The sequence below is a fragment of the Pseudoxanthomonas mexicana genome (genome assembly GCF_014397415.1).
GTDB classification, from domain to species: domain Bacteria; phylum Pseudomonadota; class Gammaproteobacteria; order Xanthomonadales; family Xanthomonadaceae; genus Pseudoxanthomonas_A; species Pseudoxanthomonas_A mexicana.
Window position 1 is genome coordinate 3880797 of the sequence record NZ_CP060731.1, and the last position, 57671, is coordinate 3938467.

Annotated in this window: 49 protein-coding genes (2 of these 49 cut by a window edge); 19 read left to right on the forward strand and 30 right to left on the reverse strand. The window is 67.4% G+C overall.

Going from position 1 to position 57671, the window contains the following annotated elements:
• The 5 genes from IAE60_RS18230 to IAE60_RS18250 all read left to right on the forward strand — a co-directional run.
• Positions 1 to 670, forward strand: the 3' portion of a protein-coding gene (locus tag IAE60_RS18230; protein WP_425504439.1) for a peptidoglycan DD-metalloendopeptidase family protein. 266 nt of this gene lie to the left of the window's left edge; 670 of the gene's 936 nt are visible here — the last part of the coding sequence; the start codon falls outside the window, past its left edge; its stop codon occupies positions 668 to 670.
• Between the two features lie 73 nt (positions 671 to 743).
• Complete coding sequence (locus IAE60_RS18235) at positions 744 to 2360, forward strand: peptide chain release factor 3 (RefSeq protein ID WP_187573312.1); 1617 nt, start codon at positions 744 to 746, stop codon at positions 2358 to 2360.
• Positions 2361 to 2502: 142 nt separating this feature from the next.
• Positions 2503 to 2745 (forward strand): hypothetical protein, encoded by a 243-nt coding sequence (locus tag IAE60_RS18240; RefSeq protein ID WP_187573313.1) that lies wholly within the window; start codon positions 2503 to 2505, stop codon positions 2743 to 2745.
• Positions 2746 to 2853: 108 nt separating this feature from the next.
• The gene (gene trhA / locus IAE60_RS18245; RefSeq protein WP_187573314.1) at positions 2854 to 3549 is read left to right on the forward strand and encodes a PAQR family membrane homeostasis protein TrhA; all 696 of its coding nucleotides are present in this window, start codon (positions 2854 to 2856) and stop codon (positions 3547 to 3549) included.
• An 88-nt stretch (positions 3550 to 3637) separates the two neighbouring features.
• On the forward strand, positions 3638 to 5581 hold the full coding sequence (locus IAE60_RS18250) for an AsmA family protein (protein ID WP_425504440.1): 1944 nt from the start codon (positions 3638 to 3640) through the stop codon (positions 5579 to 5581).
• Between the two features lie 9 nt (positions 5582 to 5590).
• On the opposite strand, the gene IAE60_RS18255 is transcribed toward IAE60_RS18250, so the two are convergent.
• The 3 genes from IAE60_RS18255 to mtgA form a co-directional block, all read right to left on the reverse strand.
• The gene (locus tag IAE60_RS18255) at positions 5591 to 6019 is read right to left on the reverse strand and encodes a CBS domain-containing protein (RefSeq protein WP_162108359.1); all 429 of its coding nucleotides are present in this window, start codon (positions 6017 to 6019) and stop codon (positions 5591 to 5593) included.
• Entirely contained in the window at positions 5979 to 6950 is a 972-nt protein-coding gene (locus IAE60_RS18260) for a glycosyltransferase family 2 protein (protein WP_187574810.1), read from the reverse strand. Before IAE60_RS18260 ends, IAE60_RS18255 begins: the two co-directional genes overlap by 41 nt.
• A 65-nt stretch (positions 6951 to 7015) precedes the next feature.
• Positions 7016 to 7795, reverse strand: a complete 780-nt coding sequence (gene mtgA / locus IAE60_RS18265; RefSeq protein ID WP_187573315.1) for a monofunctional biosynthetic peptidoglycan transglycosylase — start codon at positions 7793 to 7795, stop codon at positions 7016 to 7018.
• Positions 7796 to 7861: 66 nt separating this feature from the next.
• Here mtgA and IAE60_RS18270 point away from each other — a divergent pair, with 66 nt between their 5' ends.
• The 4 genes from IAE60_RS18270 to IAE60_RS18285 all read left to right on the forward strand — a co-directional run bounded on the left by IAE60_RS18270 (position 7862) and on the right by IAE60_RS18285 (position 13007).
• Positions 7862 to 9169 carry an aspartyl/asparaginyl beta-hydroxylase domain-containing protein gene (locus IAE60_RS18270; RefSeq protein WP_187573316.1) on the forward strand — a complete coding sequence of 436 codons (1308 nt, stop codon included), beginning with the start codon at positions 7862 to 7864 and terminating at the stop codon, positions 9167 to 9169.
• Positions 9166 to 10059, forward strand: coding sequence for an Hsp33 family molecular chaperone HslO (gene hslO, locus IAE60_RS18275; RefSeq protein WP_187573317.1), 894 nt, complete (start codon positions 9166 to 9168; stop codon positions 10057 to 10059). The genes IAE60_RS18270 and hslO overlap by 4 nt, the downstream gene beginning before the upstream one ends.
• Positions 10060 to 10171: 112 nt before the next feature.
• The gene (locus tag IAE60_RS18280) at positions 10172 to 11041 is read left to right on the forward strand and encodes an XOO1806 family protein (RefSeq protein WP_425504441.1); all 870 of its coding nucleotides are present in this window, start codon (positions 10172 to 10174) and stop codon (positions 11039 to 11041) included.
• A gap of 112 nt (positions 11042 to 11153) precedes the next feature.
• Entirely contained in the window at positions 11154 to 13007 is a 1854-nt protein-coding gene (locus IAE60_RS18285) for a tetratricopeptide repeat-containing sulfotransferase family protein (protein ID WP_187573318.1), read from the forward strand.
• On the opposite strand, the gene IAE60_RS18290 is transcribed toward IAE60_RS18285, so the two are convergent.
• The 7 genes from IAE60_RS18290 to sucC form a co-directional block, all read right to left on the reverse strand.
• Positions 12938 to 13918 carry a class I SAM-dependent methyltransferase gene (locus IAE60_RS18290; RefSeq protein WP_187573319.1) on the reverse strand — a complete coding sequence of 327 codons (981 nt, stop codon included), beginning with the start codon at positions 13916 to 13918 and terminating at the stop codon, positions 12938 to 12940. The genes IAE60_RS18285 and IAE60_RS18290 overlap by 70 nt on opposite strands.
• A 124-nt stretch (positions 13919 to 14042) precedes the next feature.
• Entirely contained in the window at positions 14043 to 16622 is a 2580-nt protein-coding gene (locus IAE60_RS18295; RefSeq protein WP_187573320.1) for a TonB-dependent receptor plug domain-containing protein, read from the reverse strand.
• Between the two features lie 315 nt (positions 16623 to 16937).
• The gene (locus tag IAE60_RS18300) at positions 16938 to 17831 is read right to left on the reverse strand and encodes a DUF4097 family beta strand repeat-containing protein (protein WP_187573321.1); all 894 of its coding nucleotides are present in this window, start codon (positions 17829 to 17831) and stop codon (positions 16938 to 16940) included.
• A 10-nt stretch (positions 17832 to 17841) separates the two neighbouring features.
• On the reverse strand, positions 17842 to 18324 hold the full coding sequence (locus tag IAE60_RS18305; RefSeq protein WP_187573322.1) for a hypothetical protein: 483 nt from the start codon (positions 18322 to 18324) through the stop codon (positions 17842 to 17844).
• On the reverse strand, positions 18321 to 18896 hold the full coding sequence (locus tag IAE60_RS18310; RefSeq protein ID WP_238394843.1) for an RNA polymerase sigma factor: 576 nt from the start codon (positions 18894 to 18896) through the stop codon (positions 18321 to 18323). Before IAE60_RS18310 ends, IAE60_RS18305 begins: the two co-directional genes overlap by 4 nt.
• 121 nt (positions 18897 to 19017) lie before the next feature.
• Positions 19018 to 19896, reverse strand: coding sequence for a succinate--CoA ligase subunit alpha (gene sucD, locus IAE60_RS18315; RefSeq protein ID WP_185896917.1), 879 nt, complete (start codon positions 19894 to 19896; stop codon positions 19018 to 19020).
• A 95-nt stretch (positions 19897 to 19991) separates the two neighbouring features.
• Positions 19992 to 21161 carry an ADP-forming succinate--CoA ligase subunit beta gene (gene sucC / locus IAE60_RS18320; RefSeq protein WP_187573323.1) on the reverse strand — a complete coding sequence of 390 codons (1170 nt, stop codon included), beginning with the start codon at positions 21159 to 21161 and terminating at the stop codon, positions 19992 to 19994.
• 200 nt (positions 21162 to 21361) lie between these two features.
• Between sucC and IAE60_RS18325 the strand changes: the two genes are divergently transcribed.
• Entirely contained in the window at positions 21362 to 22984 is a 1623-nt protein-coding gene (locus tag IAE60_RS18325; RefSeq protein ID WP_187573324.1) for a sensor histidine kinase, read from the forward strand.
• A 105-nt stretch (positions 22985 to 23089) separates the two neighbouring features.
• Complete coding sequence (locus tag IAE60_RS18330; RefSeq protein ID WP_187573325.1) at positions 23090 to 24490, forward strand: sigma-54-dependent transcriptional regulator; 1401 nt, start codon at positions 23090 to 23092, stop codon at positions 24488 to 24490.
• A gap of 16 nt (positions 24491 to 24506) precedes the next feature.
• On the opposite strand, the gene IAE60_RS18335 is transcribed toward IAE60_RS18330, so the two are convergent.
• Genes IAE60_RS18335 through IAE60_RS18350 form a run of 4 tightly spaced genes read right to left on the reverse strand, consistent with a single transcriptional unit; the run spans position 24507 to position 27344 of the window.
• Complete coding sequence (locus IAE60_RS18335; RefSeq protein WP_187573326.1) at positions 24507 to 25106, reverse strand: methyltransferase domain-containing protein; 600 nt, start codon at positions 25104 to 25106, stop codon at positions 24507 to 24509.
• Positions 25103 to 26176 carry a glycosyltransferase family 2 protein gene (locus IAE60_RS18340; RefSeq protein WP_425504442.1) on the reverse strand — a complete coding sequence of 358 codons (1074 nt, stop codon included), beginning with the start codon at positions 26174 to 26176 and terminating at the stop codon, positions 25103 to 25105. Before IAE60_RS18340 ends, IAE60_RS18335 begins: the two co-directional genes overlap by 4 nt.
• Positions 26173 to 26967: a glycosyltransferase family A protein gene (locus IAE60_RS18345; RefSeq protein ID WP_187573327.1), complete on the reverse strand. Its 795-nt coding sequence runs from the start codon at positions 26965 to 26967 to the stop codon at positions 26173 to 26175. Before IAE60_RS18345 ends, IAE60_RS18340 begins: the two co-directional genes overlap by 4 nt.
• Complete coding sequence (locus IAE60_RS18350) at positions 26964 to 27344, reverse strand: EamA family transporter (protein ID WP_187573328.1); 381 nt, start codon at positions 27342 to 27344, stop codon at positions 26964 to 26966. Before IAE60_RS18350 ends, IAE60_RS18345 begins: the two co-directional genes overlap by 4 nt.
• Positions 27345 to 27785: 441 nt before the next feature.
• Between IAE60_RS18350 and IAE60_RS18355 the strand changes: the two genes are divergently transcribed.
• From IAE60_RS18355 to coaE, 7 genes are all read left to right on the forward strand, one after another.
• On the forward strand, positions 27786 to 28202 hold the full coding sequence (locus IAE60_RS18355; protein ID WP_187573329.1) for a pilin: 417 nt from the start codon (positions 27786 to 27788) through the stop codon (positions 28200 to 28202).
• 64 nt (positions 28203 to 28266) lie between these two features.
• The gene (locus IAE60_RS18360) at positions 28267 to 30234 is read left to right on the forward strand and encodes a hypothetical protein (protein ID WP_187573330.1); all 1968 of its coding nucleotides are present in this window, start codon (positions 28267 to 28269) and stop codon (positions 30232 to 30234) included.
• A complete protein-coding gene (locus tag IAE60_RS18365; protein WP_187573331.1) occupies positions 30231 to 32180 on the forward strand; it encodes a tetratricopeptide repeat protein in 1950 nt (649 codons plus the stop codon). Before IAE60_RS18360 ends, IAE60_RS18365 begins: the two co-directional genes overlap by 4 nt.
• 150 nt (positions 32181 to 32330) lie before the next feature.
• The gene (gene pilB / locus IAE60_RS18370; protein ID WP_187573332.1) at positions 32331 to 34067 is read left to right on the forward strand and encodes a type IV-A pilus assembly ATPase PilB; all 1737 of its coding nucleotides are present in this window, start codon (positions 32331 to 32333) and stop codon (positions 34065 to 34067) included.
• Positions 34068 to 34290: 223 nt separating this feature from the next.
• The gene (locus IAE60_RS18375) at positions 34291 to 35547 is read left to right on the forward strand and encodes a type II secretion system F family protein (protein ID WP_187573333.1); all 1257 of its coding nucleotides are present in this window, start codon (positions 34291 to 34293) and stop codon (positions 35545 to 35547) included.
• Positions 35548 to 35556: 9 nt separating this feature from the next.
• Entirely contained in the window at positions 35557 to 36420 is an 864-nt protein-coding gene (locus IAE60_RS18380) for a prepilin peptidase (RefSeq protein ID WP_187573334.1), read from the forward strand.
• Positions 36421 to 36453: 33 nt separating this feature from the next.
• A complete protein-coding gene (gene coaE, locus IAE60_RS18385; RefSeq protein WP_187573335.1) occupies positions 36454 to 37071 on the forward strand; it encodes a dephospho-CoA kinase in 618 nt (205 codons plus the stop codon).
• 146 nt (positions 37072 to 37217) lie between these two features.
• Here coaE and IAE60_RS18390 read toward each other — a convergent pair whose 3' ends face one another.
• The 4 genes from IAE60_RS18390 to IAE60_RS18405 form a co-directional block, all read right to left on the reverse strand.
• Complete coding sequence (locus IAE60_RS18390; protein WP_244966612.1) at positions 37218 to 37643, reverse strand: REP-associated tyrosine transposase; 426 nt, start codon at positions 37641 to 37643, stop codon at positions 37218 to 37220.
• Positions 37644 to 38021: 378 nt separating this feature from the next.
• Positions 38022 to 38972: a Nudix family hydrolase gene (locus tag IAE60_RS18395; RefSeq protein WP_187573337.1), complete on the reverse strand. Its 951-nt coding sequence runs from the start codon at positions 38970 to 38972 to the stop codon at positions 38022 to 38024.
• A gap of 112 nt (positions 38973 to 39084) precedes the next feature.
• Positions 39085 to 41838, reverse strand: a complete 2754-nt coding sequence (gene secA, locus IAE60_RS18400; RefSeq protein WP_187573338.1) for a preprotein translocase subunit SecA — start codon at positions 41836 to 41838, stop codon at positions 39085 to 39087.
• Between the two features lie 268 nt (positions 41839 to 42106).
• Positions 42107 to 43060 carry a M23 family metallopeptidase gene (locus IAE60_RS18405; RefSeq protein WP_162108383.1) on the reverse strand — a complete coding sequence of 318 codons (954 nt, stop codon included), beginning with the start codon at positions 43058 to 43060 and terminating at the stop codon, positions 42107 to 42109.
• Positions 43061 to 43068: 8 nt separating this feature from the next.
• Here IAE60_RS18405 and IAE60_RS18410 point away from each other — a divergent pair, with 8 nt between their 5' ends.
• On the forward strand, positions 43069 to 43536 hold the full coding sequence (locus IAE60_RS18410; RefSeq protein ID WP_187573339.1) for a DciA family protein: 468 nt from the start codon (positions 43069 to 43071) through the stop codon (positions 43534 to 43536).
• 200 nt (positions 43537 to 43736) lie between these two features.
• Here IAE60_RS18410 and lpxC read toward each other — a convergent pair whose 3' ends face one another.
• The 12 genes from lpxC to IAE60_RS18470 form a co-directional block, all read right to left on the reverse strand.
• A complete protein-coding gene (lpxC, locus tag IAE60_RS18415; protein WP_187573340.1) occupies positions 43737 to 44651 on the reverse strand; it encodes a UDP-3-O-acyl-N-acetylglucosamine deacetylase in 915 nt (304 codons plus the stop codon).
• A gap of 219 nt (positions 44652 to 44870) precedes the next feature.
• Complete coding sequence (gene ftsZ, locus IAE60_RS18420) at positions 44871 to 46097, reverse strand: cell division protein FtsZ (protein ID WP_162108386.1); 1227 nt, start codon at positions 46095 to 46097, stop codon at positions 44871 to 44873.
• 84 nt (positions 46098 to 46181) lie between these two features.
• Entirely contained in the window at positions 46182 to 47417 is a 1236-nt protein-coding gene (gene ftsA / locus IAE60_RS18425) for a cell division protein FtsA (protein ID WP_055940270.1), read from the reverse strand.
• Positions 47414 to 48196, reverse strand: coding sequence for a cell division protein FtsQ/DivIB (locus IAE60_RS18430; RefSeq protein ID WP_187573341.1), 783 nt, complete (start codon positions 48194 to 48196; stop codon positions 47414 to 47416). The genes ftsA and IAE60_RS18430 overlap by 4 nt, the downstream gene beginning before the upstream one ends.
• A complete protein-coding gene (locus tag IAE60_RS18435; RefSeq protein WP_187573342.1) occupies positions 48193 to 49155 on the reverse strand; it encodes a D-alanine--D-alanine ligase in 963 nt (320 codons plus the stop codon). Before IAE60_RS18435 ends, IAE60_RS18430 begins: the two co-directional genes overlap by 4 nt.
• Positions 49152 to 50603, reverse strand: coding sequence for a UDP-N-acetylmuramate--L-alanine ligase (gene murC, locus IAE60_RS18440; protein ID WP_187574813.1), 1452 nt, complete (start codon positions 50601 to 50603; stop codon positions 49152 to 49154). Before murC ends, IAE60_RS18435 begins: the two co-directional genes overlap by 4 nt.
• Positions 50603 to 51703 carry an undecaprenyldiphospho-muramoylpentapeptide beta-N-acetylglucosaminyltransferase gene (murG, locus tag IAE60_RS18445; RefSeq protein ID WP_187573343.1) on the reverse strand — a complete coding sequence of 367 codons (1101 nt, stop codon included), beginning with the start codon at positions 51701 to 51703 and terminating at the stop codon, positions 50603 to 50605. The genes murC and murG overlap by 1 nt, the downstream gene beginning before the upstream one ends.
• Complete coding sequence (ftsW, locus tag IAE60_RS18450) at positions 51700 to 52995, reverse strand: putative lipid II flippase FtsW (protein WP_187573344.1); 1296 nt, start codon at positions 52993 to 52995, stop codon at positions 51700 to 51702. Before ftsW ends, murG begins: the two co-directional genes overlap by 4 nt.
• Complete coding sequence (gene mraY / locus IAE60_RS18455; protein ID WP_162108391.1) at positions 52995 to 54080, reverse strand: phospho-N-acetylmuramoyl-pentapeptide-transferase; 1086 nt, start codon at positions 54078 to 54080, stop codon at positions 52995 to 52997. The genes ftsW and mraY overlap by 1 nt, the downstream gene beginning before the upstream one ends.
• Positions 54070 to 55449, reverse strand: a complete 1380-nt coding sequence (locus IAE60_RS18460; protein WP_187573345.1) for a UDP-N-acetylmuramoyl-tripeptide--D-alanyl-D-alanine ligase — start codon at positions 55447 to 55449, stop codon at positions 54070 to 54072. Before IAE60_RS18460 ends, mraY begins: the two co-directional genes overlap by 11 nt.
• The gene (locus IAE60_RS18465) at positions 55446 to 56918 is read right to left on the reverse strand and encodes a UDP-N-acetylmuramoyl-L-alanyl-D-glutamate--2,6-diaminopimelate ligase (protein ID WP_425504443.1); all 1473 of its coding nucleotides are present in this window, start codon (positions 56916 to 56918) and stop codon (positions 55446 to 55448) included. Before IAE60_RS18465 ends, IAE60_RS18460 begins: the two co-directional genes overlap by 4 nt.
• A gap of 8 nt (positions 56919 to 56926) precedes the next feature.
• Positions 56927 to 57671 carry the 3' end of a peptidoglycan D,D-transpeptidase FtsI family protein gene (locus IAE60_RS18470; RefSeq protein WP_187573347.1) on the reverse strand. Its footprint extends 1103 nt past the window's final position, so the window shows 745 of its 1848 coding nt (coding positions 1104-1848); its start codon lies off the right edge, out of view; its stop codon occupies positions 56927 to 56929.

Below are 57671 nucleotides of genomic sequence, written 5' to 3' on the forward strand. Positions count from 1 at the left end.
GCACGGGCCGGTGGAAGTGCAGTTGGGCTTCCGCCGCCAGCGCGACGTGCGCAGCGCCCCCGCGCTGCCGGCACGCGCAGTGGTGCCGGCGCGCAGCAGCGTGCTGGTGGCCGACATCAGCGTGACCGACCCGCTGCGCGGGGGCGACTTCGAACTGACTCTGGACGGCATGCCGGGCGACCCCGCCAGCCGCCCCCAGGACTACGACTACCGGCTGCCGTTCGACTACGGCCGCGTGCGCGTGGACCAGGGCCCCGGCGGCCGCTTCAGCCATGGCGACGCGCAGAACCTGCACGCGGTGGATTTCGCGGTGCCCGAAGGCACGCGGATCGTGGCCGCGCGCGAGGGGCTGGTGATGCAGGTCGAATCCGACTTCGACAAGGCCGGCCTGAACCGGGAGAAGTACGGCGGCCGCGCCAACTTCATCCGCATCCTGCACAGCGACGGCAGCATGGCGCTGTACGCGCACCTGAGGGCCGAGGGCGTGCAGGTGCGCGTGGGCCAGTACGTGCGCAAGGGCCAGTACATCGGCCTGTCGGGCAACACCGGCTTCTCCACCGCGCCCCACCTGCATTTCGTGGTGCAGGCCAATCGCGGCATGCGGCTGGAGTCGGTGCCGTTCCGGATGTTCGGCCCGCTGGGCCAGCTGCAGTTCCCGTCGGCACGCTGACCGGCGCCGGCGCCGGCAGCCGGTATAATCGCGCCCTTCCCGCTTCTTCCGCGCCCGCCCGGGCGCCCGCCCCATGTCCGATCCGAACAGCGCCGTGGCCCACGAGGCCAGCCGCCGCCGCACCTTCGCCATCATCTCCCACCCCGACGCCGGCAAGACCACGCTGACGGAAAAGCTGCTGCTGTTCGGCGGCGCGATCCAGATGGCCGGCTCGGTGAAGGGCCGCAAGGCCGCGCGCCATGCGACCTCGGACTGGATGGCGCTGGAGAAGGAGCGCGGCATCTCGGTGACGTCGTCCGTGATGCAGTTCCCCTACGAGGGCAAGATCGTCAACCTGCTGGACACGCCGGGCCACGCCGACTTCGGCGAGGACACCTACCGCGTGCTGACCGCGGTGGACAGCGCACTGATGGTCATCGACGTGGCCAAGGGTGTGGAAGAACGCACCATCAAGCTGATGGAAGTCTGCCGCCTGCGCGACACGCCCATCATGACCTTCATCAACAAGCTGGACCGCGAGGGCAAGGATCCGATCGAGCTGCTGGACGAAGTCGAAAGCGTGCTGGGCATCCAGTGCGCGCCGGTCACCTGGCCGATCGGCATGGGCCAGCGCCTTAAGGGTGTGGTGCACCTGATCACCGGCGAAGTGCACCTGTACGAACCGGGCCGCAACTTCACCCGCCAGGATTCCACCATCTTCCCCTCGCTGGACGCGCCGGGCCTGGAGGAGAAGATCGGCACGGAGATGCTGTCCGCGCTGCGCGACGAACTGGAACTGGTGCAGGGCGCCAGCCACCCCTTCGACAAGCAGGCCTACCTGGACGGCAGGCAGACGCCGGTGTTCTTCGGCTCGGGCGTCAACAACTTCGGCGTGCAGCCACTGCTGGATTTTTTCGTCGAACACGCACCGTCGCCGCAGCCGCGCGAGACCACCGGCCGCGAGGTGCAGCCTGCCGAGAACAAGCTGACCGGCTTCGTCTTCAAGATCCAGGCCAACATGGACCCGCAGCACCGCGACCGCGTGGCCTTCATGCGCGTGTGCTCGGGCCGCTTCGAGGCCGGCATGAAGACCTTCCACGTGCGCAGCGGCAAGGAGATGAAGCTGGCCAACGCGCTGACCTTCATGGCCAGCGACCGCGAGATCGCCGCCGAAGCGTATCCGGGCGACGTGATCGGCATCCACAACCACGGCACCATCTCCATTGGCGACACCTTCACCGAGGGCGAGGCGCTGTCGTTCACCGGCATCCCGAACTTCGCGCCGGAACTGTTCCGTCGTGCCCGCCTGCGCGACCCGCTCAAGCTCAAGCAGCTGCAGAAGGGCCTGGCGCAGCTGTCCGAGGAAGGCGCCACCCAGTTCTTCCGCCCGCTGATGAGCAACGACCTGATCCTGGGCGCGGTGGGCGTGCTGCAGTTCGACGTGGTGGCCTACCGCCTGAAGGACGAATACGGCGTGGATGCCTCCTTCGAGAACGTCAGCGTCGCTACTGCGCGCTGGATCCGCTGCGACAACGCGAAGAAGCTGGAGGAGTTCCGCGACAAGAACGCGATGAACCTGGCGCTGGACGCCGCCGGCCAGCTGGTCTACCTGGCGCCGACGCGGGTCAACCTGCAACTGGCGCAGGAGCGCGCCCCGGACGTGCAGTTCCTGGCCACCCGCGAGCATGCGCACAGCGTCGACCTAGGCTGACCGCGCCGCCAGGGAACAGACCCCGCAGGCCGTGTCTTGCGGGTTACGTTCCGCCCGTCCGCCCCCTCGCGACATTCCGCCCGCCACGGTGATCCGATAGGCTTCCCGAGCCGCCATCCGGCGGCGTCAAGGGGAGATGTCCATGTATTTTCTGGGGGCCGTACTGCTGCTGGCGGGTGCGATCTGGATGACGGTGAACGCGGCAAAGAAGGATGGTGCGCTGGCGGCCATCTTCTGTTTCATCTGCGGTTTCTACACGATCTATTACGGCATCAAGAACTTCGCCGAGAACAAGATCCCGCTGATCATGTTCGTGGCTGGCCTGGTGCTCTGCCTGGTGTTCCGCCCCGACATGGCGACCCTGAGCGGGGGCGTCGCGATCTGATTGCGGCGGGCTTTCGGCGGACTGCCGGGACATCCGGCAGCCCGCTGCCGCCTGACCGGCCGCCGTGCGGCCGATGCACGGCGTGCTGCGTTGCGGTAACGTGACGTCATGAGTGAACAGACCTCTTTCGAAGCCCTGCGCGCCCGCAAGCGGGCCGACCATTTAATCGACCTGCGCGACGAGATCGCCAGTGCACTGACGCACGGCCTGGGCGCCGTCGCCGCCTTGGCCGGCGGCGCCGTCCTGATCACCCTCGCCGCGATCTACGGCGACGGCTGGCAGCTGGGCGCCTCCATCGTGTTCGGCGTGACCCTGCTTCTGCTGTACACCGCCTCCACGCTGTATCACGCCATCCAGCATCCGGTGGCGAAGGGGCGGCTGAAGGTCTTCGACCACTGCGCCATCTACCTGCTCATCGCCGGTACCTACACGCCGTTCACCCTGATCGGGTTGCGCGGACCCTGGGGCTGGGGCCTGTTCACGGCCATCTGGACGCTGGCCATCGCCGGCGTGATCTTCAAGCTGTTCTATACCGGCCGCTTCAAGGTGCTTTCCACCGCCATCTACATCGCGATGGGCTGGCTGGTGATCGTGGCGGTCAAGCCGCTGTTGAACGCCGTCGACCTCGTGACACTGGGTTGGATGTTGGCCGGCGGCCTGTTCTACACGCTGGGCACATTCTTCTATCACCGCGAATCGATCCGCTATTCGCACGCCATCTGGCACCTGTTCGTGCTCGGCGGCAGCGTCTGCCATTTCGTGGCGGTGACCCAGCAGATCCTCATGCCGCGCCTGGCGTCGTAGACGCCCCCTGCACGTTCGTGTCCCTCGCGTGAACCGCTGAGGCCGCGTTTCGCGGAGCCTGAACACCGCGCGTCCAACCATGCACGCCATGGACGACGCGCACCGCTCCCGCCGCCGCTCTGTCTTGCGCCCGCTGACGCGGACGCGCGCCATCGTCTTTGGCGCGCTGGCCGCGTCGATGGTGGTGCTGGCCGTGCTGTTCCAGTGGAACTGGTTGCGTGGCCCCGTCGAGCGCCTCGTGGCATGGCAGACCGGGCGCAGCTTCGACATCGCCGGCGATCTGGATGTCGACCTTGGGCGCGTTACGACGATCCGCGCGGATGCGCTGCGCTTCGGCAACGCGGACTGGTCTCCGTCGCGCACGATGGCATCCGCCGACCGTGCGGAACTGGATGTGCGTCTGTGGCCGTTGCTCAGCGGCGAGATCCGACTCGAGGCGATACGCCTGACACGACCGCGGCTGCGGCTGGAGTTCGGTCCCGACGGACGCGGCAACTGGATCTTCGGCGAGCGCGACGGCGAAAGCCGGGTCCGCTACACCGGCCTGTGGGTAGACGACGGGCGTCTGGTGTTCCTCGATCCGCGCCGGCGCACCGACTTCGACATCGCCCTGGACAGCGTCAGCACAGGCGACGCCTCGGCCTCGCCCGTCGACCTCAAGGGCAAGGGCCGGTGGGCAGGCAACGCCTTCACCATTGCGGGTCGGGTGGAATCGCCGCTGGCGCTGCAGCAGACGGACAGGCCGTATCGCATCGATCTGCGCGCCACCGCCGGCCCGACCCGCGCGCACGCGCGCGGCACGCTGCTCGACCCGTTCCGCCTGCGCGACTTCGATCTGCGCCTGCGGCTCGCCGGACAGGACATGGAAGACCTGTTTCCGCTGATCGGCATCGCGACGCCGCCCACGCCGCCCTATCGCCTGGATGGCCGCTTCAGCCGCGACGGCGATACGTGGCGCTACGACGATTTCACCGGCCTCGTCGGCGACAGCGACCTTGGCGGGTCGGCCGCGGTCACCGTGGGGCGCAAGCGCCCCCTGCTGGAGGCCAATCTCGTGTCCAAGCGGCTGGATTTCGACGATCTTGCCGGCTTCGTGGGCGCACCACCGCAGACGGGCGGCGAGGAAGCGGCCAATGCGGAACAGCGCGCGGAAGCAGCGGCGCTTGCGGCGGATGCGCGCGTGCTGCCCGACACACCGTACGACCTGACCAAGCTGCGCGCGATGGATGCCGACGTGCGCTGGAAGGCGCACCGCATCAACGCGCCCACGCTGCCCATCCAGGACATGGACGCGCACCTGCTTCTGGAGGCCGGGCTACTGCGGCTGGAACCGCTGAACTTCGGCGTCGCAGAAGGCGACATCCGCTCGACCGTCCGCATGGATGCGCGCAGCGAGGTGATCCGTACGAAGGCCGACATCGCGGTGCGCGGCCTCGACCTGGGCGAGCTGTTCCCCACCGCGCAACTGACGCAGAGCGCGGTCGGGCGCGTCGGCGGCAACGCGTCGCTGGCCGGGACCGGCAATTCGGTCGCCGGCATCCTGGGCACCGCCGACGGGGAGGTGATGCTGGGAATGGGGCGTGGACAGATCAGCAACCTGCTGATGGAACTGGCCGGGCTGGATATCGCCGAAGCGTTGAAGTTCCTGCTCACCAAGGACCGCACCGTCGCGGTGCGCTGCGCGTTCGGGGATTTCGCCGTCGAGAACGGCGTGATGCAGGCACGTACCCTCGCGTTCGACACCACCGACACGATCATCGTCGGCAAGGGCAAGGTCAGCCTGAAGGACGAGACGCTGGACCTGGAACTGAGGCCGCGACCGAAGGATCGCAGCATCCTGGCACTGCGCTCGCCGCTGGTCGTGGACGGCACCTTCAAGGATCCCTCGTTCCGTCCGGACTTCAAGCGACTCGGCCTGCGGGGCGCCACGGCGCTGGCACTGGGCAGTATCGCGCCGCCGGCCGCGTTGCTGGCCATGATCGAGCCGGGACCCGGCGAGGACAGCGCGTGCGGCGGCCAGTACGCGAAATGACGGACGGCGTCAGCTGGCGATGTAGCGCTGCAGCTGGTCCAGTTCGACCTTCTGGTCCTCGATGACCGCCTTCACCAGGTCGCCGATGGAGATGACGCCGACGATCGCATCGCCCTCGGCGACGGGCAGGTGGCGGATGCGGTGCTCGGTGACGACCTGCATGCAGTGGTCCACGCTGTCGTCGGGCCGCACCGTGACGACTTTCGCCGTCATGATGTCGCGCACCGGGGTGTTGGACGACGAGCGACCCTGCAACACGACCTTGCGGGCGTAGTCGCGCTCGGACACGATGCCGCACAGGCGCGCGCCCTGCATGGCCAGGACGGCGCCCACGCCCTTTTCCGCCATCAGCTTGATGGCATCGAGGACGGAGGCATCGGGGGAAACGGCGAAGATCTCAGGAGTCTTGGACCCCAGCAACTGACGAACCGTGCGCATGGCGATCTCCGGGATGGGGAACGGGTCGATCTTGCGAGGGCAAGGATACTCCTGCCGTTGCGGGATGCCACGTATCCACCAGATAAAGCGGCCGCTGCTTGGATTCTTCGTACAGCCGCCCCAGGTACTCGCCGATCAGGCCCAGCGCCACCAGTTGCACGCCACCCAGGAACAGGATGACGGTCATCATGGTCGGCCAGCCCGCCACCGGATCGCCGAACAGCAGCGCCTTGGCGACCACGTAAAGCGCGAAGGCGAACGCCAGCAGCGCCGTGACCACGCCCAGATAGGTCGCCACGCGCAAGGGCGCCGTGGTGAAACTGGTGATGCCTTCCAGCGCGAAGTTCCACAGCTTCCAGAATCCGAAGCTGCTGTTGCCCGCGACGCGTGCCTGGCGATGGTAGGGCAACGCCTTCTGGTTGAACCCCACCCAGCCGAACAGCCCCTTCATGAAACGATGCCGCTCGCGCAGTTCGCGCAGCGCCGCCAGCGCCCGCGGCGACAGCAGGCGGAAGTCGCCGGTATCGGCGGGGATGGGCGTCTTCGACAGGCGGCCGATCACGCGGTAGAACGCGTGCGCGGTGGCCCGCTTCAACCAGCCTTCGCCGTCGCGGGCGATGCGCGTGCCATGCACGTTGTCGTAGCCGGCCTGCCATTCGCGCACGAACTCACCGATCAGTTCCGGCGGATCCTGTCCGTCGGCGTCCAGGATGATCGCCGCGCCGGCGTCCACCCGGTCCAGGCCCGCGGTCAGCGCCGCCTCCTTGCCGAAGTTGCGCGACAACCGCATGACCGATACGCGCGGGTCGTTCGCCGCCAGCGTACGCAACACGCTCCATGTGGCGTCGCGGCTGCCATCGTCCACATACAGCACGCGGCCCTGCACGTCCTCCAGCGCGTCCAGCGCAGCGATGATGCGTGGATGCAGCATCGGCAGGGCCTGTGCTTCGTTGTAGGCAGCCACCACCACGGTGACCTGCCATGGAGCGGGGCCGCTCACCGCAGCGCCTCCAGGTAGGCGGTGCCGCCGATCTGCACCACCTGCCGCTGGATGCGCTTGGCCCGCCGCTGCACGTAGGGGCCGGGCTTGGCCGCACTGTAGCGGCGCGGCGACGGAAGCACCGCTGCCAGGCGGGCGCTTTCGGCCGGTGTCAGGCGCGCGGCGTCCTTGCCCCAGTAGCGGCGCGCGGCTGCCTGCCCGCCATACACGCCGTCGCCGAACTCGGCGATGTTGGCGTACACCTCCAGGATGCGCGACTTGGGCCAGAGCGCTTCGATCAGCACGGTGTACCAGGCCTCCAGGCCCTTGCGCGCCCAGCGCGTGACGCGATGGCTGCCCTGCCAGAGGAACAGATTCTTGGCGACCTGCTGGCTGATCGTGCTGGCACCGCGGAGGCGCGTGACCGGCCGGCCCCGCTTTTCGGCCCGCTCGACCATCTTCCGGTTGTGGACGCGCGCCTTCTCGATCGCGTCCAGGTCGAAGCCATGATGGGTAGCGAAGTTCTGGTCTTCCGCCGCCACCATCGACAGCGGCAGGCTGGGCGCCAATTTGTCCAGGTCGCGCCAGTCGTAGGCCACCCGGAACCCGAAATCGCCGCTCCCCCATGCCTCCAGCACCCGGGCCGCCATGAAGGCACTGAAAGGCGGGTCGACGAAGCGGAGCACCGCGACCTGGAGGATGCTCGCAGCCGCGAACAGGAACGGCAGGGCGAGCAGCCAGCGGAACCAGCGGCGTACGCGGCGGGGCTTCTTTGACGGCTCGATCTCGTAATTCAAGTTACCGACACCAAGTGTTCAGTTCTCGTTATTCTGGGACCAGTTCCCCCTTCTTGTCTCGCCAACATGACCTCCCCGCAGCCCGCGGCTCTCTCCGATGCCCTGAAAGCGCTGCTGGAACAGGCCAGTGCATGGTCCAGGCAGAACCAGCCCGAGCGCGCTGCAGACTGCTGGCGCCGGGTGCTGGAGCAGTCTCCGGACGTCGCGCCCGCACTCAGTGGACTGGGCAGCTATTACCTCAGCCGCGGAGAACTGGGCGAGGCGCAACGGCTACTGCTTCGCGCCGTCACCGTCTCGGACCAACCAGCGATGGCCTATGCCAACCTGTCGCGCGTGCATTCGGCGCGCGGCGACCTGCCGCAGGCATTGGAAGCGATCAAACAGGCCATCCAGGCGGAGCCTGCCGCGTGGGGAGCGCATGCCGAAAAGGCGCGCCTGCTGCAACAACTGGGGCGCGAGCGCGAAGCCGCGACGGCGTGGTCAGCCGCGATGGCCTACATGCCGCCCGCCTTCACCCAGGCGCCCCACATGCAGGCGCTGGTCAACGAGGCCAAAGCTGCGATCGCCGCCAACCAGGCGCAGTTGCGGGAGTTCATGCTGGACCACCTGCATGGCGCTCTGGAAGGTGGTTCACGACGCGAACTGGAGCGGTTCGACCATTGTCTGGACATCCTCACGGGGCGACGCACCTTCGTCACCGCGCGGCCGTTGATGCTGCCGTTCCCGCGCCTGCCGGCCATTCCGTTCTTCCATCGCGAGGACTACGACTGGGTGCCGGGACTGGAAGCCGCCTTCCCCGACATTCTGGCCGAACTGGAAACCCTACTGGCGCAGCAGCACGCCTTCGAGCCTTACGTGCAGACACCCGCCGGCGAGCCGATGGGGCAGTTCGCCGCCCTCGACCGCAAGCTGGACTGGGGCGCCTACTTCCTGTGGCGGAACGGCCAGCGCATCGATCATCAGGCGGACCTGTGCCTGCGCACCGAGGCGGCCCTGTTCGCGCATGCGCCCCTCAACCGGGTGCCCAACCGCGCCCCGGTGGCGTTCTTCTCGGCGCTCAAGCCAGGCACCCACATCCCTCCCCACAATGGCGCCACCAATACGCGACTGACGGTCCATCTGCCGCTGATCATCCCCCCGGACTGCGGGCTGCGTGTGGGCGGCGAGACGCACGTGTGGAAGCCGGGTGAACTCGTCCTGTTCGACGACACGATCCAGCACGAAGCCTGGAACTTCAGCGACCAGCTCCGCGTCGTCCTGATCTTCGACATCTGGCACCCGATGCTCACCGACTTGGAAAAGCGCCTGGTGGCCCATACGGTGGAGGGCATCATGGCCTATTACGGCGAAGGCGCCGACCTTGGAGAACTGTGAGCAGTGATGCCCCCGACACCCTGACCCGATTCCTGCTGCCCCCCGCCGGTGTGCGCGGCGTAGCCGTTCGGCTGGACGCGACGTGGGACGCCGTCGCCGGGCGCGCGGACTACCCCCCGGCGGCGCGCGAACTGCTGGGAGAGGCGGCCGCAGCGACCGTCCTCTTCACCGGCCACACCAAGGTGGACGGACGGCTGTCCATCCAAATCCGGGGCGAACGCGGCCTGCGCACCCTGTTCGCCGAATGCACCGCAGCCGGCACCGTGCGCGGCATCGTCCAGCTGACCGAAGGGCAGGATGCCCCGCGCGACCTGCGCGACCTCGGCCGCGATGCCCTGCTCGCCATCACCATCGAGAACCCGGGCCTGGACCCTCGGGAACCGCAGCGCTACCAGAGCCTGGTGGGGCTGGACGCCAGCCGGTTGGCGGAGGCCTTCGAGGACTACTTCCGCCAGTCCGAACAGTTGCCTACGCGCCTGCTGCTGGCGTCCGACGGGGGTCGGGCCGGCGGCCTGATGCTGCAGAAGCTGCCTGGCGACGAAGGCGACGACGATGGCTGGAACCGGGTCGGCGCCCTGTTCGACACCCTGGCCGAAGCGGAGCTGCTGGCGACGCCTGTGCCCGTCCTGCTGCATCGCCTGTTCCACGAGGAATCGCCCCAGGTGTTGACCGAGCGCCCAGTTCGCTTCGGCTGCTCTTGTTCCCGGGAACGGGTTGCGAGCATGCTGCAGTCGTTGGGGCAGGAGGAGGCGGTGGCCGCCTTGGCCGACGGCGTGGCCGAAGTCCGTTGCGAGTTCTGTGGGCAGCAGTACCGGTTCACGCCGCCCCAGATCGAGGAACTTTTCGACCATCCGGCGGTCGACATGGAGGCACCCGCCCGCCTGCAGTAATCCGGCGGTCGGAAAGTCGCCCCGGGGACTTGTTAAAGAATCATAAACGGCATAGCATCGGTTCCCCTTCGGGAGGGGAACTCCAGGGCGTCCCAGGAGTCTGAAGCCAGCCATGAAACTGCGTAGCCTTTCACTGTCGCTTGCCCTGCTGCTCGCCACCGGCGTGGCGGCGGACGCGCACGCCCAGAAAAGTGCGCGCAAGCCGGCCGCGGAACCGCAAGCCACTGCCCTGCCCATCTGGAACAACGACGGCAAGGTCGAGGCGGTTCTGCTGCTGGAACCCACGGGCCAGGCCGAAGCCGGCGCCCGCTGGCGGCTGGGTCGCAATTCGCTGACCACCGCCTTCGGACTGGAAAGTGGTGACGCGCTCGGACTGGTCTGCAACCGCAAGGCCGGTGTGGTGGGCAATATCGGCAATCTGGCCAGCCATTGCATGCTGGCCACCCTCGGCGACGATGATGACGACACGTCCAGCCAGCGCGTCAGCGCTTCGGCTGTGTTGAGCCGCCCGGGCGGCAAGCTCGGCCTCTCGGCCGGAACCGGCCGCGACACGCTACCGGCCTGGCTGTCCTCCGGCCGCGGCACGGGGCGCGTCGAACAGAACGATCTGGCGGTGTTCGGCCAGAAGAACATCGGCCGCGAAGGTTTCGTGTCGATCGGCGGCGCCGTGGCCAAGGCCACCCTGGTGCCCGCCTCCGACCTGCCCGCCCTGGCGGACCGCTGGAACAGCCGCAGCCTGAGCGTCGGTGGCGGCTACGGCCCCTTCAGCGCCAACATCGTCGGACGTGTCGTCGATGTGCCCGGCCAGCCCGGCAAGTTCGAAGGCCTGGGCGTAGGCCTGACCTGGCGCACGCCCTGGAGCGGACAGCTCACCGTCGGCGCGGAGAACGTCATCACCCGCGGCAAGAACCCCTTCTCGCTGACCAACGAGAACGCCGACGAAGGCACCGTGCCTTACGTGCGGTACGAGCAGGACCTCTGATCCACTGCAACCAGGCTGCGGTCATCCAGCCGGGAATCCCTGTGGATCCATTCGCGCACTCACGGCGCCGCCATTTGGCGATAATGGCGCTCTCCGTCCTCACCGATACTCCATGGCAGTGATTGCGCCGGCTGTTGATGCGCTGGACAAGGCGAGCGCGCACGAGCGTGCCGGGGATCCGGCCGGCGCACTGCATTGGATCCAGGTTGCCGCCAAGCAGGAGCATCAGGACGCCTCCATACATTCGCGGGTGGCGCAGGCAGCCATGCGCATCGGCCAACCGGCGCTGGCGCTTGCGTCGATGGACAGGGCGGTACGGGTGGCACCCGGCGACAAACCACTGCGCTTCCAATATGCCTGCCTGTTGGCACACGAGGGCATGCACGCGGCTGCCCTGGAGAATTTCTACGCGACCGTCCCGTCCCAGCCTCACAATACTCAAGCTTGGCGCCTGCTGGGCGTCACCCTGCAGCGCTTGGGACGACACTCGGAAGCGCTCTTGCCGCTCCGTCGTGCGCGGGAGCTGGCGCCCGACAACGAACGCGTCCTGGAAACCCTCGCGGAATCCGAGTTCCATGCCGGCTATCCGGATGATGCGCTGCCACTACTGGAGGCATTGCGTGAACTCAGGCCACGCGACCCCCTGATCGCACTCCGTCTCGCCGAAACATTCAATCGACTCGGCCGGCACCAGCAAGCATTCGATCTCCTCACCTCGATGGCACGCACAGTCGAGCAGCCCGGAGATCTGCTGGTTGCGCTCGCTCAGACCGCCGAGGATCGGGGCGACCGGGACGCCGCACGAGACGCGTATCTCGCGGCCCTGCAGGCTCGTCCGGGCTGGGCGTTCCCCCTCAGCGGGCTGCTGGGTCTTGATCGCGCGAAAGTCGATGACGCCACCGTAGATCAGGCCATCTTGATGCTGGGCGATACGACATTGCCCGACGCGGACCGCGCACTGCTGGGTTACGAACTGGGCAAGGTGTTCGACGGACGCGGGCGTTACACGGAGGCAATGAAGGCCTGGCATGAAGCCAATACGGCCAGAAGACGGATGATCGGGCCCGCCAACCTGGAAGGCACTCGTCGCCAGATCGAGGTGATGACCCGGACGATGACGCGCGAACGCCTCGACCAACGACGTCGGAGATGGCGCGGCAACCCGGATTCGCGACCGCTGTTCATCGTCGGCATGCCACGCAGTGGCACCACGCTGACCGAGCAGATCCTCGCCTCACATCCCTCCGGCTTCGGTTGCGGCGAACTGCCGGATATCGGCCTTATCGTACGTAACCTTCCCTTGAGCGTCGGCCCAGGCGCCACTTGGCCTGCGAGCATCGACCAGATCCCTGACGACGCGCTGGACGACGCGGCTGATCGCTACCTCAGGGCCGCAACCCGAGGCGCCCCCGCGGATGCACTGCGCCTGATCGACAAGGCGCCGCTCAATTTCAACGAACTGGGACTGATTTCACTGCTGTTTCCACAGGCACGCGTCATCTGGTGCCGCCGGGATCCCCGTGATATCGCCGTATCGGTCTATGGTGAGAATTTCGCGCTGGACGAGCGTCTTGCCAATGACCTGGGCGACATAGGGCACTACATCAATTTCCAGACGCAGCTCATGCGTCATTGGCAGGCGACATTGTCATTGCCGATACTTGAGCTTGTGTATGAAGAGCTTGCAACCTGTCCGGAGCCGCAGGCGCGCCGGATCGTCGACTTCGCAGGCCTCCCCTGGCATTCCGCCTGCCTGGAATTCCACAAAAACGAGCGCGGCGTGCAGACACCGAGCCGGTGGCAGGTGAAGCAGCCCATCTACACCCGCTCGATCGGACGCTGGAAGCACTATCAGGAGCATCTGGCGCCACTACTGCAAGTGCTGGAGCCAGACACCTATCCCGTCTGGTCGGCATCGGACGCAGCGCAGGCCACCCAGGACCACGCAACGACGCCTTCGGCCTGACGCAGTTCGGCGGACGTGATGCGCATGCCCGGCCTGCGTCGCTCACATGCTTCGGTCAGGCTGTCGAGCTCGGAAACCGTCAGCGCGTGACTGACCATCTCCTGGGTCCTCAGGCGGCTTCCTTCCAGGTCCTGGATGAAACGTCCAATCGCCGAGATGGCCGACGATGCGTCCTGACCCATCGTCGCGATGATCTGATGCACGTGCTGACGCGCCTCCAGCAGCAGATCGGGCGCCTTCGAAACAGAGGCCCGTCGGGCGAGCTCGTCCATGGCGCGGTTGTACCGCTCCCTCGCCGCGAATGCGGCTGACGAGGGCGCACTCCCCGCCCTGATCGCCGCGAGACAGGGTGCGATGGCCTGCGCCGCTGGCAGCAGGCCTTCCTCTGAGATCAACCACGCGTGGTGCCCGAGCTCTTCGCGGCCGACATCGACCAGCACCGATTCCGCATGATGCATCACGAAAGCGAGCCGCGCGCCCGGCGCGGCGACCCGCAACGCTTCCGACAGGGCTCGCGGACGGTCCGCATACTCGAACCCGAACTGGCTGACCACTTCGTCAAACATGGCATCTTCGAAAGGAAGTTCCTCCATCCCGATGCCTGCGTGAAACCGGATTTCCGTGTGCTTGGCCGGCTCGTACCAGGCGGGCGAAAGAGCGGCCAGATCGATGGCATCCACACGGACGCGACCCTCCAGCGTGCGATGGACCCGCAACGGCAGCGCCCCGTTGCCGGTCGCGAGATCGAGGATACGCGCACCCTTGCGCGTGGCCGCGAAGAAACCATCCCAGAAATCGCCGATGGCACCCTGGTAATTGCGATCGGGCGTATTCGTGCAGGAATGCAGACGCCCGCTGGCCCAGTACGCTCCCCATACCTGCCGGCGCACCGTTTGATTTTCGCTGACCATTGACGACTCCCTGCATCCGCATGGCACGACGTGGACGCTATCGCGAGCGCAGACCTTAACCCGACCGGGCCCCAAAAAGGAAAGGCCCCGTTTCCGGGGCCTTCCTCATCACATCATGCCACTATCAGAACGTCTGCGTGTAACGGAAGTACACGGTACGACCATAAGCGTCGTACAGGTAGAAGTTCCACGGACGGCCGTCGAACGGCACCAGTTCCGGATAACGATCGCCGATGTTGGTCGCGCCAAGAGCGATCTTCGCGTTCCACGGAGCGTTCCAGGTGAACTGGAGGTCGTTGGTCGCGTAACCGCCCACCTGCAGGGCAGGCGCGATGGTCACACCGCCCACCACCGTGGCCGCCGTGCTCTGGTCACCGATGTAGTTGATGCCCCAGTTGACACCGAAGTCACCGAACGTCCACTCGTTGCTCAGGTTGGCACGCAGGTCCGGGTAACCGTGCTCACCGGCGTACTCCGTGGTGTAGTTGCCGTTGATCACATCGTACTTGTTGATGTACGACACGGTCAGCCTGTTGCGCAGGCGACCGGCGTTACCCAGATCGAAATCGGTGTTGGCACGGAAATCCAGGCCATCCGTTTCCAGGGTGCCGATGTTGCGGTAGCCGGCAGTGACCTCCAGAACGCGACCATTGGTCGCGTTACGCACCACGCCCAGGCCATCCGGCACCGGACCGTAGGTCTCAGGTGCCAGCTCCCGGTTGATGATCGCCTGGGCGCCCAGCACCGTGATGCTGTTTTCGATCTCGATGTTGTAGTAATCCAGGCTCAGGTCCAGCCAGTCGACCGGGTCGTACACGATACCGGCGGACCACTGGGTCGACTGCTCCGACTCCAGATTCGGATTGGCGATGAAGTAGGTATCGACCTGCTGCTGAACCTGACGGCCAGCCGAGTTCAGGCAGAACTCGTTCAGACCGGCGGCCAAGCAGGTCTGGCGGTCCACCACCGGCTCGGCGGAGAACGAATCGGCCTGGTTCAGGATGTCCAGACCCGGGGCGCGGAAGCCCTGGCCATAGGACGCGCGGAGGGTCAGGTTGTCCAGCGGCTGCCAGCGGGCGGCGATCTTCGGCGAGAAGTCGTTGCCATAGTCGCTGTAGCTGTCGTAACGGCCAGCCAGGGTGATGTCGAAGCTGCTGCTGAACGGCAGCAGCCACTCGAAGTAGGCCGAGTAGACGTCACGCGTACCGGCCGAAGCGCCACCCGACGAGCCCAGCACCACACCCGCCTGCGACAGCGAATCGTAGACGTCGGCGAACTGGTCTTCACGGTACTCGGCACCGACCACCGCATTGGAGATGCCACCGCCCATTTCGAACAGGTCGAACGAGACGTTGCCGTAGAATTCCTTGGTCTTGAAGTAGGAATTGCGGCCGATCGTCGCGGTGAAGCTGTTCAGGGTTTCCTGGCTGGCACCGAAGGGATCGGTCAGCACGTAGTCGCCACGGTCGATCGCCTGGTTGGCGAGGCTCTGGATGATGTAGCCGTAGCCGTTCTCGTCATACTGGTAGTTGGTACGGCGCGCACCGAAGTCCACCGAGATGGAGTCGGTCAGCTGGCCCTGGAAGCCCACCAGGAAGTCCGAGTTGTTGGTAGTGGTGTAGTTGTCGCGGTTACCGGCCGCAGCGAAGCGGTGGTAGTAGTAGGTCGGCAGGCCGTCGCCCGGGAACAGGTCCTGCGCGTTGCCTTCCTCGGCCCACACCAGACCCGGGACCGGAGCGTAACGACCGAAGGTCTCGACCTTGGTCGTGGTGGCCGTCATGTAGACGTTCCACTTGTCGTTGATCTGGTAGTCGCCGCGCACGAACACCGAGGTGTTGTCCACCGAGGCCTCGTTGGCCGCCACCGAGTTGAAGTCGAACGAGCAGCGACCGTTGGACTGCAGCCAGAACGAGCCGGTGCAATCGAAGCCCGGGACGGCTTCCGCCAGACCGGTTTCCGGGTTGTAGATGTTGTTGCCGTAAAGCGACACACCCAGGGCCTGGCCGCCGATCTGATCACGCGTGAACACCATGCCACGGCTGGACTTGGAAGCGCCACCGATCAACTGGCCGCGGTCCGAGGAGATGCCGAAGACCGCCGACGCGTCTTCCAGATCGCCGCCCTTGACCTTGGTCTGGCCGACGCCGTAACGCAGCTCGGCGCCGTTGAAATCCTTGCGCAGGATGACGTTGACCACGCCGCCGATCGCGTCGGAACCGTACACGGCCGAGGCGCCGTCGGACAGGATCTCGATGCGCTCAACCGCTGCCAGCGGAATGGCATTGAGGTCGGAGCCGGAGGAAGCCGACATGGGGTTGGTCGGCGCACGACGACCGTCGATCAGCACCAGCGTACGACCCGAACCCAGGCCACGCAGGTCGACCGAAGCCAGCGACTGGGCGGAGCTGCCCGACTGCGGCTTGAAGTTACCGAAGGACGCGAAGGTGCTGTCACGCAGCACGTCGGCGACGGACACGTCACCGGTAGCGTCGATCGAGGCGCGGTCGATCACGATGACCGGCACGGCACCTTCGATGTCGGCGCGCTTCAGGCGGGAGCCGGTGACCTCGATGCGATCCAGGGTCTTGGCTTCGGTATCGCTGCTGGCGGCTTCCTGGGCGAAGGCATTGCCGGTGGCCAGCGAGGCGGCGCTGGCGAACAACGCAAACTTGATCGCGTTGGGCAGCTTCTTGAGGTTAGTCATTAGAGGCTCTCTCTCCAAATGTTCACAGAAAAGCCTAAGCCTCGCGGCCTGGGCCAATGGTTCAGACGCATGAATGCTGCGCGACTGGTGCCCAGAGCATAACGTAAATTTTACGGCGATGAAAAGAACCCGATGATTTATTGGAAGAATTCCGTTTTTTTCAGCCCAATCAGTTACTTGCGAAACCTTTTTCCGCCAGGCGTTCGACCATCCGTCGGATTCAGGCCTAAACAGGAAGGGCGCCGACGGGCGCCCTCCCTGTTCATGTTTCAGGCCGACGCAGGCCTTCCGTGACGTCACGCGTGCGGATGACCCCTACTCCACGCGTACCTCCGCGCTGCCCGAGAACGTCTCCACCGTGACGCGACCGCTGCCGCTGCCATAGCGCGTGGAGAAGCTGCTGCCGGGACCGCGGCGCTTCTCGATGGTCACACCGGTGGCTTTAAGACGGCCACTGAAACTCTCACCGCTCACCTGCGCCGACACGTCCGCCGGCAGGTGCAGCACCAGGTCGCCGCTGACCGACTCCATGCTGATTTCGCCACCCGGCGCCAGCGCCGTGCTGACCTCCACACGGCCGCTGACGGTGCTGGCGCTGAGGTCGCGCACCTTCTCACCGTTGACGGCCACCTGGATGCGTCCGGATACGGTTTCCGCATCTATCTCACCGGGCAGGCGGCCGCGCAGCAGGATGGCGCCGCTGACGGTGGCGACACCCACGTCGTCGCTGTTGAGGGTGAGGGTGGCATTGCCGCTGACGGTCTCCACATCCGCCTTCCGCGGTGCGGCGGCGGCCACCACGCTTCCGCTGACCGTATTGACGGAAAGCTCGCCCGACGCCACGCCGGTGACATGCACGTCGGCGGCGACCGTTTCGATCTCCAGGTCGGCGCGCAGGGGCACCATCACCACCAGGTCGGTGGGACCGGCCCGATCGCCTCCCCAGCCGCCCTTGGGATAGCGCACCTCGATGCTCAGCTGGGGTCCCGACCCGTCGATGTCCAGTTTCTCCACGCCCTTGCCCAGCGTGCCGGTGACCTGGACTTCGTTGCGTTCCCAGCCGCGCACCTCGACGCGACCCTTGAGGTTGCTGATGTCCACGCGCCCGCGGGCATCCAGCGGGCGCGTCTCGTTGACGGCCGTCTGCGCCAGCGCGGCCGGCGCAAGCAGGACGGTGGTCAGAAGCAAGGGAAGGATGGAGGTACGCATGGGGAACTCCTCAGGTCATGGCCGCGCGCTGGGTCAATTCCAGGCGACGGGCGTAGGTACGGCGCAACTGGTCCAGCAGGAAGTGCGCATTGGGTTCGGTGGCGATGGCGCGGCGGATCTGCGCGGCGCTTTCGTCCAGCGTATGCAGGGCTGGCACGATCTCCGGCGGGGCGGCCGCCCGGCGGTCGAGCTGCGCCAGCGCGCCAGCGTAGTCACGCGTCAGCGCGGCGGCTTCGCGCTGGATCAGCGGATCGCCGGTCGGCGCCTGTTGCAACTGCCAGGTGACGGTGACGGCCAGCAGTACCGAAGCGGCCAGCGCGAATGGCGTCCAGGGCCGGCGCGGGCGCACGGGCGCCTGATGCCGGGGCGATGTCGCCAGCCGCGCGGCGATGCCGGGCCACAGGTCGCGCGTCGGCGGCATGTCCTGTCGCAGCGCACGCAGCTGCCAGCGCAGGGCCTCGTCGGATGGCGGAATGGAATCGTGGGAGGTCATGCATGTACTCCTAGACGCTCGCGCAGCAGGTGCCGCGCGCGGTGCAACTGGGCTTTCGAACTGCCTACCGCCATGCCCAGCTCGGCGGCGATCTCTTCGTGCTTCCAGCCCTCGACGTCGTACAGCACCAGCACGGCCCGGGCGCGCGGCGGCAGGGTGGCGACCGCCCGCTCCAGGTCCATCGACAGGGCGGTGCTGTGCCCCGCGCTGTCGGCCAGGCCCAGCCCTTCGATGGCATCCTCGTCTTCGTCGAAGCGGGGGCCGTTGCGTCGGCTGCGCAACTCCATCAGCGCGGTGTTCACCGCCAGCCGGTGCAGCCAGGTGCCGAAGGCGCTCTCGAACCGGAAGGCCGGCAGCGCCTGCCAGGCCCGCACGAACGCTTCCTGGGTGAGGTCTTCGGCACGCACGCCATGGAATCCCACCAGGCGCTGGATGACGCCATGCACGCGGCCGGCGTGGCGACGGTAGAGCGCCTCGAAGGCCTGCATGTCGCCGCCGGCGGCGGATCGCGCCAACGCGCTGTCCACGGCGGCGGCCGCATCCGGGGAGGTGCTGTCGGCGATCGGTTCCATGACGGTGGCATTCAGCATACTGACTACGATGCTGCCGCGGGAGCAAAGGTTTAGACGACCCTCCCCAAAACGCAGAAAGCCGCCCGGGGGCGGCTTTCCACAAGACCCTTGATGCGGGGCCTTACTTCTTCAGGCGTGCCGCGATGGCGGCGCCCAGGTCGCCCGGCGAACGGACGGTGGTGACGCCCGCGGCTTCCATCGCCGCGAACTTGCCTTCGGCCGTGCCCTTGCCGCCCGAGGCGATCGCACCGGCGTGGCCCATGCGCTTGCCGGCCGGGGCCGAGGCGCCGGCGATGAAGCCGACGACCGGCTTCTTGACGTACTGCTTGATGTACTCGGCGCCGGCTTCCTCGGCGTCGCCTCCGATCTCGCCGACCATGATGATGCCTTCGGTCTGCGGGTCTTCGTTGAACAGCTTCAGGCAGTCGACGAAGTTCAGGCCGTTGATCGGGTCGCCGCCGATGCCGATGCAGGTCGACTGACCCAGGCCCACTTCGGTGGTCTGCTTGACCGCTTCATAGGTCAGGGTGCCGGAGCGCGACACGATGCCGATCTTGCCCGGCATGTGGATGTGGCCCGGCATGATGCCGATCTTGCACTCGCCCGGGGTGATCACGCCGGGGCAGTTCGGCCCGACCAGCACGGTGTCCGGATGGGTGCGGGTCAGCACGTTCTTGACGCGCAGCATGTCCAGCACCGGGATGCCCTCGGTGATGCAGACGATGACCTTGATGCCGGCCGCGGCCGCTTCGAGGATGGCATCGGCCGCGAACGGCGGCGGCACGTAGATGACGGAGGCATCGGCGCCGGTGCTCTTGACCGCATCGGCGACGGTGTCGAACACCGGCAGGTCGATGTGGGTCGTGCCGCCCTTGCCCGGGGTCACGCCGCCGACCACCTGGGTGCCGTACTCGATCATCTGGGTGGCATGGAAGGTGCCCTGCTGGCCGGTGAAGCCCTGCACGATCACCTTCGTGTTCTTGTTGATCAGAACGCTCATGGAATCTGTCTTCCTGTAGGGCGGGCCTCGGCCCGCCATCGTGTTGTCTCGATCGCCGGAAGGCGGGCCGGGGCCCGCCCTACGACAGCGGTGGATCAGGCAGCGGCCTTGACCGCTTCAACGACCTTCTTGGCGCCGTCGTTGATGTTGTCGGCCGGGATGATGGCCATGCCGCTGTCGCGCAGCAGCTGCTTGCCTTCCTCCACGTTGGTGCCTTCCAGGCGCACGACCACGGGTACCTTGACGCCGACTTCCTTCACCGCGGCGATGATGCCCTCGGCGATCATGTCGCAGCGGACGATGCCGCCGAAGATGTTCACGAAGATGCCCTCCACCTTGTCCGAGGACAGGATGAGCTTGAAGGCCTCGATCACGCGCTGCTTGTTGGCGCCGCCGCCCACGTCCAGGAAGTTCGCCGGCTCACCGCCGTTGAGCTTGATGACGTCCATGGTGGCCATCGCCAGGCCGGCGCCGTTGACCATGCAGCCGATGTTGCCGTCCATGGTCACGTAGTTGATGTCCATCTCCGAGGCCAGCACTTCGGTCTCGTCTTCCTGGCTCTTGTCGCGCATGGCGACCAGGTCCTTGTGGCGGAAGCTGGCGTTGTCGTCGCTGTTGAACTTGCCGTCCAGCGCGTACAGGTTGCCGTCGTCCAGGATCGCCAGCGGGTTGATCTCGACCAGCGCCAGGTCCTTCTCGTTGAAGATGCGGTACAGGTTGACCATGATGTTGGCGAACTGGCCGGCCTGCTTGGCGGTCAGGCCCATCTTGAAGCCGAACTCGCGGCCCTGGTACGGCTGCACGCCTTCGACGAAGTCGACGTTGAGCGTGTGGATCTTGTCCGGCGTTTCGGCCGCGACCTGCTCGATCTCCACGCCGCCCTCGGACGAGGCGATGTAGGTGATGGTGCGGGTGCCACGGTCGACCAGCACCGACAGGTACAGCTCCTTGACGATCTCGCCGGCGGTGGTCACCAGCACCAGGTTGACCGGCAGCTCGACGCCGGCGGTCTGGTAGGTGGCCATCTTGGTGCCCAGCATCTTGCCGGCGGCCGCCTTCACGTCATCGACGGTCTTGCAGAACTTGACGCCGCCGGCCTTGCCGCGACCGCCTGCATGGATCTGGGCCTTGACCATCCAGGGGCCGTTGCCGAGGGACTGCGCGGCCGCGACCGCTTCGTCCGCCGTGGCGGCGACTTTGCCGGCCGGGACCGGGATGCCGTACTCGGCCAGCAGCTGCTTGGCCTGATATTCGTGGAAATTCATGCGTCACCGTGGGTAGGGAACAGAAGACATCGCCCGGGCCGGGGCCACGGAGGCGGCGGCTGGGCGAGCCCCCCATTGTCGCCGACCCGGCCGGGGGGCGCAAAACCCGGGGCCTAAGTCTTTGGTGGAAAAGGCCGGGCTCGCCCGGACGGAGTGTGACATGCCTATACTGTCGGCCTCGCTTACGGGGAAATAAGCGTTTGCGTCAGGCCCAGTCGCTCCTGTCCCGCATCGAATCGGTGCCGCGCCGCGAACTGTATTTCTTCGCGCTGTACCGCCTGCTGGAAGCCGGCATCCTGGCGGCGCTGATGTTCAGCCCGCTGGGCGAGGTGCTGGGTCAGCCCCGGCACCCCGAGATGGGTACCGCGGTCACCATCGGCTACCTGAGCCTGGCGCTGGTCCTGTTCTTCATCGGCCGCAGCGTCCACTGGCTCACCTGGATCGTCTTCGCCAGCGTATGCATCGACGTGGTCGCCGCCACCCTGGCCACCCATGCCCTGCCCGGGGCCACGGCCGGCATCGCCATGATGCTGCTGTTCAACGTGTCCGCCGCCGCACTGCTGCTGCCCTCGACGCGGATGGCGCTGGCGGTGGCGGCACTGGCCATCGTGGCGCTGTTCGGCGAGTACTTCTTCACCGCGTTCCACGACAACAGCAACGGCCGCTCGGTGGCCGAAGTCATCATGTTCGCGGTCAGCTACCTGGCACTGGCCTATCTGGCCCACCAGGCCGGCCTGAAGGCACGCGCCAGCCAGGCGCTGGCGGACAAGCGCGGGGAGGAAGTCGCCAACCTGTTCGAGGTCAACGAGCTGATCATCCGCCGCATGCGCACCGGCGTGCTGGTGGTGGATGCCGACAACCACATCAAACTGGCCAACGAGGCCGCCAGCCTGCTGCTGGGCGACGGCGCGGATGGCCAGGGCGCCGATGGCAAGGGCGCGTCGCTGCTGCATGCGGCGCCCGAACTGGCCCGCCGCCTGCAACGCTGGCGCAACGGCTGGCAGACCGACGAGACGCCGCTGCAGCTGTCGCCCGAGCAGCCCGAAGTCCAGCCGCGCTTCGCCCGCCTGCTGGCCGACAGCGAGACCTCGCTGATCTTCCTGGACGACGCCACCGTGGTGTCGCGGCGCGCGGAGTCGCTGACCCTGGCCGCCCTGGGCCGGTTTTCGGCCAGCCTGGCGCACGAGATCCGCAATCCGCTGGCGGCGATCAACTATGCCGTGCAGCTGCTGGAGGAATCCCAGCAGATCACCGATGGCGACCGCCGGCTGCTGCAGATCATCCACCAGCAGTGCCAGCGCACCAACGGCATCGTCGAGAGCGTGCTGGGGCTGGCCCGGCGCGAACGCGCCACGCCCGAGCACGTGGACCTCAACACCTTCGCGCGCCGCTTCGTCGACGAATACCAGCAGACGCTGTCCATCGAGACCGATACGCTGGAACCCATCATCGGCGCCAAACCGGTTCCGGCCCTGGTGGATCCGCGACACCTGCAGCAGATCGTGACGGTGCTGGTGCAGAACGCGCTGAACTACGGCCGCCTGCCGGGCGAATCCGCGCGCATCCGCGTGCGCGTGTTCAACGCCGAGGGGCGGCCCACCCTCGACGTGATGGACCGGGGCCCCGGCATTCCCGAGGCGGTGGCCGCGCAGCTGTTCCGGCCGTTCTTCACCACCTCCGAACACGGCACCGGACTGGGCCTGTACATCGCCCGCGAGCTGTGCCGCGCCAATCAGGCCACGCTGGAGTACGTGCCGGTCCCCGGCGGCGGCAGCTGCTTCCGCATCACCCTGCCCGGACCGAGCGCCCTGCTGCCGGCATAGCCGCGCACAAGCGGGGGCTGGCCACGTCATGGACACCGCCCCCTCGCCTACCATGTTTCACATTCCCTCGGTACACTGCCGGCACAGGGGCATGAGGGGGAATGCATGAATCAAAGCCGTAGCGCCCTGATCGTCGACGACGAACGCGACATCCGAGAACTGCTGACACTGACGCTGGGCCGCATGGGCCTGCGAATCGACACCGCTGCCAACGTGGGCGAAGCCCGCGAACTGCTGGCCCGCAACACCTACGATCTCTGCTTCACCGACATGCGCCTGCCCGACGGCAACGGCATCGACCTGGTCGGCGAGATCTCGCGCAACTATCCGAATACGCCAGTGGCGATGATCACCGCCTTCGGCAACATCGAGCTGGCCGTGGAGGCGCTGAAGGCCGGCGCCTTCGATTTCGTCAGCAAGCCCGTGGACCTGGCCGTGCTGCGTGGCCTGGTGAAGCATGCGCTGGAACTGAACAACGCCGACCGCGCACCGCCACCCCCGCCGCCCCCGGAACAGGCCAGCCGCCTGCTGGGCAGTTCGGCGGCGATGGACGCGCTGCGCGAAACCATTGCCAAGGTGGCCCGCAGCCAGGCGCCGGTCTACATCATGGGCGAGTCCGGCACCGGCAAGGAACTGGTGGCACGCACCATCCACGAACAGGGCGCGCGCGCGTCCGGCCCCTTCGTACCGGTCAACTGCGGCGCCATTCCGGCCGAGCTGATGGAAAGCGAGTTCTTCGGCCACAAGAAGGGCAGCTTCACCGGCGCCCATGCCGACAAGCAGGGCCTGTTCCAGGCGGCCAATGGCGGCACGCTGTTTCTGGACGAGGTGGCCGAGTTGCCGCTGCCCATGCAGGTGAAGCTGCTGCGCGCCATCCAGGAGAAGGCGGTGCGTCCGGTCGGCGCCTCCGGCGAGGTGCAGGTGGACGTGCGCATCCTGTCGGCCACGCACAAGGACCTGGGCGAGCTGGCGGCCGATGGCCGCTTCCGCCATGACCTGTACTACCGCATCAACGTCATCGAGCTGCGCGTGCCGCCGCTGCGCGAGCGCACGGGCGATCTGGCGCAGCTGACCAGCGCCATCCTGGATCGCCTGGCGGCCCAGCACGGGCGCATGGCGCCGTCGGTGTCGCCGGAAGCGATGGAGGCGCTGGGGCGCTATCCGTTCCCGGGGAATGTGCGCGAGCTGGAGAACATCCTGGAACGCGCGCTGGCCATGTCCGAGGGCCACAGCATCGAGATCGACGACCTGTACCTGCCGCAGGCCCCGGCCGGCAGGAAGTTCGGCGGCGACTTCAACCCCGGCGAAGTGGTGCGCGACGCGCCCGGCGCCGTCGACGTGGACCCGGCCGCGGGCGCCCTGCCCGACTACATCGAGCAGCTCGAGCGCGCGGCCATCCAGAAGGCGCTGGAGGAGAACCGCTGGAACAAGACCAAGGCGGCGGCCCAGCTGGGCATCACCTTCCGCGCCTTGCGCTACAAGCTGAAGAAGCTGGGGATGGAGTAGGCCAACTGTCGCGGGCTCAACGCTCGCGCAGGTAAAGAACGTGCAGTTCATGGTGGGGGAACCAGTCCCCAAGGCGGCGCCAGTCGAACGGAAAATACCGCGCATGCGCCAGACGGAAGCCGCTGGCCTCCGCTGCGCATGCCCGCAACATCGGCAGGTCCACGAACGTCAAGTGGGTGGCATCGATCCGGTAACCCGCTGCGCCCGGCACGATCACCAGCACGCGCTCCACACCCAGGCGCGCCGCCGCCGTCAGCAGACGCGCCAGCACGTTGGCGGGCTGCTCCAGGTGTTCCAGAACATGGCTGATCACCATCGAGGTGAACCGACGCTGGGCAGGCAGCGTCGACAGCGCCCAGTCATCGGCAAACCCGTCATAAGCCACCACATCCAGCCCCTGAGCCCGGCAAAACGACACGGTCGCCGGGTTGTACTCGACCCCCAGCGACCCTGACGGCAGCCGCGCCAGCAGTTCGCCGACGCCACAGCCGAAATCGAGCGTGGGCCCGCGTAGTTTGCGAGCCGCCGACGCCAGGTAGGCACGCCGTACCTGGCGCCGCAGCCAGCTACGGCGCAGCTGATACTCGGTGTACTGCGCATCGAACCCGCCGCTCATGGCGTCGTGTCGCCGCCGGGTTTCAACGCCACCAGCAGTCGGTGCAAGGGCCTTCGCGGCACGGCCGCGATGTCGTACGCCAGAAAGCCCAGCATCATCTGCATGCCCACGATGATCTGCAGCGCCACCAGCATCACGCCACCGGCCGTGGTGGGGACACCGGTGTAGTGCGACCGTCCCCAGAACAAGGCGCCGAGCAGCGTACCGGCCAGCATCAGGCCCATGCCGACCAGCAGCTCCACCGATGCCAGCGACAGGTCACGCAGGAAATAGTTGTAGAACACCCGCTTGAAGGTATTGCGGAGGTGCTTGAACGAGAAGTCGAAGACCACCTTGGAGATGCGCAGGTTGCTGGTTTCCGCGCCATAACGCGCGTCCATCGGCACGTCCACCACCACCGCCCGGGCGATGTTGAGGCGGAACAGCATGTCGGTCTCGAAGAAGTAGCGCCGGCTGATCTTCGCCAGCGGCAACTTCTCCGCCACGCGCGCATGCAGCGCCGTGTAGCCGTTGGTCGGATCGAAGATGTCCCAATAGCCGGACGAGATCTTGGTCATGAAGCTCAACACGGCATTGCCCACGATACGGGCACGCGGCATGCGGCTGATCTGGTCGAGGTCGTAGAAGCGGTTGCCCTTGGTGTAGTCCGCCTCGCCACGCAGGATGGGCGCCACCAGCTTCGGCAATGCGCCCGCATCCATCTGACCGTCGCCATCCATCTTGACCAGGATGTCGGCGCCGTCGGCGATCGCCTGCCGGTAGCCGGCCATCACGGCGCCACCCACGCCCAGATTGGTGGAATTGCGGATCACGGTCACCCGGGGATCGCGACAGTGCGCCTGTACCTGTTCGCCCGTACCTTCCGGGCAGGCATCGTCCACCACGTACACGCGCGCCACCTCGGATGGCAGGCTCGCCAGCACCCCCATGATGTGCTCCCGCACCCGATAACTTGGGATCACTACGGCAATGCGTGCCGGCTCCGGGGTGATGGCTCCAGATGCGACGGGCGCACGCCCGGTCATGCGCGCAGCGTCGGGCGGCACCGATACCGTGTGCTGTGTGGTCATGGCTCTCCCACTTCGTAGCTGACAGCGTAGAGGCGCGCCAGCACACGGGCAATCGGTGCCGGCCACACCCGCTGGAACATGGCCAGATCTTCGCGCGCACGCACGCCAGCACGGACACCGTCGCTGGTCTCACTGCCGGCGTGGATGCGATGAAGCATGCACAGGCGTCGCACCCTGGCGAAGGTTCCGGGCCCATCGGCCAGTCGCAGCCAGGCATCCCAGTCCAGGTCGACTTTCAGATCCTCGCGGAACAAGCCCAGCGCACGCTCGCGTCGCAGCGTGACGGCAGGGCACGGAATCGCGCAGCCGAACGCCAGAAGGCGCCATTTGGCTCTCCGGCGGCCCAGCATGGCGCGTCCCAGGAATGCCTGTTCGGCGAGCAGGCGCTTGATCGCCAGCATCGGCGTCCAGCTGCGGGCGGCGGCGCCGGCCAGTTCGCCGTAGTCGGTCATCACCAGCACGGCATCGGGATGGCCGTCGACGCGTCGCAGCGTTTCCTCCGCGAAATGCGGCAGGTACAGGTCGTCCTGGTGGGCCAGCGTCACCCATTCGGCCGGCGCGGCGGCAATGGCCTGGTTCCAGTCATGGCCGATGCCCCGGTTCGGGCCGTGCTCGACCAGGGTGGCGCCGAACTCGGCGGCCTGGTCCGCCAGCCAGCGCGAGGGTGTGGAGGTGCTGATGAAGATCGGCGACGGGCGCGTCTGCGCACGCAGCGACGCCAGGCAGTCGCGCAGATAGGGCGACTGGCCGTACGCCGGCACGACAAAGGCATGCCGAAGGCCTTGCGTCACGTGGGCTGCCCCAGCATGGACACCATCAGCACGCCGGTGGAAATCAGGGCGATGCCGGCCCATTGCCAGAGGGTGAGCCGTTCGCCATAGAGCAACCAGGTGACGGCGGCCATCAGCAGGTAGAAAAAAGCGCCGGAAATGGCGAAGGCCACGCCCAGCTTGACCCGGCTGACCACCACCACCCAGACCACGAACCCCACGGCCTGCACCGCGATGGCCAGCATGACGGTAGGCGAGGTCAGGGCCGCCACCAGCCACTCGACCCCTCGGGGCGCCGGGTTGCGCGCGCCCAGCGCCGTGACCGCATGCTTGATCAGCAACTGGCTCCCCAGCGTGGAGCAGGTGACGAACAGGATCATCAGCACTTCGCGCAGCATGCAGTCCCCGGAGCGTGCGTCCCGACAGGGCACGTGGGCGGATTCTAGGGCCTGCGCGCCGCGTCAACACATTGGCACAGGCGAGGTGACGCGCAACGTCACATTGTGACGAAATTTTCCCGTGACGCGGTGCGCACTTGGACGCGGCTGCGCAGTGCGCGGATTCCGGGCGACGTTCGATTCTGTGATCGGACGCAGGGTTGGCCGGCCCGCCGGATACACATCGAGTGCAAATGATGCGATAGTCCGCCCCGACTTCGGCGTCTGGGTTCCATACCGGGGAAGGTTGGGGGGAACCGTCGGGGGCACTGAAAGTTGGCACACATCCTGCTCCATCTTCCTAGCCACGTGCAGCCGTTCGCGCGGCGCCCACGGTCCATGCTAGGGACACGGGGCATGTGTGTCCCTACCATCCAAGCCAATCCTGAAAGGGGAATCGTTATGAAGAAGAACATGCAGGGCTTCACCCTGATCGAACTGATGATCGTCATCGCCATCCTGGGCATCCTGCTGGCCATCGCCATTCCGGCCTATCAGGACTACCTGGCCCGCGCCCGCGCCGCCGAAGGCCTGAACATGGCCGCCCCGGCCAAGCTGGCCGTGTCGGAAGCCGTCCTGGGCAGCGCCAACGGCACCACTCTCCCGGCCGACGCCAACGCCGCCGGTTACAACCCGGCCACGTCCACCTACGTGCAGAGCATCGCCATCGCCAACGGCATCATCACCATCACCACGCAGAGCACCGGCTGCCCGGGCACCAGCCCGGTCTTCACGCTGACCCCGACCGTCAGCACCGGCAAGGTCCAGTGGACCTGCACCTCGAGCAACGACGCCTGCTCGCCGGCCAGCTGCCGCTAATCGCTCCAGCAACACCCAAAGCCCCGGCCTTGTGTCGGGGCTTTTTTTTTGACGAGCATGCACGGTGACCCGCTTGAACGAACGCCGTTATCCCCTGCTGATGATCGTGGCGATGCTCGCCACCACCGCGCTTTACTGGAGCGGCCTGCACGGCCCCTTCCTGCTGGACGACCCGTTCAACTTCGCCGTCATCGACGAGTGGCGCCGCGGAGAAGCCACCTTGCGGGAGGCGGTTTTCGGGCACCAGTCTGTCCTGTTCGCCCGCCCGCTGGCGATGGCCAGCTTCGTCGCCAACGTGGTGCTGGGCAGCGAGCAGCCCTTCTCCTACAAGCTAGGCAACCTGCTGGTCCACCTGCTGTGCGGCACCCTGATCTGGCAGACCACGCGCCGCCTGCTCGCCCTCGACCGTCGTCTGAAGGATATCGCCGCGCCGGTGGCGCTGGTCCTCACCACGCTGTGGCTGGTCCACCCGCTCCACGTCAGCACCGTGCTGTACCCGGTACAGCGCATGGCGCAGCTGAGCACGCTGTTCACCGTACTGGCGCTCGCGGTTTATCTGTCAGCCCGTGCATGCATCGCGGATGGTCGCTTGCGGGGCGCCTACCTGAGGCTGTTCCTCTTCTTCCCCCTGTGCGTGCTGGCAGGGCTGCTGAGCAAGCAGAATGCCGTCGTCGCTCCTGCCCTATGCCTGATTGCGGAGCTGGCGTATTTCAGCCGCACCGGCCCGCGTCCACGCGCAGTCAATCTGTTCTTTGTGATCTTCCTGCTGTTGCCTGCCTGCGCCGTGCTGGGTGTCCTGCTGATGCGCCCCGACGCCCTGCTGGCCGGTTATGCCGAGTACGACTTCAGCCTGGGCGAGCGCTTGCTGACCCAGGCGCGGGTGCTGCTGGATTACATCGGCCAGACGCTGGTACCGCGCACGCCGCTGATGGGGCTGTACACGGATGATTTCCTGCCCTCTCGCGGGCTGCTTTCGCCTTGGACCACGGCAGCGTCGATCACTGTGCTGCTGGCCATCAGCGCGTTCGCCACGTGGAAGCGCACCGATGCACCCACGCTGTTTTTCGGCTGGTGGTTTTTCCTGATGGGACATGTGGTGGAGTCCAGCTTCCTGCCGCTGGATCTGTACTTCGAGCACCGCAACTACCTGCCCATGATCGGATTGCTGTTGGCGGTTGCCGGTGCGCTGTCGCTGGCCAAGGGAAGGCTGCAGACGAATGTAGTACCGCCGGAGCGGCTGGTCATGTTGCTGGTCGCCGCGGCACTGCTCGCCACCACGTTCGCCACGCTGGGTCGGGTGCTGGTGTGGCAGGACAAGGCCACCATCGTGGCGCAGGGCTTGCGTCATCATCCCGATTCCCTGCGTGCCCGCTTGGACAAGGCATCGTTGGCCATGCTGGCCGGCGATTGGCAGACCCACGACGCGGTGCTTGAGGAGATGACGCGGCACCCCAACCCGCAATTCAGGCTCCTGGGCGAACTCTACTTGCTGTCGGTGGAGTGCCGACGTGCGGGCACCGCAGACCCCGCCCGGCTTGCCCGTGCGCAGGCCAGCGCCCCGGCGCGCCTCACCCTTGCGGAAGTCCATGCCTTCAATGTGCTGTCGCGATCGACGATGCAGGGTTGCGGCGCCGTGACGGACCCCATGATCGCCAACGCCCTCGCAGCCATCGCCGATGCAGCGAAGGCGCAGCCGGCGAGTCGCCAACCACAGTGGCATGCGCGCTTCGTGGCAGCCGACATCTATGCCCGCGCGAACGACTGGAAGCGTGCGCTGGACCAGGCAGAACTTGCCTGGCAGCCCACGGCAGACCCGGGGATGGGGGCCCTGCTGGCGCGCATACAGGCCAGAAACGGCCTGTATGCTGAAGCGAAGCATACGTTAATGGACATTGCGCCCCGCGTGAAATGCCACGACACCTCCAACCTGCGCGACTTGGGCAAACTCTGGATAACCATCGACCAGCAACAGGCGGCGCAAACCGGTGACGCGCCGCAGGCGATTCCCGAGTTGTCCTGCAGGCGATGGTGAGCAGCGGCCAGCCGGTAAAGCCGTCACCACGCATGGCGTGGTGGTGGCTGGCTGCGGCCGCCGTTGCCGTAGCGTCCTACTGGCCGGGCCTGTGGGGTCCGTTCGTCTTCGACGATATCCCCATCCTGACACCCGTGCAGGCATGGGCACGCGGTGAACTGCCTCTGCGCGACGCCATACTGGGCCAGCAGTCGGTGCTGCTCGCGCGACCGCTGGCCATGCTGACGTTCGTGGCGAACGCCTGGGCCAGCCCATCGGGCGCATTCGCCTACAAGGCAACCAACCTGGTGCTGCATCTGGCGTGCGGGCTGCTGGCGTGGCAGCTGGCACGAAAACTCTTTGCACTGCACGCCTCGACGAGCCGCTACGCGGAGGAACTCGCTGTCGTGGTGGCAGCGGTCTGGTTGCTGCATCCGTTTCATGCCAGCACGGTGCTGTATGTGGTGCAGCGGATGATGCAACTGGCCTCCCTCCTCACTTTGCTGGCGCTGCTGGCGTACGTGAAAGCATCCACGCTTCCGGACAGCGCAGGAAAGGCCAAGGCGTCGCTCCTCCTGTTTGTCATCTTTCCCTCCCTTGTCGGATTGGGGATCCTCGCCAAACAGACGGCGGCCACGGCGCCGTTGATCTGTATCGCAATCGCCTGCGCCTACTTCCCGCACCGACTCAAGGACCGGCGTCAGCAAGGATTTTTCCTGCTGTTCCTGGGCATTCCGCTACTGGCGCTTGCCACGGTGCTGGTGACGCCCGCGCGGTACGCGCTGCTGGCGGGATACATGGACTACGACTTCTCGCCGGGACAGCGCCTGATGTCCCAGCCCGCGATTCTGTTGGACTACGTGGGCCAGCTACTGCTTCCTCGCGGGGCTTCCATGGGACTGTATGGCGACGATGTGACGGCCGCCGATGGACTGCTCCAGCCCGCGTGGACGCTGGGCAGCCTGTTGACCCTGTCGCTGATTACCGCCGGCACCGTTGTGTTCCGCCGGCGCTTCCCTGCCGTGCTGGCGGGCTGGCTCTTCTTCCTGGCTGCGCACGCCGTGGAATCCAGCTTCCTGCCGTTGGACCTGTACTTCGAACACCGCAATTACCTCGCGTCGTTCGGCATCCTGATCGCCCTGGCGGGGAGTGCCGCGCCCGTCTTCGCCAGACTTCCACGCGTCGCAGTCTCGGGAGCGGCCGTACTGCTTCTGGCAGCGCTGGCGGTTTCGACCCACGCGCGCGCGCGCGCATGGGCCGACAAGGCGACGCTGGCCATGGAGGGGCTTGCGCACCATCCGGATTCGCTGCGCGCCCACCTGGACGCCTTGGACGTCGCGATGCAGCGGCGCGATGCCGATCTTTATCTGCGACTGACCGCAGCGATGACCTCCCATGCCAACCCGGAGATCGCCTTGGCGGGCCATGCGTACCGCATCCCGTTCCAGTGCCTGGTCAAGCACGCCGATTCCACAGCCGGCATCGAGCGGCTACAGATGCTGCTGCCGCCGCGTATCACGCTGAACGACGAACTCTCGCTCCGCTCCCTGCTAAGCAATGGGCTCCGCCACTGCAGTCCCGAAGAGCAGACACGCATCATCACGGCCGTCTCGACGGCGATCGACGTGGCACCGAAGGAAGCTAGGACGGGGCCGCGCTACGTCGCCATCCAGCGTGTAATGGCCCAGGTTTTCTTCGCGCGCGGCGAGCGGACCAAGGCGCTGGCTCACCAGCGCGAGGCATGGCGGGCAAGCGGATCCATCGACGACCTGATCGGGCTGGCCGAGTTACAGGCCGGGGCCGGGGATCCACGCTCGGCGCAGGCAACGCTGCGGGATGCCGTTCATCGCGGAGCGTGTGCGTCGCCGCCTCTCCGCGATCGCGTCATGGCGGTAGCGACTTTCATCGGCACACCGACTGGGACGAGTGATCGTACGATATCCGTATGCGCGACCACCGAAGAGTGACGACGCTGGGGAACATGTGACGCAGTTCGACCTTTCGCAGGGGGCATGTGGCATGCCGCTGCCGACTCGCCCTCCGTCCGGGCAGGGTCTTTGGAGTTGGCGCGAATCTTGCCTCATCATTGGGCAACGGCTTGACCTAGGAGTCTCGAAATGAACGCTGTCGCCACACCCAATCTGGTGGGCATCACCGGCATCGCCCGCCGCCTGGTCCAGGACGGCGCGATGGATGAAGCCACCGCGCGCAGCGCGATGGCCAACGCTTCCGAGGCCAAGGTGCCATTGGCGCAGTGGGTGGCGGAGAAGCGGCTGGTGGCCCCGGCCCACCTGGCCGCCGCCAACGCCATCGAATTCGGCATGCCGCTGATCGATGTCACTGCGTTCGACCCCGCCCATCACGCCGTCAAGCTGGTCAGCGAGGAGCTGATCCAGAAGCACCAGGTGCTGCCGCTGTTCAAGCGCGGCGGCAAGCTGTTCGTCGGCACCAGCAATCCCACCCAGACCGCGGCCCTGACCGAAATCCAGTTCCACACCAACCTGGTGGTGGAGCCCGTGCTGGTCGATGATGACCAGCTGCGTCGCACCCTGGACCAGTGGCTCAACGCCGCCAGCAACCTGTCCGGCAGCTTCGGCGGCGACGACGACGAGGGCCTGGACAACCTGGAGGTGGGTACCGACGAGGACATGGGCGGTGGCGCGGACAGCGCCGTCGACGCCAAAGGCGACGACACGCCGGTGGTCAAGTTCGTCAACAAGGTGCTGGTGGACGCCATCAAGCGCGGCGCTTCGGACATCCACTTCGAACCCTACGAGACCGACTACCGCGTACGCCTGCGCATCGACGGCATCCTCAAGCAGGTGGCCAAGGCGCCGGTGAAGCTGAGCTCGCGCATCGCCGCGCGCCTGAAGGTGATGTCGCAGCTGGACATCGCCGAAAAGCGCGTGCCGCAGGACGGCCGCATCAAGCTGAACCTGTCCAAGACCAAGCAGATCGACTTCCGCGTCAGCACACTGCCCACGCTGTTCGGCGAGAAGATCGTGCTGCGCATCCTGGACGGCAGCGCCGCCAAGCTGGGCATCGACAAGCTGGGTTACGAGCCGGACCAGCAGAAGCTTTTCGAAGAAGCCATCCAGAAGCCCTACGGCATGGTGCTGGTCACCGGCCCCACCGGCTCGGGCAAGACCGTGTCGCTGTACACGGCGCTGGGCATCCTGAACGACGAGGTCCGCAACATCTCCACTGTCGAGGACCCGGTGGAAATCCGCCTGCCCGGCGTGAACCAGGTGCAGCAGAACACCAAACGCGGCATGACCTTCGCCGCGGCCCTGCGCAGCTTCCTGCGCCAAGACCCCGACATCATCATGGTCGGCGAAATCCGCGACCTGGAAACCGCCGAGATCGCCATCAAGGCCGCCCAGACCGGCCACATGGTGCTGTCCACCCTGCACACCAACGACGCCCCGCAGACCATCGCGCGTCTGATGAACATGGGCATCGCCCCGTACAACATCACCAGCTCAGTGACCCTGGTGATCGCCCAGCGCCTGGCGCGGCGGCTGTGCCCCAAGTGCAAGAAACCGGTCGAGCTGCCCAAGCCCGCCCTGCTGGCCGAAGGCTTCACCGAGGCCGAGATCGACGCCGGCTTCACCCTGTACGACGCGGTCGGCTGCGACGAGTGCACCGAGGGCTACAAGGGCCGGACCGGCATCTACCAGGTCATGCCGATGTCCGACGACATTCAGGCCATCGTGCTGGAAGGCGGCAACGCCATGCAGATCGCCGCCGTCGCCCAGAAGGCCGGCATCCGCGACCTGCGCCAGTCCGCACTGATGAAGGTCCGCAACGGCGTCACCAGCCTGGCCGAGATCAACCGCGTCACCAAGGACTGAGGCCGGCGTCCTCCGGACGCTCGCGCCGCCATGGGGGCGCCCTCGCCATGAGCGGTATCGGGCGCCTCGATCCGTCCAGGGTGGTGCGGCCGGCGCGCTTCGGCCCTGTGCATATCGCCGAAACCCGGCCCCCGTCACAGGCGGGGTGCTTCCCTCCACGCCATAACCGGCTACCATGGGTGGAGACAGTCCGGGTGGGGAAAGCCGGACAGGGGAAAACCGAATGGCCGTCACTCGTTCCGCCGTCAAGAAAGCGCCCGCGCCCGTCCGCGAGAACCCGCTGAACCTGTTCGTCTGGGAAGGCACCGACAAGCGCGGCGTCAAGATGAAGGGCGAGCAGTCGTCCAAGAACGCCAACTTCCTGCGCGCGGAGCTGCGCAAGCAGGGCATCACCCCGACCGTGGTGAAGGTGAAGCCCAAGCCGCTGTTCGGCTCGGCGGGCAAGCCGGTGACGCCAAAGGAGATCGCGTTCTTCAGTCGCCAGCTGGCGACGATGATGAAGTCCGGCGTGCCGATCGTCAGCGCGCTGGAGATCATCGAGGGCGGGCAGAAGAACGTCCGCATGAAAAAGCTGGTCGAGAACATCCGCTACGACATCGAAAGCGGCTCCTCTCTGTCCGAAGCCATCAGCAAGTACCCGGTGCAGTTCGACGAGCTGTACCGCAACCTAGTCCGCGCCGGTGAAAGCGCGGGCGTGCTGGAAACCGTGCTGGACACCATCGCCAGCTACAAGGAAAACATCGAGGCCCTCAAGGGCAAGATCAAGAAGGCGCTGTTCTATCCGGCCGTGGTGATCGCGGTCGCCCTTCTGGTCAGCGCCATCCTGCTCATCTTCGTGGTGCCGCAGTTCGAGGCGGTGTTCAAGCAGTTCGGCGCCGACCTGCCGGCATTCACCAAGATCATCGTGGGTGCCTCGCGCTTCATGGTGTCGAACTGGTACATCGTGTTCGGCGCCGTCTTCGCCGCCATCTTCGGCTTCATCTTCTTCAAGAAGCGCTCGCTGGCGTTCCAGCACTTCCTCGACCGCGTGATCCTGAAAGTCCCGGTGATCGGGCAGATCATGCACAACTCGGCCATCGCGCGTTTCTCGCGGACGCTGGCGGTGACCTTCAAGGCCGGCGTGCCGCTGGTGGAGGCACTGGACACCGTCGCCGGTGCGACCGGCAACACGGTGTACGAAAAAGCCGTGCATCGCGTGCGCGATGACGTGTCGGTGGGCTATCCGCTGAACATGTCCATGAAGCAGGTCAACCTGTTCCCGCACATGGTCATCCAGATGACCTCCATCGGCGAAGAGGCGGGCGCGCTGGACGCCATGCTGTTCAAGGTCGCGGAGTACTACGAGCAGGAGGTGAACAACGCGGTGGATGCGCTGTCCAGCCTGATCGAGCCCTTCATCATGATCTTCATCGGCGGCGTGATCGGCGCGATGGTGGTCGGCATGTACCTGCCCATCTTCAAGCTTGCCGCGACGATGTAAGCTGGCCCGATGGCATTCCTGGATCAACACCCCGAACTGGGGTACCCGGTGGTGGCAGGCCTGGGCCTGCTGGTGGGCAGCTTCCTCAACGTGGTCATCCTGCGGCTGCCGCGACGGCTGGAGTGGGAGTGGAAGCGCGACGCGCGCGAGGTGCTGGAGGAGCCGGAGATCTACGATCCGCCGCCACCCGGCATCGTGGTGGAGCGCTCGCACTGCCCCCACTGCAAGACGCCGCTGTCGTGGTACGAGAACATTCCGCTGTTCAGCTGGCTGGTGCTGCGCGGCAAGTGCCGTCACTGCAAGGCCCCCATCTCTCCGCAGTATCCACTGGTCGAACTGCTGACCGCGCTGCTGGCGATGGCCTCGGTGTGGCGCTTCGGCTTCGGCTGGCAGGGGTTCGGTGCGGCCCTCTTCAGCTGCTACCTGGTGGCGCTGAGCGGCATCGACCTGCGCACGCGACTGCTCCCCGACCAGCTGACGCTGCCGCTGATGTGGCTGGGCCTGATCGGCAGCCTGGACAACCTGTACATGCCGGCCAAGCCGGCGCTGCTGGGCGCGATCGCCGGCTATGTCTCGCTGTGGCTGGTGTGGTGGCTGTTCAAGCAGGTCACCGGCAAGGAAGGCATGGGCCGGGGCGATTTCAAGCTGCTGGCGGCCATCGGCGCCTGGGTGGGGCTCAACGGCGTGCTGCCGACGCTGCTGTTGTCCTCGGTGGTTGGTGCGGTGATCGGTTCGGTGTGGCTGGCCACGCAGGGCCGCGACCGCGCCACGCCGATTCCGTTCGGCCCGTACCTGGCCATCGCCGGCTGGATCGTGTTCTTCTGGGGCCCGCAGATCATCGATGCCTACCTGCGTTTCGCCGGGCTGAAATAGACCCCAGGCTCCCCGGCCCGGCATGATCGGCGCATGAGCGACTACTTCATCGGACTGACCGGCGGCATCGCCTCGGGCAAGAGCGCGTTGGAAAAGGCGTTCGCCGCGCATAGCATCGTGGTGGCGGATGCCGACCTGCTCGCGCGCGAGGTGGTCGCCCCGGGCGAACCGGCACTAGCCGCGGTGGTGGAACGCTTCGGGCGCGACGTGCTGCAGGCCGACGGACAGCTCGACCGCGCGGCGCTGCGGGTGCGCGTGTTCGGCGACCCGGAGCAGCGGCGCGCACTGGAGGCCATCCTGCACCCAGCCATCCGCGCCCGCCTGGAAGCCATCTGCCGGGCCGCGCCGGGTCCCTACGCTATCGCCACCGTCCCGCTGCTCACCGAGGGCGGCGGCCGCGCAGCATATCCGTGGCTGCACCGCATCCTGGTGGTGGACACTCCCGCTGCCGTGCAGAAGGCGCGGCTGATGCAGCGCGACGGCATCGACGCCACCCTGGCCGACCAGATGATGGCCGCGCAGGCCTCGCGCGCGGAGCGGCTGGCGCTGGCCGACGACATCGTCGTCAACGACGGCGACCTGGCCCATCTGCAACGCGCGGCCGATCAACTGCACGCCCGCTACGTGGCCCTGGCCTCCAGCACGCCGTAGGAGCGGGCCATGCCCGCGACCCTCTTCGAACGCGGACGGGAAAGCATCGCGCCCGAGGGCGCTCCTACAAACCCATCGCTACACCTTGCAGGAGCGGGCCATGCCCGCAATGCTCTTTGCCAACACGCACCGAAGAGCATCGCGCCCTAGGGCGCTCCTACAGCGCCTTCGCTCCGATCCCCAATCCACACCGCATCCCAGAACGGGTAGTCGCCCACGCGTTTCACCAGCCCAGCCCTGACGGGATTGGCGACCAGATAACGCGCGGCTCCCCTCACGTCATCGTCACCGCGTAACAAGCGCTCGTGATAAGCCCGTGCCCAGAGCGCGCCGGTACGCCCCGCTTCTTCGTTGTAGGCACGCGCTGTGGCGGACTTGATGCGGTTCATCATCGAGGCAAGATGATCGCCGTCGCCAACCTGGACCAGCCAATGCGCGTGGTCCGGCATCAACACCCACGCCAGCAGTCGCGAATCGCGGCAGACATCGGGGGCAAGATGGCGGCGCGCGGCCGCGCAGGTCGGGGCGAATTCGCTGAAGAAGGATTGGCGCGCCAGGGTGGTCGCGGTCACCAGGTATGCATGGCCTGGCAGATGGACACGATGGCGCCGGAGCGCTGCATGACCGGCGTGCGGGAAGACGAGAGGCGGCATGCACGCCAGCTTCTTGGCTGGCGTGCGGCACGAACATCAGGCACCGCCGTGCTGAACCGTCAGATTTGGGAGCGGGTCATGCCTGCGACGCTCTTCCACCGAGGATAAAGAAGCATCGCGCCCGAGGGCGCTCCTACAAAGCGCGCCGCACCACCCTGTAGGAGCGGGCCATGCCCGCGATGCTCTTCAAGCACGGACAGGAAAGCATCGCGCCCGAGGGCGCTCCTACAGAACAACGCTGCATTGTAGGAACGAACCGTGCGCGATGCGCGTCGAACGCGGAGGGTCCGCGATGGGTTACATCGCCGGCCACAACCCCCGGATGGCGGCGATGCCCTGCGCGCCATGCCGGCGCGCATCGGCGATGTCGGCGGCCGCCATGCCGCCGATGGCATAGATCGGCAGTGAGGCCCCTTCGCGCAGGCGGGCGAAGCCGTGCCATCCGAGCGCCTCGCCGCCGGGATGGCTGAGCGTGGGATGCACGCTGCCTACCACCGCGAAATCGCAGCCCAGCGCCTCCGCCTGCCGCAGGTCCTCGGGCGTGTGGCAGGACGCCGCCACGGGCGCGCCGTGTTCCAGCGGTCGCGCCACCAGACCGGCCAACTGGTTCGCACGCAGGTGGACGCCCACCTGCAGTTCGCGCGCCAGGTCGATGTCGCCATTGAGCAGCACCTCGACGCCCGCCTGCCGGCACTGCGCGACCGCCTGGGTCGCCAACGCGCGCCAGGCGTCGCCCGACAGGCCGCGCGCGCGCACCTGCACGCGACGGAGTCCCTCCGAGAGGGCCTGCTCGAGCGCCGCAAGCCATTGCCCCGTATCCTCCGGTTCCGGCGTGACCAGGTAACGGTCCGGCTGCAGCAGCGCCGCTACCACCGGCCGATCCGCCGGTGGCATGTCATAGCGCGTCAGCTTGTCCGCCGGCACCCACGCCAGCGCCTGTCCTTCGTGCCCCCGCGGCGTACCGCTCCAGCCCGTCAGCTGCCGCACCTCCAGGCACAGCCGCTTGTCGGGGTACTGCTGCGGGACGCTGATGAGGTGCGCGCCCACGCGCGCCTCGATGCCCAGTTCCTCGCGCAATTCCCGCACCAGCGCGTCCTCGGGCTGTTCCCCAGGCTCCTGCTTGCCGCCGGGAAACTCCCAGCGCCCGGCCAGGTCACGGCCTTCGGTACGGCGGGCCAGCAGGATGCGGCCACGCGCATCCGTGATGACGGCAGCCATGACATGGATCGATCGCAACGGAGTCTGCATGGCGGAAGCTTGCCGGGAACCCGCGGGTAGACGCAAATAGTCCCCACCCTCGCCTCCCCAAAGAAAAAGCCGCGCAGTGCGCGGCTTCTCCCTCGGACGATGCGGCCAGACCTCAGGCCAGCTGACCGTGGCAGTGCTTGTACTTCTTGCCGCTGCCGCACGGGCAGGGATCGTTGCGGCCGACCTTGGGCGCATCGCGGTGCGCCGGCATGGGGCCGGACTGCACGTAGCCGCCCTGGGCCGCCGCCAGCCGCTGCGCTTCCTCGGCTTCTTCGTCGGCGCCGTAGCCGCCGGCATCCTGGTGCTGGAACTGCATCTGCCGTGCCTGCGCCTCGGCCATGGCACGCTCCTGCGCCTCCAGCGCGGCGACTTCTTCCTCGCTGCGGATGCGGACGCGCGACAGCAGGGTCACCACTTCGCTCTTCACCCGCTCCAGCATGCTGGAGAACAGTTCGAAGGCCTCCTTCTTGTACTCCTGCTTGGGCTGCTTCTGCGCGTAGCCGCGCAGGTGGATGCCCTGGCGCAGGTAATCCATGCGCGCCAGGTGTTCTTTCCAGTTCTTGTCGAGCACCGTCAGCATGATGTGCTTTTCCAGCGCGCGCATGGTCTCCTCGCCGATCACCGCTTCCTTGTCGGCGAAATGCCTGTCCATGGCCTCCTGCACGCGGCGCTCGATGGTCTCGGCATCCAGTTCCTCGGCTTCCTCGCGCCAGCGGCTGACGGGCAGGTCCAGGCCCATCTCCTCGGCCAGCTCGCGCTCCAGGCCCTGCAGGTCCCACTGCTCGTCCACCGAGTTCGCCGGCACGAAGCGGGCGACGGTCTCGGCGACCACGTCGCCGCGGATGCCGTCGATGTTCTCCTTCACCGATTCGGCTTCGAGCAGCTCGTCGCGCTGGGCGTAGATCACCTTGCGCTGGTCGTTGTTGACGTCGTCGAAGTCCAGCAGGTTCTTGCGGATGTCGAAGTTGTGCGCTTCCACCTTGCGCTGCGCCTTCTCGATCTGCCGGCTGACCAGCCGGTCCTCGATGACGTCGTCTTCCTTCATGCCGATAAGCTTCATCGCCTTCTGGACCCAGTCCGAGGCGAAGATGCGCATCAGGTTGTCTTCCAGCGACAGGTAGAAGCGGGACGAACCCGGATCGCCCTGGCGGCCCGAACGGCCGCGAAGCTGATTGTCGATGCGGCGCGATTCGTGGCGTTCGGTGCCGACGATGTGCAGGCCGCCGGCCGCCTTCACCGCGTCGTGGCGCTTCTGCCATTCGGCCTTGACCGCGGCGCGGGCGGCCTCATCGGCGCCTTCGCCCAGCGCTTCGTATTCGGCTTCCAGCGAGCCGCCCAGCACGATGTCGGTACCGCGGCCGGCCATGTTGGTGGCGATGGTGATCGCGCCCGGACGGCCGGCCTGCGCCACGATGTGCGCCTCGCGCTCGTGCTGCTTGGCGTTCAGCACTTCGTGCGGCACGCCCGCCTTGCCAAGGAAGTCGGACAGCATTTCCGACGTCTCGATCGAGGTGGTGCCCACCAGCACCGGCTGGCCGCGCTGGTAGCAGTCCTGGATGTCGGCCAGCACCGCCTTGAACTTGCCCTGGCGGTTGAGGAACACCTGGTCCGGCGAATCCTTGCGCACGGTCGGACGGTTGGTCGGGATGACGATGACTTCCAGGCCGTAGATGCTCTGGAACTCGAACGCTTCGGTGTCGGCCGTGCCGGTCATGCCGGACAGCTTGCTGTACATGCGGAACAGGTTCTGGAACGTCACGCTGGCCAGCGTCTGGTTCTCGCGCTGCACCGGTACGCCTTCCTTCGCCTCGACCGCCTGGTGCAGGCCGTCGGACCAGCGACGGCCCGGCAGCGTACGGCCGGTGAACTCGTCGACGATGACCACTTCGCCATCGCGCACGATGTAGTCCACATCGCGCTGGTAGATGGCATGCGCGCGCAGCGCGGCATTGAGGTGGTGCACGACGGACAGGTTGTTGGCGCCGTACAGCGGTTCTTCCTCGCTGATGATGCCGGCCTGCAGCAGCAGCTCCTCGGCGTGCTCCATGCCCGCTTCGGACAGGTGCACCTGCTTGCCCTTCTCGTCGACCCAGTAGTCGCCCTCGGCTTCCTCGTTCTCCTGCTTGACCAGCTGGGGCACGATACGGTTGACGCGGATGTACAGCTCCGGCGATTCGTCGGCCGGGCCGGAGATGATCAGCGGAGTGCGCGCCTCGTCGATCAGGATGGAGTCGACTTCGTCGACGATGGCGTAGTGGAGGCCGCGCTGGAAGCGGTCGGCCTTCGACATCGCCATGTTGTCGCGCAGGTAGTCGAAGCCGAACTCGTTGTTGGTGCCGTAGGTGATGTCGGCGGCATACGCGGCGTGCTTGTCGCCGTGCGGCATGCCCGGGTAGACGACGCCCACGCTCAGGCCCAGCCAGTTGTACAGGCGGCCCATCCAGGCCGAGTCGCGGCGGGCCAGGTAATCGTTCACGGTGACGACGTGCACGCCCTTGCCTTCCAGCGCGTTGAGGTAGGTGGGCAGCGTGGCCACCAGCGTCTTGCCTTCGCCGGTGCGCATTTCGGCGATCTTGCCCAGGTGCAGCACCATGCCGCCGATCAGCTGCACGTCATAGTGGCGCATGCCCAGCACGCGGCGGCTGGCCTCGCGGCAGACCGCGAAGGCTTCGGGCAGGATCTTGTCGAGGGCTTCCCCGCCGGCGATGCGCTGCTGGAACTCCGGCGTCTTCGCCTTCAGCTCCTCGTCGGACAGCTTCTGCAGCTCCGGCTCCAGCGCGTTGATCTTGTCGACGATGCGTTGCAGCTGCTTGAGCAGGCGCTCGTTGCGACTGCCGAAGACACGGGTAAGCAGTTTGTTGATCATGTAGGGAACCGGATGGGAAAGGAACGCCGCGGCCCCGCGGTGTCGCGGGCCGAAAACGAAACAGGGCGCAAGGCGCCCTGTCTGGCAACACCGTATTGTAGCTTGGGGCGCCGCCCGGGGAATCAAGGCGGACCGTCAGACCGACTGCGCCTGGGATGGTTCCCGAACGCCGGCACTGGCGTCGAGCCTGCTCGACGCCACATGGCAGACACGGCCAGTCCAGGGCCGGAGGGCAGCGGAGCAGGCTCCGCGCCGCGTCAGATCGCGGTCAGCCGCGCTTGACGGACTGGCCCACCGGCGTGGGACCTTCGCCCAGGAACTTGCGCGGATTGACCACGCGCCCGTTCTCCCACACTTCGAAGTGCACGTGCGCACCGGTGGAGCGGCCCGTCGAGCCGGCCTTGGCCACTTCCTGGCCCACGCGGACCAGATCGCCCGCGCGCACGGTCAAGCGCGAGTTGTGCGCATAGCGGGTGACATAGCCATTGCCGTGGTCGACATCCACGACGTTGCCGTAGCCGCCCTTCACGCCGGCGAAGCTGACCACACCGTCGGCCACCGCCAGCACGGGATCGCCGACGCTGGCCTTGAAGTCGATGCCCTTGTGGTACTGGCCACCGCCACCGAAGGGATCGGCGCGGCCGCCGAAGCCGGAGGTGATGTAGCTGTTGGCGATCGGCAGGCGGCCCGGCGTGGCGTTCCGGTCCAGTTCGCGATTGAACAGCAGCGCCTCGAGCACGGACAGCTGGCGGCCCGAGGCGGCGAACTGCTGCTCCAGCTTGTCCACGCCGGCAACCAGTTCGGCGGGCTTCATGTCGTAGGACACGTCGTTGCCGCCCACGCCCACCGGCTCGTTGAAGTCGAACTCGCCGTCCTGCAGCTGGCCCACGCGGGTCAGGCGTTCGCCCAGGGCGTTCAGCCGGTTGGCCTGCGCCTGCAGCTCGCCCAGGCGCGCGGCCATGGCGTTGATTTCCTGCTGGGCACCGCGGCGCACCTGGTCCAGTTCGGCATCGCGCTGCTCGGCCTTGGCCTGCAGCAGCGAAACCTGCGCCATGCCGGCGGCGCTGCGCCCGGCCACGCCGATCAGCAGACCGGCGGCGACCAGCACCGAGGCACTGGCCAGCGGACGCGCATGGAAGGCAAGGCGGATGCGGTAGGCACCATGGGCGGACGCATGGGCCCACCAGGTACGCGAATTGTTTACGATGGTCTTAAAGCTCATAGATACCGATGTCTGATTCGAAGTCCAAGCCGCGCCGTACCGGCATCGCGCAACCTGCCCTGCAGGCTGCCCTGACGGATGCCGCCACCGACCCGGTGCGTCGCGCCATGTGGCTGGACGCCTTGGAACAGCAGCTTCGCCCCTGCCTTCCCCCTGCCCTGGCGCCGCATTGCCGATTGGCGAACGTGGCGGGCAAGCGGCTCGTTTTTATCGTCGACTCCCCGGTGTGGAACGCCCGGCTACGCCTGGCGGCACCCGAATTGATCAACGTGGCCCAATCCATCGGACTGGCGGTCACCGAAGTCACCGCCAAGACGCGCCTCGCGCCGGTCGTGAAGCCCGCGCAGGCAGCGGTCGTACCCGTATCGGAGGCCTCCCGCAGAGGGCTGCAAGCGGCCCTCGACCTCCTGTCGGCCCCGGACTCCGCCGGTACCCCCACCCCGCAGGGCGGTCATCGCGGGCGCCGGAAAAATTGACCCGGCCATCACGAAGGACGGGGCATGGTACCGGCCACCGTTGGTCGGGACGTTAGCCAAACGTTATAAAAAGGTTATTTTCGGGCCTGAAATTCGACGCAGTTCACAGTTTCGCCAAGGCGTAACCATTTCCGCACCACCGCGTGACGGGGGTGGGGAACCGGGCGACAGCAGGGTCACCGTCCGGAGGGACGCGCGTCTCAGACCGCCAGGGCAGGCGTCGCATAGGTGACCGGGGACGGCGCAGCGCGGTCCTCGAAGGTCACCTCTTCCCAGGCCGAGGTTTCGGCCAGCAGGGCCCGGACCAGCTTGTTGTTCAACGCATGGCCCGACTTGAAGCCCTCGTAGGCACCCAGGATCGGGCGGCCGGCGAGATAGAGGTCGCCGATGGCGTCCAGGATCTTGTGGCGGACGAACTCGTCCGTGTAGCGCAGGCCGTCCTCGTTCAGCACGCGGAACTCGTCCAGCACGATGGCGTTGTCCATCGAACCGCCCAGGCCCAGGTTGCGCTCGCGCATGTATTCCAGGTCGCGCATGAAGCCGAACGTGCGCGCGCGCGCGACTTCCTTGATGTAGGCGCCGGTGGAGAAGTCCACCTCGGCACGCGACTGCGAGGCCGGGATCATCGGATGGTCGAACTTCACCGTGAAACCCAGCTTGAAACCGTCGTACGGCTCGAAGCGCGCCACCTTGTCGCCTTCGGTCACTTCCACCGGGCGGGTGATGCGGATGAAGCGCTTGGGTGCGTCCTGCTCGGCAACGCCGGCGGACTGGATGAGGAACACGAACGGGCCGGCGGAGCCGTCCATGATCGGCAGCTCGGCCGAGGACAGTTCCACGTAGGCATTGTCGACGCCCAGGCCGGCCATTGCCGACATCAGGTGCTCGACCGTCTGCACCTTGGCGCCTTCGCAGGTCAGGCCGGTGCACAGCGTCGTCTCGGTGACCAGCTCGGCGCTCGCGGGGATCTCGACCACGGGATCCAGGTCGATGCGCCGGAACACGATGCCGGTATCGACCGGCGCCGGACGCAGCGTCATGTAGACCTTTTCGCCGCTGTGCAGCCCCACGCCCGTCGCGCGGATCACGTTCTTGAGGGTGCGTTGCTGGGCCATCGGCAGGAATCGCAGGTGGGGGGAACCTGAGCGGGCAGCGAGAATATCACGCAATTCGCTGAATCTTAACGAAAGAACCGGTCTGTCCCACGCCTGCAACAACGACCTGTTAAGGCCGTCGGAAAGGGCTGCCGGGCCGGCGAAGGCCCGGCAGCAAAGGGACATGGCGGTGTCGTTCGGTCTTGCTCCCTCCCCTCGCGGGGAGGGCACGCGGGTGGATCAGTCCGCCTGGCGACGCAGGAACGCCGGGATGTCCAGGTAGTCCGAGGGCAGTTCCGCCGCCACCGGCGCGGAGGCCGGGGCCGACGGCGCGGGCGAAGCCGAACCCCGGCGCAGGCCCAGGCCGCTGGTGGCGGCACCGATCGGGTCCATCGAGAAGCCGTCGTCGATCGGCATGCCGGTGGTGGCGTCGCGGACCAGCTTGATCGGCGCGCGCATCGGCTCGCGCAGGTCGCCGCCGCGGCCGACCGGCTGGCGGGCGGCGTTGCGGTTCAGGCCGGTGGCCACCACGGTCACGCGCACTTCGTCCTGCATGTCCGGGTCCAGCACGGTGCCGACCACGACGGTCGCGTCTTCCGAGGCGAAGCCTTCGATGGTGCGGCCCACTTCGTCGAACTCGGCCATGGTGAAGTCCGGACCGGCGGTGATGTTGACCAGGATGCCGTTGGCACCGTTGAGGTTGACGTCGTCCAGCAGCGGGTTCTGGATGGCGGCCTCGGCGGCGGCCTGCGCACGGTCATCGCCGCGGGCCGAGCCGGTGCCCATCATCGCCAGACCCATCTCGCTCATCACAGTGCGCACGTCGGCGAAGTCAACGTTGATCAGACCCGGACGCACGATCAGGTCGGCGATGCCCTGCACGGCGCCCAGCAGCACGTCGTTGGCGGCGCGGAACGCCTGGATCATCGTCGCGTTGCGGCCCAGCACGGTGATCAGCTTCTCGTTCGGGATGGTGATCAGCGAGTCGCAGTGGTGGCTCAGTTCCTCGATGCCCTTCAGCGCGACCTGCATGCGGCGGCGACCTTCGAACGGGAACGGCTTGGTGACCACGGCGACGGTCAGGATGCCCATTTCCTTGGCCAGCTGGGCCACGACCGGCGCCGCGCCGGTGCCGGTGCCGCCGCCCATGCCCGCGGTGATGAACACCATGTCGGCGCCGTCCAGTGCGTCGATGATGCGCTCGCGGTCTTCCAGCGCCGCCTGGCGGCCGACTTCCGGATTCGCGCCCGCGCCCAGGCCCTTGGTGACGTTGCTGCCGAGCTGCAGCTGCAGCTTGGCGCCACAGTTCTTGATCGCCTGCGAGTCGGTGTTGGCGGTGATGAATTCCACGCCGTCCACGCTGCCGTTGACCATGTGCGCCACGGCGTTGCCGCCGCCGCCGCCCACGCCCACGACCTTGATCACCGCATTCGGGGCCATCTTTTCAACCAGTTCGAAATGTGCCATGTCCTTGTCCTCGTTTATTTAGTTATGTGGTGCTGGTGGAACGAACTCGTGATGCCTTCAACTTCGCGGTAGGTGTCACCTCACTCAGAACTCGCCGCGATACCAGTTCTGCAGTTTCTTGAACCAGCTGCCCGCCTTGCCCGTGGGCAGCGACGGACGCCGGGGGTGTTCGATCTGGCTGCCCATCAGCAGCAGGCCGACGCCGGTGGCGTGCACCGGGTTGCCGACCACTTCGCCCAGGCCGGTGACGTGCTGCGGGATGCCGACGCGCACGGGCATCTGCAGCATCTCCTCTGCCAGCTCGACCACGCCTTCCATCTTCGCGGCGCCGCCGGTCAGCACCATGCCGGCGCGCACGCGCTCCTCGAAGCCGGAGCGGCGCAGTTCGGCCTGCACCATCTCGAAGATCTCCTCGTAGCGCTGCTGCACGGCCTGCGCCAGCGCATGGCGCGGCAGGCGGCGCGGCGGACGGTCGCCCACGCTCGGCACCTGGATGCTTTCCTCGGCCGTCGCCAGCTGGGCCAGCGCGCAGGCATAGCGCACCTTGATCTGCTCGGCTTCGGGCGTGGGCGTACGCAGCATGTGCGCGATGTCGTTGGTCACCTGGTCGCCGGCGATCGGCAGCGAAGCGGTGTGGCAGATCGCGCCCTGCACGAACACCGCCAGGTCGGTGGTGCCCGCGCCCATGTCGACCAGCACCACCCCGAGCTCGCGCTCGTCGCTGGTCAGCACGGCGACGCTGGAGGCCAGCGAGGAGAAGATCAGGTCGTCGATCTGCAGGCCGCAGCGCTGCACGCACTTGCTGATGTTGGCGGCCGCCGACTGCGCGCAGAACACCAGGTGCGCGTCCACTTCCAGGCGCACGCCGGTCATGCCGACCGGATTGCGGATGCCTTCCTGCGAGTTGTCCAGCTTGTACTCGCGCGGGATGGCGTGGAGGATCTTCTGGTCGGCCGGGATGGCGACAGCCTTCGCCGCTTCCAGCACGCGGTCCAGGTCGCCCCACGTGACCTCGCCGTCCCGGATCGGGACGATGCCGGGCGAGTTGCGGCACTGCACGTGGTTGCCGGAGATCGAGGCGTAGACCGAGCGGATCTCGCAGCCGGCCATCAGCTCGGCCTCCTCGATCGCACGCTGGATCGACTGCACCGTGGATTCGATGTCCACCACGACGCCGCGCTTGAGGCCGCGCGACTCGTGCGAGCCGATGCCGATCACTTCGATCGGATTGCCCGGTGCGTACTCGCCGACCAGCGCCGTCACCTTGGAGGTGCCGATGTCCAGCCCGACGATCAGCGATTTGTCACCCTTGCGATTCATGTAATGCCCTGCAGAAGACGACCTGCGGCCGCGATCGGCGCAGGCAATGGAGTCGGTATGGCGGCCGGCGGCGGCGCCTTGGGCGCTTCGCCCCAGCTGAGCGCGAAGCCGTTGGTGTAGCGCAGGTCCGCGCGCACCAGCGGCTGCGCCTGCGCGGCCAGCAGCTGCGGCAGCATCCGCGCGAACCGGCCCAGGCGCGGGCGCGCGTCGGTGCGACCGACCACCACCTGGGTGCCGTTGCCCAGCAGCAGCGACCAGCTGCCGCGGGCATCCATCACCAGCGTGGTGACGTCAAGGCCCATCGGCGCGAACAGCTGGCGCGACTCGTTGTAGAGCGCGGTCACTTCCTGCACCTGGGATTCGGGCCCACCGAGCTGCGGCAGGTCCAGGCCGGACAGCTCCTTCGGCATCGGGAACAGGCGGCCGTGCTCGGACAGGAGTTTGTCCTCGCCCCAGCGCGCGAACGGCTTGTGTTCGGTGATGCGGACCTCCAGCACGTCGGGCCAGCGCTTGCGCACTTCGGCGCGCTCCACCCAGGGCAGCTTCTCGACCGCCTGCTTGGCGTCCTCCAGCCGCACCGCGAAGAAGCCGCGACGCGCATGCGGCAGCACCGCGGCCTGCAGCTGCGCCGGCTGCACGCGCGCCAGTTCGCCCTGCACGCGCAGCTTGCTCAGCGGCCAGCGCTCGGCGCCGATCCAGCCGTTGACCACGGCCACGACCGGCAGCGCGACCAGCGCCAGCGCGAGCAGCCAGGTCAGGATGCGCAGGGCGGCGTTCATGGGCCCGCCACCTCCGGCACCGTCTGCTCCAGGATGCGCCAGCACAGCGCTTCGAAGCCGATGCCGACCTGTGCGGCGGCCTTCGGCACCAGCGAATGGCTGGTCATGCCGGGCGCGGTGTTGACTTCCATCAGCAGGAAGCGGCCATCGGCATGGCGCATCACGTCGACGCGGCCCCAGCCGCTGCAGCCGGCGGCGCGGAAGCCTTCCAGCGCCAGCGTGCGGATCCGGGCCTCGTCGTCGGCACTGTCCAGGCCGGGGCACAGGTACTGCGTATCGTCAGCGATGTACTTGGCGTGATAGTCGTACCAGCCCTGCGCCGGCACGATGCGCACCGAAGGCAGCGCCACGTCGCCCAGGATGCCGACGGTGAACTCGCCGCCGGTCAGCATCTGCTCGGCCAGCAGTTCGCCGGCATAGGAGGAGGCGAACGCGACGGCGGGCGCCAGGTCATCCTCGCTCTCGATCTTGAACACACCAACGCTGGAGCCCTCGGTCGAAGGCTTGACGAAAACAGGAAAGCCCAGTGCACGCACGGCCGCGGCCAGGTCGTCGCCGGGCGCGATGCGCACGAAGCCCGCCGTCGGCAGGCCCGCCGCCTGCCACACCTGCTTGGTGCGGATCTTGTCCATCGTCAGCGCCGAACCCAGCACGCCCGGACCGGTATAGGGCACGCCGAGCGACTGCAGCAGTCCCTGCAGCACGCCGTTCTCGCCGTCGCCGCCATGCAGGATGTTGAAGACGCGGTCCACCCGGCCGGCACGGATCGCCTCCACCAGGGCCGGCACACCGTCCACCGCGAAGGCCTGCACGCCCTGCGACAGCAGCGCCTCAAGGACGTTCTGGCCGGAGTTCAGCGACACTTCGCGCTCGCTGGACGTGCCGCCCATCAGCACCGCAACGCGGCCGAAGCGGGCGGGATCGTCGAAGCGTGGCGGCGCGAGGTTCACGGCGCTCATGCGGATGCCTTCCCGCTGAAGCCGTGCGCGGCGATGTGCTGCGACATGTGGCCGATGTCGCCTGCGCCCATCATCAGTAGCAGGTCGCCGTCCTGCAGCACGTCGGGCAGCACGTCGACCAGGTCGGCGACCTGGCTGACGACCACCGGCTCGTTGCGGCCGCGCGCACGGATCGCGCGCGCCAGCGACTTGGCATCGGCGCCCGCGATCGGCTGTTCGCCGGCCGGGTACACCTCGCTCAGCACCAGCGCGTCGGCTTCCGACAGCACCGCGGCGAACGCGTCGAACTGGTCGCGCGTACGGCTGTAACGATGCGGCTGGAACGCTACCACCAGACGCTTGTGCGGCCAGCCGCCGCGCGCAGCGGCGAACACGGCCGCCAGTTCCTTCGGATGATGGCCGTAGTCGTCGACCAGCTGCACGCGCGCGCCCTGCGGCGTGGTGATCTCGCCCAGGTCGTTGAAGCGGCGGCCGATGCCGGCGAACTTCTCCAGCGCGGCGGCGATGTTCTGCGGCGACACGCCCAGCTGCCAGCCCACCGCGGCGGCGGCCAGCGCGTTCTGCACGTTGTGGCGGCCCGGCAATGCGAGGCTGACGCGGATGCTGGCGTCTTCCGGCAGACGCAGGGTGAAATGCATGCGCCCGCCTTCCTGCTCCACGTCTTCGGCACGCACGTCAGCATGCTCGGCGAAGCCGTAGCTCATCACGTGCCGCGGCGTGTCGGCGGCGATGGCGGCGACTTCCGGGTCGTCGATGCACAGCACGGCCAGGCCGTAGAACGGCAGGCGCTGCAGGAACTCGGCGAACGCCGCCTTCACGCGTTCGAAGTCGTTGCCGTAGTTCTCCAGGTGATCCGCATCGATGTTGGTGACGATGGAGATCAGCGGATTCAGCCGCAGGAAGCTGCCGTCGCTCTCGTCGGCCTCGGCCACCAGCCACTGGCCGTCGCCGAGCTTGGCGTTCGCACCCGCTGCCAGCAGCTGGCCGCCGATCACGAAGGTCGGGTCCAGCCCGCCCTCGCTCAGCACCGCCGCCGTCAGGCTGGTGGTGGTGGTCTTGCCGTGGGTGCCGGCCACGGCGATGCCGCGGCGGAAGCGCATCAGCTCGGCGAGCATCGCAGCACGCGGCACGATGGGGATGCGCTGGCTGCGCGCTTCCATCAGCTCGGGATTGTCGTGCTTGATCGCGCTGGAGACCACCACGCAGTCGGTGCCCAGCACGTTGGAGGCGTTGTGGCCGCGCATCACGCGCGCACCCAGCGACGCCAGCCGACGGGTCGCGGCGTTGTCGGCATTGTCCGAGCCGGACACTTCGTAGCCCAGCGTGCACAACACCTCGGCGATGCCGCTCATGCCGGAGCCGCCGATACCGACGAAGTGCACCCGGCGGAATTCCTTCGCCAGGTTGCCGGTGTGCTGCAGGCGGCGCTCGCGTGCGGCGGCCATCATCATGCCTGCGTCCTCATTTCGATAGCTTCCTCAAGAATGATGTCGGCGATGCGGTCGGCCGCATCGGGTTTGGCCAGCGTGCGCGCGGCCTTGGCCATCGCCATGCGCGCAGCGGTGTCGCCGGACAGCCTGCGCAGCGTGGCTGCCAGCGCATCGGCCAGGGCGTCGTCCTGCTTCAACAGCACGGCGGAGCCGCGCTCGACCAGGTACTCGGCATTGCGGGTCTGGTGGTCGTCGACGGCCTGTGCGAACGGCACCAGCACGCTGCCCACACCCACCGCGCACAGTTCGGCCAGCGTGGAGGCGCCGGAGCGGCAGACGACAAGATCGGCCCAGGCGTAGGCTTCGGCCATATCGGTGATGAACGCTTCCACGCGCGCCACAACGCCGGCATCCGCATAGGCCCTGGCCGCTTCGTCGCGCAGCTTCTCGCCGCACTGGTGGCGCACATCGACGCTGCCTGACGGCAGCGTGGCGAGTGCGCGCGGCACCGCCATGTTCAGGGCGCGCGCACCCTGGCTACCGCCCAGCACGAGCAGGCGCAGCGGGCCTTCGCGGCCGGCGAGGCGCGATGCCGGCGGCGCGATGGCGGCGATCTCTTCGCGCACCGGATTGCCCACTACTTCCTCGCGCTGCGGGAACGCACCGGGGAACCCGGTCATCACGCGGCGCGCCACCCTTACCAGCACGCGGTTGGTGAAGCCGGCCGCGCGGTTCTGTTCGTGTACCAGCAGCGGCAGACCCATCAGGCGCGCGGCGACGCCCCCGGGGCCGGACGCGAAGCCGCCGAAGCTGACCACCGCGCGGGGCGCCCGGCGACGCAGCACGAAACCCGCCGCACGGATCGCACGCAGCACACGCACCGGCGCGCCTAGCAAGGCGAGCTTGCCCTTGCCGCGCAGGCCGGTGATCGCGAGCGTGTCCAGTTCGATGCCGTGCTGCGGCACCAGCCGTGTTTCCATCGCACCTTCAGCGCCCAGCCATACAACCGGCACGCCGCGCGCGCGCAGCACCTTGGCCACGGCCAGCGCGGGAAAGATATGACCGCCGGTGCCACCGGCCATCATCATCACGGGTGCCGGGGAGGTCGCAACGTTCATGCGATCCTCTCGAAGGTCGGTTCGACACGCGAGCGCAGGCGGCTGGTGCCACGCAGCTTTTCGGACAGCGAAGGCGGTTGCGGCGATGCGCTATCGGCCGGCGCACGCGCTTCGCCCGATGGCGTGGTCTGCAGTGCTTCGCCACGCAGGGCGACCTGGCGCTGGGTGCGCTCGAGTTCGTACGACACCCGCAGCAACAGGCCCATCGCCACGCAGGTCATCAGGATGCTCGACCCGCCGGAGGAGATCAGCGGCAGGGTCAGACCCTTGGTCGGCAGCAGACCCAGGTTCACCCCCATCGAGACGAAGCTCTGCATGCCGATCCACAGCGCCACGCCGAAGGCGACATAGCCGGCGAAATGGCGGCGCATTTCCACGCAGCGCAGGCCGATGACGAACGCGCGGCCGACCAGCAGCGCGTACAGCGTCACCACCAGACAGACGCCGACGAAGCCAAGCTCTTCGCCGATCACCGAGAAGATGAAGTCGGTATGCACTTCGGGCAGGTAGTTCAGCTTGAGCACAGAGCCGCCGAGGCCGATACCCGACCATTCGCCGCGACCGATCGCCATCAAGGCATTGGTCAGCTGGTAGCCGCTGCCGAACGGATCGGCCCACGGATCGGAGAATGACGTCAGGCGACGCATGCGGTACGGCTCGGCGATGGCGATCACGGCGAGGATGGGCAGGCCCACCAGCACCGGGCCGAACATGCGCGGCATGTTCACGCCGCCCAGCACCAGCATGCCGGCGGTGATCGCCAGCAGCAGCGAGGACGAACCGAAGTCCGGCTGCATCAGCAGCAGCGCAACCAGCAGCACCACCACGCCCAACGGCTTCAGCATCGCCGCCCAGGTCGCGTTGACCTCGTCGCGGAAGCGCACCAGGTAGCTGGCCAGCCAGACGATGAAGAACACCTTCACCACTTCCACGACCTGGAAGTTCGACACGCCCAGGTTGATCCAGCGGTGCGCGCCCTTCACGCTCACGCCCAGTCCCGGCACGAACACCAGCAACAGCAGCACCACGCAACCGAGCAGCAGCAGGTGGTTGCGCGCCTCGATGCTCTTCAGCTCGGTGCGCGTCACCCACCACGCCAGGCCCGCGCCCGCGACCAGGAACATGCCGTGGCGGATCAGGTAGTAGAACGGATTGCCGTGCTGGTAGATCGACGCCGAGGCGACCATCACCACGCCCAACGACGCCAGCGCCAGCATGGCGCCGAGCAACCAGGGGTCGAAGCGCCCCCCGATGGCTTCCAGTCGCGTGGCCTGGCGCGGCGTGTCGTTCATCAGCGCACCTTCAACGTGGCCAGACCGACGAGCACCAGCACGACGGAGATGATCCAGAAGCGCACGATCACGCGCGGCTCCGGCCAGCCCTTCAGTTCGAAGTGGTGATGGATCGGCGCCATCCGGAACACGCGCTTGCCGGTCAGCTTGAACGACGCCACCTGGATCATCACCGACAGCGTCTCGATGACGAAGATGCCGCCCATGATCACCAGCACCAGTTCCTGGCGCACGATCACCGCGATGGTGCCCAGCACCGCGCCCAGCGCCAATGCGCCGATGTCGCCCATGAACACCATCGCCGGATAGGTGTTGAACCACAGGAAGCCCAGGCCCGCGCCCGCGATGGCGGCACAGATGATGGTCAGCTCGCCGGCGCCCGGCACCTGCGGGATCTGCAGGTAGTTGGAGAACACCGCATTGCCGGAGGCGTAGGCGAACACGCCCAGCGCGCAGGCCACCAGCACCGTCGGCATGATCGCCAGCCCATCCAGGCCATCGGTCAGGTTGACCGCATTGGAGAAGCCGACGATCCAGAAGTACGCGATGGCGACGAAGCCGACGCCGGCCAGCGGCAGCGCGATCGACTTGAAGAACGGCACGTAGAACGTGGTCGCCGCCGGCACGTCGGCGTACAGATACAGGTACAGGCCCGCGGCCAGGCCGAAGATCGACTGCAGCAGGTATTTCCAGCGGGATTTCAGGCCATTCGGATCGCGCCTGACGATCTTGATCCAGTCGTCGTACCACCCGATCACGCCGAAGCACAGCATGACCAGCAGTACCACCCACACGTACTTGTTGCGCAGGTCGCCCCACAGCAGCACCGATGCGGCCACCGTGATCAGGATCAGCGCACCGCCCATGGTCGGCGTGCCGGCCTTGGAGAAGTGCGACTGCGGGCCGTCCTTGCGGATCGGCTGGCCGCCCTTCAGCTGGCCCAGCCGGCGGATCACCGCCGGGCCCAGCCACAGCGACAGCGCCAGCGACGTCAGTGCGGCCAGGATGCCGCGGAACGTCAGGTAGCCGAACAGGCCGAAGAAGTTCTCCAGGCTCTGCAGCCAGCGAGCCAGTTCAAGCAACATGCGGTGTGTCCTCCCCGGTGGACAGCAGGGCGGCGACGATCCGGTCCATCGCGCTGCCGCGCGACCCCTTGACCAGACAGCGCACGCCGGCCCGCAGGTCGGCGCGCAGTGCGGCCGCCAGCGAAGCGTGATCTTGGAATGAATGCGCGCCCTCGCCGAACGCGGCGGCGGCGGCGGCGCTCAACGGTCCCAGCGTGTACAGCCGGCGGAGCCCAGCGGCCCGGGCGCGCGCGCCCATGTCGGCGTGCAGGGCTTCTTCGTCGGCGCCCAGTTCGCGCATGTCGCCCAGCACCAGCCAGCCTTCCCCGCCGTCCTGAGCACTCGCGGCGGCGAGCGTCTCGATGGCCGCGATCAATGAGCCGGGGTTGGCGTTGTAGCTGTCGTCGATCACCACCGCGCCGTTGGGCAACGTGTGCGCGACCTGGCGCCCGGCAACCGGCTGCGCGGCCGACAGACCGTCGGCGATGGTCGCCAGCGATACGCCGCAGGCCATGGCGAGCGCCGCGGCGGCGAGCGCATTGCGCACGTTGTGGCGACCCGGCAGGTGCAGGCTGACGACGACGTCGCCATGCGGGGCCACCAGCACGAAATCCGATCCGTCCGCGGTCGCGCGGATGTCGCGTGCCGTCAGGTCGGCCGTGGCATCCAGCCCGAAACGCAGGATGCGGCGATCCGGCACGCGGCTGGCGAAGTACTCGGCGAACGCGTCGTCGGCATTGATCACCGCGGTGCCGTCGGCCGGCAGCGCGTCGTAGATGGCGCCCTTGGTTTCGGCCACGCCGACCAGCGAACCCATGCGCTCCAGGTGCGCGGCGGCGATGTTGTTCACCAGCGCCACTTCCGGCGTGACGATGTCGGTGAGGTAGGCGATGTCGCCCGGCTTGCCGGCGCCCATCTCGTAGACGGCGAAGTCCGCATCGTCGGGCGCGTCGATGACCGCCAGCGGCAGGCCGATCTCGTTGTTGCGGTTGCCGGGGTTGAAATAGGTGACGCCGGCCCGCTGCAGGATGGAGACCACCAGCGTCTTGACCGTGGTCTTGCCGTTGCTGCCGGTGATGGCGACCGTCTTTTCCACGCGGTCGCGCTGCAGGCCGGCGGCGATGCGCGCCAGCGCCAGCAGGGTATCCGGCACGACGACCTGCGGCACGTCGACCTTCACCTCGTGGTCGACCAGCACCGCGGCGGCACCGCGCATGGAGGCGTCGTAGGCGAAGTCGTGCCCGTCGAAGCGCTCGCCACGCAGCGCCACGTACAGGCTGCCCGGCACCAGGGTGCGGGTGTCGTTGGTCAATGAGCCGATCACCAGATCATCGCCGATCAGTTCGCCACCGGCCCAGTGCGCCAGCAGGGAAAGGGGAAGCCGCTTCATCGACGGTCCTCCAGGGCGTGGCGCGCCACCGCGGTGTCGTCGAACGGGTGTTTCACGCCATGGATTTCCTGGTAAGGCTCGTGACCCTTGCCGGCCACCAGCACGATGTCGTCCGGACCCGCCTGGGCGACGGCCTGCGCGATGGCCTGCGCCCGGTCGCGCTGCACGAGCACGGCAGCCGGCTTCGCGAAGCCGGCCATGATGTCGGCCACGATGACGTCGCCGTCCTCGGTGCGCGGGTTGTCGTCGGTGACCACCACCACATCCGCCAGGCGTTCGGCGATGGCGGCCATCTGCGGACGCTTGCCGGTATCGCGGTCGCCCCCGCAGCCGAACACGCAGAACAGCCGGCCCTGCACGTGGTCGCGCAGGCTGGCCAGGGCCTGCTCCAGCGCATCCGGCGTGTGCGCGTAGTCGATCACGACCAGCGGACGACGGACGCCGGCCGCGTCGGTATCGCCCCCCAGCCGGTTCATGCGGCCATGGATCGGCGCCAGCCGCGACAGCGTGCGCGCGATGTCGGCGGTGCTGTCGCCCAACGCGCGCAGCGCACCGGCGACGGCCAGCAGGTTGTCCACGTTGAAGCGGCCCAGCAGGCGCGACTGCACCGGCTGCACCTCGTCGCCGATCACCAGGTCGAAACCGATGCCGTTGCCGTCCAGGCGCAGCGCATCCGCGCGCACGCTGGCATCGGCCTGCCCGCGCGAGCTGACGCCGATGCGCTGCACGCCGTGCGGCAGCCGGGCGAACAGGTCGCGACCATAGGCATCGTCCAGGTTGACCACGCCCGCCTTCAGGCCGGGGCGGAAGAACAGCAGCGACTTGGCCGCGCCGTAGCGCTCCATGTCGCCGTGGTAGTCCAGGTGGTCGCGGGTGAGGTTGGTGAACACGCCCACATCGAAATGCACGGCGTCGACGCGGCCCTGGTCCAGCGCATGCGAACTGACTTCCATCGCCACCGCCTTCGCGCCCGCATCGCGGAACTGCGCCAGCAGTGCATGCATCTGCAGCACCAGCGGCGTGGTGAAGCCGGTCGGCACCACCTCGCCATACATGCCGGCGCCCAGCGTGCCGACCGTCGCACAGCGGATGCCGCGCAGGTGCCAGGCCTGCGCCAGCAGCTGCACCGTGGACGTCTTGCCGTTGGTGCCGGTCACGCCGACCATCTTCATGTCGTGCGAGGGCGCGGCGTGGAACCGGTCGGCCATCGCGCCCATGCGGGCGCGCAGCCCCGGTACCGCGATCGCGTCGCGTGGCGCTTCCAAACCGTCCGGTACCGGCGGCTCGAACAGGACCGCACTGGCGCCGTTCTCCTTCGCCTGTGCCGCGAAGTTCAGCCCGTGCGCACCGAAGCCGGCGATGGCCACGAAGGCGTCGCCCGGCTGCACGCTGCGGCTGTCCAGGGTCAGTCCGCGCACCACGATGTCGCGCGGCACGTCCACGTCGGGCAACAGTTCGGCGAGAGCCATCATCCGCCTCATCGCGTCGCTCCCGTGGCCGGCAGCGTGGCGTGCGGGGCGTCGAATGCGGACGGGTCCGTGGTATCGACTGCATCGTCGACGATCGGCGTCGGCACGGGCGCCTGCGCGGCCGCACCCGGCTTGCCTGCGTTCTTGGCCTGCGCGGCCAGCCAGGCCTCGATGTCGTCCGGCGGCACGTCCATCAGGCGCAGCGCGCCATCCATCACGTCGTGAAAGACCGGCGCGGCGACCAGGCCGCCGAAGTAGCCGCCTTCCTGCGAATCGTTGATGACCACGACGGCCGCGAAGCGGGGATTGCTGGCCGGCACCAGTCCGGCGAAGAAGGACGCGTAGCGGCCCTTCGCATAACCGCCGCCGGACGCGATGCGGGCCGTGCCGGTCTTGCCCGCCACGCGATAGCCCAGCACGCCGGCCCGCTTGGCGCCGCCCTGCGTCACCACGGTTTCCATCATGCCGACGACTTCACGTGCGATCGCGGGATCGAGCACCTGCGGCGCTTCGCTCCGCTGGCCCTTCACGAACGTCGGCGTCACCAGCCTGCCGCCGTTGCCCAATGCGGAGTAGGCGCGCGCGATCTGCAGCGGCGTGACCGCCAGGCCGTAGCCATACGACATCGTCGCCTTCTGCAGGCCGTTCCAGCGGTCCGGCGGCGCCAGCATGCCGGCGGACTCGCCCGGGAAGCCGCTGCCGGGCTTCTGCCCGTAGCCGAAGCTATGGATGCTCTCGTAGAAGTAGTCGTTG

Bases quoted from the DNA above. Each gene is read 5' to 3' on its own strand.
- IAE60_RS18235 (WP_187573312.1), top strand. From the start codon at position 744: ATGTCCGATCCGAACAGCGCCGTGGCCCACGAGGCCAGCCGCCGCCGC.
- IAE60_RS18240 (WP_187573313.1), top strand. From the start codon at position 2,503: ATGTATTTTCTGGGGGCCGTACTGCTGCTGGCGGGTGCGATCTGGATG.
- trhA (WP_187573314.1), top strand. From the start codon at position 2,854: ATGAGTGAACAGACCTCTTTCGAAGCCCTGCGCGCCCGCAAGCGGGCC.
- IAE60_RS18250 (WP_425504440.1), top strand. From the start codon at position 3,638: ATGGACGACGCGCACCGCTCCCGCCGCCGCTCTGTCTTGCGCCCGCTG.
- IAE60_RS18255 (WP_162108359.1), bottom strand. From the start codon at position 6,019: ATGCGCACGGTTCGTCAGTTGCTGGGGTCCAAGACTCCTGAGATCTTC.
- IAE60_RS18260 (WP_187574810.1), bottom strand. From the start codon at position 6,950: ATGCTGCATCCACGCATCATCGCTGCGCTGGACGCGCTGGAGGACGTG.
- IAE60_RS18270 (WP_187573316.1), top strand. From the start codon at position 7,862: ATGACCTCCCCGCAGCCCGCGGCTCTCTCCGATGCCCTGAAAGCGCTG.
- IAE60_RS18280 (WP_425504441.1), top strand. From the start codon at position 10,172: ATGAAACTGCGTAGCCTTTCACTGTCGCTTGCCCTGCTGCTCGCCACC.
- IAE60_RS18285 (WP_187573318.1), top strand. From the start codon at position 11,154: ATGGCAGTGATTGCGCCGGCTGTTGATGCGCTGGACAAGGCGAGCGCG.
- IAE60_RS18290 (WP_187573319.1), bottom strand. From the start codon at position 13,918: ATGGTCAGCGAAAATCAAACGGTGCGCCGGCAGGTATGGGGAGCGTAC.
- IAE60_RS18295 (WP_187573320.1), bottom strand. From the start codon at position 16,622: ATGACTAACCTCAAGAAGCTGCCCAACGCGATCAAGTTTGCGTTGTTC.
- IAE60_RS18300 (WP_187573321.1), bottom strand. From the start codon at position 17,831: ATGCGTACCTCCATCCTTCCCTTGCTTCTGACCACCGTCCTGCTTGCG.
- IAE60_RS18305 (WP_187573322.1), bottom strand. From the start codon at position 18,324: ATGACCTCCCACGATTCCATTCCGCCATCCGACGAGGCCCTGCGCTGG.
- IAE60_RS18310 (WP_238394843.1), bottom strand. From the start codon at position 18,896: ATGGAACCGATCGCCGACAGCACCTCCCCGGATGCGGCCGCCGCCGTG.
- sucD (WP_185896917.1), bottom strand. From the start codon at position 19,896: ATGAGCGTTCTGATCAACAAGAACACGAAGGTGATCGTGCAGGGCTTC.
- sucC (WP_187573323.1), bottom strand. From the start codon at position 21,161: ATGAATTTCCACGAATATCAGGCCAAGCAGCTGCTGGCCGAGTACGGC.
- IAE60_RS18330 (WP_187573325.1), top strand. From the start codon at position 23,090: ATGAATCAAAGCCGTAGCGCCCTGATCGTCGACGACGAACGCGACATC.
- IAE60_RS18335 (WP_187573326.1), bottom strand. From the start codon at position 25,106: ATGAGCGGCGGGTTCGATGCGCAGTACACCGAGTATCAGCTGCGCCGT.
- IAE60_RS18340 (WP_425504442.1), bottom strand. From the start codon at position 26,176: ATGACCACACAGCACACGGTATCGGTGCCGCCCGACGCTGCGCGCATG.
- IAE60_RS18350 (WP_187573328.1), bottom strand. From the start codon at position 27,344: ATGCTGCGCGAAGTGCTGATGATCCTGTTCGTCACCTGCTCCACGCTG.
- IAE60_RS18355 (WP_187573329.1), top strand. From the start codon at position 27,786: ATGAAGAAGAACATGCAGGGCTTCACCCTGATCGAACTGATGATCGTC.
- pilB (WP_187573332.1), top strand. From the start codon at position 32,331: ATGAACGCTGTCGCCACACCCAATCTGGTGGGCATCACCGGCATCGCC.
- IAE60_RS18375 (WP_187573333.1), top strand. From the start codon at position 34,291: ATGGCCGTCACTCGTTCCGCCGTCAAGAAAGCGCCCGCGCCCGTCCGC.
- IAE60_RS18380 (WP_187573334.1), top strand. From the start codon at position 35,557: ATGGCATTCCTGGATCAACACCCCGAACTGGGGTACCCGGTGGTGGCA.
- coaE (WP_187573335.1), top strand. From the start codon at position 36,454: ATGAGCGACTACTTCATCGGACTGACCGGCGGCATCGCCTCGGGCAAG.
- IAE60_RS18395 (WP_187573337.1), bottom strand. From the start codon at position 38,972: ATGCAGACTCCGTTGCGATCGATCCATGTCATGGCTGCCGTCATCACG.
- secA (WP_187573338.1), bottom strand. From the start codon at position 41,838: ATGATCAACAAACTGCTTACCCGTGTCTTCGGCAGTCGCAACGAGCGC.
- IAE60_RS18405 (WP_162108383.1), bottom strand. From the start codon at position 43,060: ATGAGCTTTAAGACCATCGTAAACAATTCGCGTACCTGGTGGGCCCAT.
- IAE60_RS18410 (WP_187573339.1), top strand. From the start codon at position 43,069: ATGTCTGATTCGAAGTCCAAGCCGCGCCGTACCGGCATCGCGCAACCT.
- lpxC (WP_187573340.1), bottom strand. From the start codon at position 44,651: ATGGCCCAGCAACGCACCCTCAAGAACGTGATCCGCGCGACGGGCGTG.
- ftsZ (WP_162108386.1), bottom strand. From the start codon at position 46,097: ATGGCACATTTCGAACTGGTTGAAAAGATGGCCCCGAATGCGGTGATC.
- ftsA (WP_055940270.1), bottom strand. From the start codon at position 47,417: ATGAATCGCAAGGGTGACAAATCGCTGATCGTCGGGCTGGACATCGGC.
- IAE60_RS18430 (WP_187573341.1), bottom strand. From the start codon at position 48,196: ATGAACGCCGCCCTGCGCATCCTGACCTGGCTGCTCGCGCTGGCGCTG.
- IAE60_RS18435 (WP_187573342.1), bottom strand. From the start codon at position 49,155: ATGAGCGCCGTGAACCTCGCGCCGCCACGCTTCGACGATCCCGCCCGC.
- murC (WP_187574813.1), bottom strand. From the start codon at position 50,603: ATGATGGCCGCCGCACGCGAGCGCCGCCTGCAGCACACCGGCAACCTG.
- murG (WP_187573343.1), bottom strand. From the start codon at position 51,703: ATGAACGTTGCGACCTCCCCGGCACCCGTGATGATGATGGCCGGTGGC.
- ftsW (WP_187573344.1), bottom strand. From the start codon at position 52,995: ATGAACGACACGCCGCGCCAGGCCACGCGACTGGAAGCCATCGGGGGG.
- mraY (WP_162108391.1), bottom strand. From the start codon at position 54,080: ATGTTGCTTGAACTGGCTCGCTGGCTGCAGAGCCTGGAGAACTTCTTC.
- IAE60_RS18460 (WP_187573345.1), bottom strand. From the start codon at position 55,449: ATGAAGCGGCTTCCCCTTTCCCTGCTGGCGCACTGGGCCGGTGGCGAA.
- IAE60_RS18465 (WP_425504443.1), bottom strand. From the start codon at position 56,918: ATGGCTCTCGCCGAACTGTTGCCCGACGTGGACGTGCCGCGCGACATC.